The sequence below is a fragment of the Bacillus sp. 3255 genome, from assembly GCF_031456485.1.
Taxonomy (GTDB): Bacteria; Bacillota; Bacilli; order Paenibacillales; family NBRC-103111; genus Paenibacillus_E.
In genome coordinates, this window is the sequence record NZ_JAVDUS010000023.1 from 1 (window position 1) to 57671 (window position 57671).

Sequence of the window (57671 nt, forward strand, 5' to 3'; positions counted from 1 at the left end):
TAGCTCAATTGACTTGCTAGCGAGATTATTAATCTCATGTTTGAACGATTGCTCGTTCTGTTTACTCACTCGTTGTTCAGTTTTCAAAGATCAATCAATGTCCCAGTCGTTTCGAACCGGAGGTATATCTTAAGACTCCACTAGCGAACTGTGCAACAACTTGAATTTTCCAATTCCGCTTGTTTCGTTCAACTCGCTTGGCGGACTATTAATGTACCATGTTGTATTCATCCTTGGCAACGTACAAAATATGGAATCAATCAAATATCATCATGTATGCTTACTTCATTTAATCGATCCTTGTTAAGTTAAGGTTAAGTTAAGTTTTATTGTCGGATACATCTTACTTTACTGCAGTACTGTTTAATCCCATCCCAATTTCCCCATATGCATCCTCGACATTTTTTGGGCTGTCTAATTTTAATCTCTGTAAACAAGTGTACTTCTCCCCATTCATTAGGACTCTGGATATTGATGATTAATTTATCCATTGAAAACAAGAATATACCATCGCCATAAGAACGCTAACGATTAGTCGCTTTTTTAGTTATACAAGCTTCTTTTTAAGAATAAGTTGGTTAAGTAAATCATTCATCAACTTCGAGCGAAGAGGTGTCCAAGCTTGAGTACCATGATTAGTTATTTCATTCTGGGTTTATCGCTTGCGGCTCCGATTGGGCCAATTAATGCTGCCCAATTGGACAAGGGGATCAAGCACGGCTTCATGCACGCATGGATAATTGGCATCGGAGCCATCATTGCTGATGCTATATTGATGGCGCTTATTTATTTTGGAGTTGTTCATTTTCTGACTACCCCATTCATGAAAACCTTCTTGTGGTTCTTTGGGTGCTTCGTGCTCATGTATTCGGGAGTCGAGAGCTTAATGAGCGCGGGCAAGCTGAAAGAAGAACATAATCGAAGCGCAGATACGCTTGCGAAATCGTTCTTCTCGGGATTTTTCATGTCCATCTCCAATCCGTTATCCATTCTCTTCTGGCTGGGCATTTACGGATCCGTGTTAGCTGAGACGATCGCCGTATATGATAGAGATCATGTTTTGTTCTATACGGGAATTATGTTTACAGGGCTGCTTGTTTGGGATATCACGTTGGCCAGTTTAGCGAGTACATTTCGGCGGTTTTTAACATATCGCGCGATAACGTTCATTTCCATTATATCCGGCTTATCCCTTATCGGGTTTGGCTTCCATTTTGGGATTAAAGCTTGCCAGGCACTTTTCGGTTGAAGTACTGCTGTTTATGAGGCACACTCTCGGTTTGTTTGCTTGGTCGCATTTAAAATACTTACATATCGATCAGAATAATGGGGAATATTAATTATTAAGGTTGGTGTGAAAGTATCGTTAGAATCGTTAGAATAGAAAGTTAGGTGCACAATGGAAGAGAGAAAAAACTGGGATCTTTTAGCGATCGCCTCTATTCCCCTAATTATGACATTAGGCAACTCCATGCTAATTCCGGTTTTACCTGCCATTCGCAGCAAGTTAGGGATTTCTTCTCTTCAAGTCAGTTTGTTAATCACCATTTATTCAGGCATCGCGATTATCCTCATTCCCCTAGCGGGTTATTTATCCGATCGGTTCGGGAGAAAAAAAATTATTATTCCAAGTTTGATCATTACCGGGGTTGGTGGATTAATTGCCGGTTTAGGAGCTTGGTGGCTGGATCAGTCTTACCTTGTGATTATGTTGGGCCGTTTGTTGCAAGGAGTCGGGGCATCGGGAGCCTTTCCGATTGTTTTGCCGCTGGTAGGTGATATGTTCAAAAAAGATAGCGACGTCAGCAGCAGTTTAGGACTCGTAGAAACCGCCAATACATTTGGTAAAGTCCTAAGTCCAATCCTTGGTTCAGCACTAGCTCAGATTTCATGGTTCCTCCCTTTTATGTCGATACCTGTCTTTTGCGTTATATCTACCATACTAGTTGCATGTCTAGTTAAAACACCCAAAAAAGAGAACAGTGAAACAAACATTTCATTTTCTGAGTTTATCCAAGATATCAAACAATTGTTCAAAGATAACGGTCGTTGGTTATATGCAATTTTTACAATCGGCTGTATATGTATGCTCGTTATTTTTGGGGTGCTGTTTTATCTATCCGACACTTTAGAAGAGAAATACCATCTGGATGGCATTGTGAAAGGTTTGGTTTTGGCTATCCCTCTAGCCGCTTTATGCTTAGCTTCTTATATCATTGGGAAAACGATCGGAAGAAACATGAAGCTAATGAAATGGATCGCTTTTGCCGGCATACTCCTTGTAACAATAAGCCTTTTCTTAAACGGGCTCGTTCATTCATTGAAAATGCTGATCACACTGATTAGTTTTGGCGGCATTGGAATCGGGGTTGCTCTACCTTGTTTGGATGCTTTAATTACTGAAAATATCGAGAAACCGCAGCGAGGAACCATTACGTCGATCTATAGTTCTATGCGATTCATTGGCGTTGCCGCCGGTCCTCCCCTTGCCTCAATCCTCGTTAAGTTCTCGCCTCAGCTCATGTTTTATTCGATCGGGGGGACTGGGGTTATAGCCGCTATTCTGGCGTTGTTTGCTATTAAACCGGATTGTACAAAGCAAGCGGGATGAAGTCGTCACGATGTGTTGTTGGAAATTTCATTGGCTCAATCCCATCTCCCTTTCCACCAAATTCCCCGTTAAAAAGCTATAAATCCGAGCATGATAACTATGCACGACGATCATATGCCGAGAGGGGAAATGACAACAGTGAAAAAGTTTCGTACATTGACAATGACGGTAGCTTTGACAACAGCATTGAGCTTTGGGGCAGTTGGTGCGTATGCAAATACAGGCACCACCTCGGGAACAACGGGGATGGGGACAACAACAACATCTGGCTATACGGGTAGTAATTATGATGCAAGGACAACAACGGATGGGACAATTACACCGATCGGCACTGCCAATCCAACTGGTACTACGACACCAACGTACGGAACAAACAACTATGGTGGCAACAATTTAACGAACCGGATGCACACAACATCGACTTTAACAAACACAAACACGGACCGCGGTCATTATCGTACTTACGCCACTACTACAGACAATAATAGGAATTGGGGATGGCTTGGTTTAGCCGGACTATTAGGTCTCATTGGTCTAAGAGGAAACAACCGCGGCAGAGATGAGAGTTTCAAATAAGAAATCATTGCAAAGGTGTACCTATATAAGGTGCACCTTTTCTTTGTCTGCCTTTATTCATATCTTAATAAATAACCTGGATTCGGTAAGGGGAATACTAATTTTGATTACTTGATAACAAAGGGGTTGGTTATCCATGGTCGGTACTCATGTTGTTGGATTATCATCAACAGAACTTTCGGCATTATGGTCATCTTATGTCAGCGACAGTATCACCGTATGTCTATCCGGGTATCTATTACAAATAACAGAGGACGATGAAATAAAGCCATTAATTGAACGATCATTAAAATTAGCACAAACTCACATGAAAACGATCCAGCATCTCTTTAATAAAGAAAAATTTCCGCTGCCAATCGGCTTTACAGAAGCAGATGTCAATGTTGCGGCTCCCCCTCTCTATTTCGATACATTCCCTCTAAGCTATGTGTACGCGATGAGCCGAATTGGCCTGACCAAATACGCTGCTCTACTATCTAATACAGCTCGGGAGGATGTAAGAAACTATTATACGCAATGCCTGCAGTCGACCTCTGAATTGTACAACGACTCCGTCTCCCTCATGTTAGCCAAAGGAATCTATGATCGACCACCAATGATTCCTTACCCCGAGCATCCTAACTTTATTAAAAAGAAAGAAAACATATTATCTAAATGGTTTGGTCCGCAGAGAACGCTGAATGTCATGGAAATCTCCGAAATGTTCTTCAACATAGAGCGTAACTATTTCGGACTTATCCTTCTTACCTCATTCATACAAGTCGTAAAGGATGAAGCCATAAAGAACTTACTAATCAAAGGAAAAGAATTATCGATGGATCAAATCAAATTTATCAATGATAAGCTCTTTCAAGATGATTTGCTCGGGACTATCATGGTGAATACGGAAGTCACCACATCAACCGTCTCACCCTTCTCAGATAAATTGATCCTGAATCTGATTAACATACTAAATTCAACAGCCCTCATCTATCTTGGTAGTGCCATCTCAGTGACGACACGTCTAGAACAGTCAATGCAGCATTCTCGTTGAATAATATAACGCTCTAAGGGGATTCTATAAATGTTAATTAAAATACTAGTCAAATAGGAGTTGTTACAACTATGGGTATTTTATCCGGCAATCAAAAAGATGAACCGTTGCATTACGGAGAAATCTATGATTTATGGCAGTTTTCAATGACGGCCAAAGGCTGTGTTTCCGCCAACAAAGCATATCGGTATCATGCTGTCGATAATGACCTCAAAAAGATACTCGGCGACATCATTAACCAAGCTGAGCTGGAGATAAGCGAATGTGATACGATTTTGATAGATAACGGCATCGTACCTTCTCCTGCTTTACCGGACAGGCCTGAAACGAAATTAGAAGATATCCCAGCCGGTGTAAAGTTATCGGATCAAGAAATTGCAGCCATGATCGGTGCCGATACTTCCCTTAGCTTAATTGCATGCAGCCAAATTATGGGTAAGGCAACACGAGAAGATATCGGAGCCTTATTCGCTAAATATCACGCAACCAAAGCAGCAATCGGGTTGAAAATATTGAAAACATCCAAAGAAAAAGGTTGGCTGATTCCTCCTCCTCTTCAAATTAAGCGGCCGGAGCTTGTAGAGGCTTAATCATAAAAGCTTAAGGAGATCCTTAGTAATTTATTTACTGAGGGTCTCTTTACGTCATTCTATGATGAATAAGTAGAACGATATTTTGAAAATAATAACTCCGTTGAGGGGTGGGATTTCATGAGAAAAAAAGACATTATTGAATTGATTGATGCTAATGTTAATCAAGTTCAAACTCTAATTCGTGAACGAGTACATATCTGGCATGAATATGTCCTTTTTTCAGATTTATGGTGGTTCGGCGTATTCTTATCTATTGTCCCTTGGGTAATTTGGTTTTTCTTACGAAATAAATACAGTTCTGATCGAATTCTATATGTTGGGTTTTTCGTCATCGTGATCTCACTTCTTCTCGACATTCTAGGCGACCAATTAGGATTCTGGCACTATAGATTCAATGTTATTCCTGTCCTTCCCACTTATTTCCCGTGGGATGTAACACTGATGCCTGTTTCGATCATGTTTCTTATCCAAGTAAAACCTAATACCAGCCCTTATCTCAAAGCCCTTTTCTTTGCATTGCTTACTTCGTACGTTGCAGAACCATTCATAACATGGCTTAAAATATATGAGCCGACAATTTGGAGATATAGCTACTCATTTCCTATTCAATTCATCATCTACTTATTTGCTCATTACATCAGCAGAAGAAATAAATTTGAAAAATTGACTAGTTAGCTGTGAAAAGAAAAAGCAGGCGTGAATGTACGCCTGCTTGACGGGAGCTTGCCATTTTTTATTCTGACGCATGCAACCACTCGGGTCCGACATCGCTCGGCTGTAGAGGCTTGTTCCGAATAGGCGTGTTGGTTACCTCATCCGCTCCGGCGTCCCTGTTTCCTTGAGGGCGGGGCTGGCCATCCATATCCTCTTTTACGGAGTAAACCCCGTTTTTCAATGCATTAATAATCGGACTTGTGCCGCTTGCGCGATATAAACCGTCTTCTGCCAATCCCAGCTGTGGATCTTGCTCAATAATCCCTGCGACCGGCTCAATCCCGAGTTCAGCGCCATGCATGAAATTACCTTCATACATAAGAGCTGCAGAATCGTCGATTACCTTAATTAGAGGAAGCTTAGCGTTCCCGCTTGCCTGGACAACGTTATTGGCAATTATCGTGTCTACAGGCGCTAACGTATTCGTACTGCTTTTTTTATCGCCTACGATGATGTTATTCTCATTGTTCACGAGTGTGTTGTGAGTAATGAGCACATGTTTGACTTGAAAATATTTGTTCAGAGCTGAGTTCGGAATGCCATTGGTTAGAACGATGGCCCCCCGTGTCGTATTGCTGCCCACAATGCCACTGATATAATTGTTGGCTATCACATGGTCTTCGCCAATAACCCGAATCGCGCCGGCATTCGTCTTGCCATTAGCGAAGAAGAAGTTGTTTTCAATGTGCGTTCCATTGCCATGACGGAGGGTGACGGTCGCTGCATTGTTCAAAAACGTATTGCCGCGAATTACATTCTTCCCTGATTTAACCGAAACCATTTCGATTTCTCCATCATTGTTCTCGAACAGGTTGTTCTCTACCGTTGTATAGGAATCCGTGAGCGAATAGGTACTCGTTCCGATTCTCAACGTTTCCGCTTCATTACTAATCACTTGTCCATGATCGTCTTGCAGGATGGGCCGGCCGGCAAAATGGTTGTAATCAATAACATGGTGCTGCTCGCCCGCCTGCTCTCTCCAGACGACCATCGTTGCACCGATGTTTTTCTTGCCTTTGAAGTAGGAATGATCCACCCTGTTATAGCTGCCGTATAATCCAACCCACTTCGTATTCTTTTCGTTGCTTGGAGGATTGTAATCGAGCATTTGGATGTTCGTAAGCCGGGAATGCGTCGCTTCATGATCTCCTACCCTGAACTCAATGACGCCGGAATCATCGATATCTCCCCCATCTTTGAACACCAAACCATCCACCACAAGATAAGATCCTCCGATGTTGAGTGTGGAGGCGCCGCTGAGCACTACCTGACCCGGCGTTTCCGCGCGGAGCGTGATGGGTTTATTGGGCTTGCCTGCACCTTCCATCACAATGGCAGCATCCTTCCATATTCCGTTCCTCATCACAATCGTATCACCAGGTTGCGCTTTGCTCATGGCTGCTGAAAGTTCGTCCGCTGAAGAGACTTTCACGACCGATTCCTCGGCTGATGCACCAAAAGGGATGGAAGAGAAAGCGGTTACAAGACAAAGCGATAATAAGGATTTCCTTAACTTTTTCACTATGCTGCCTCCTTTATGTAGAATCTACAGCTATTATCCTATATTTTCCTGGAGAAGATTATGGTTTTTTTTAGCTTGACTGTGGATTTATTTGGTAAGTAGTCTTCCAGAAGATATAAAAAAAACAGTTATCTCCGCATAGAGATAACTGTCATTTAGGAGGGTACCGCGAATAAGAATTATCCAATTGATTCCTGAAAATCACTCAACGTTATAAACCAATATTACAACTAATGATACTGCCCCGTTATATGTTCATTCGAATCTCTCAATAACTTGGAGAGCAGTACAATTTGGCCGGCATGATAGCCATAGTGTGACGCAACCTGAACAAGGAGCCGGCTGATCACTCTCACTTCATAAGTCTCATTCTCTGAAGCGTTAACCTGAAGCATTCGGTTCCAATCCTCCAAGTCATAACGGATGATGACCTCCCTTTTTAAATCCTCCTCGGACAAAACGGATAGTATACTCGCTGACTCGGAACGTGTCCTTAATAGTAGACTAATCAATTCATCCTTCGATACGCCGCCTTCAGAAGCAAATTCTTGCGTGCGTTCCCGAACGAACGGTTTGTTTCCAATGGCACTTATGAAATTTTGGTACTCGTTTCCTGCTAAATGCAAGATTAGGTTACCAATGCTGTTCACGGAGTCCTTCATTTTAGTCCAAATGAGTTCGTCATCAAGATGGTATAAACTCTTAATAATGCGATCGAGCTGCTTGTTCATATCTTCGAGTACATGCTTGGTCAAGTCTAGCACGATGATTTCCCCTCTCAGCTTTTTTATTGGGATCCATAGTCATTCAACTATTTCTGTAAAAAAAGCAATTTCCGCACTTGCTCATTTCTCAACCAAAGGCCTCCCCAGACCAACACGGCAAGATAAACAGGAAACAAGACGTTAGAAAAAAGCGGGGCATCTAGACGAATATGTGTCGCAATCACACCGCCAAAATAGCCCGTCATCACCACTGCGCCTAAGACCGAAGTCCGGGGTATTGCATAAAGAATCGTTGAAAGAAGTCCAAGAATACCAATTAAGACAATATGATGTTCTTGGTAACCAAGGGAAACCGTAGATTCAACAACGAACGCAGGTTTAAATAATTTCATAATACTATCAAGCAGCATGAATAAGATCGCTACCCCGCTCATCACCCTTGACGTCCAAAGTCTGCCTTTAGAAATTGTTTTTGTCATCGTTCATCTCTCCTTATCATTTGTTCCTTCTAAGCATACAACGAATGAGCTATTTACAAATCGACAAAAGGAAAAAAATTTTTTTCGAGTTAAATAACGATAAGCCGAAACAAGGAAAATGCCTGCAAATACAACAAACTCCGGACCAGCTGCCAACAGGCTGCAGATCCGGAGTTTACTTCTTACTTTGTCGAAGCTGTATTCGTGTAATTAATTTTTAACCAGTCAGCCGTACCAAAATCCACTTTTTTGGAGATACCGGCGTATTGGACGACGGTTGGCACAACACTATTGAGCGGAACGGTTTGGTAGGCATATGGCAATTTCTCGTTGTAATCGTAAGTGAATGTAAACGGCGTGCTTGGCGGTGCCGTTTTGCTCATGTTCTCTACGCCGACAATATGGGAAGACCACGCCCATTTCCCGATGGTTGATTTGTCATACCAAGTGATCCCCTTGGTAAACATGTTATTGCCATCGTTATCCCAGCTGCTTCCAATATAAGATCCGCTGCTATTCGTTACTTTGGAGTTTACAATTAAGCTATGGTTGAGCGCGTCTTTGAACAACTCATTAAATGGCGCACTCATGTTGCCAATATCGTCACCTTGGCGTTCTGCGCCAATTAGCGGTTCGTTGAAACCATTATACACATTCGTATCTGCGGCTATCGATGCGCCATTTCTTGCATTCACTCCGCGTGATAACGTATCTCCGCCGTATTTGGAAATAGCGGGTACTCGATTCATAATATCTTGATGCGACGAGTCATCGAAAAAATTATTATAGATATGGCCTGTACCTTGACGAATCATCGGCAGCCGCTGTCCAACATTCGTATATCGATTGTACGCCATGGTCAATCTGAGTCTTTGGTTTCCATCCTTGACCTCGACTCCGGTAGGACTTATATAGTTCGTATAATCCTTATCGCCGGAACCAACCAAATGAACTTTCGAATGATAAGCGGCATAAGCCATAATCTGATTTTTGGTAGCGCCCTCATTGCGCATTTTATAGTAAACGCTTGTTGAAGGATCCAATGTACCGGCTGTATATTTTTGCTCCATGAACTCGATGGACTGATAAATTGAACTGCTCTCATCCGGATTCTCCGTTGCTTCCAATCCGAATTTATTCCAAGAGAACGTGACATTGGATGCTCCGTTTTCCATGTCAATCATCCCATCTGCCGCGATCGAGAACTGACAGTGGTCTATCCACACATTGTTGGCGCCATTCACCTTGATGAAAGACCAGCCTACCTCTTTATGCTTGCCCGAGTCGTCCCATTGCCACATTTCATCAAATTTGAGATTCCTTAAGACAAGATCGTTAGATGTTCCTTGCAGCTTAATTTCCGCATGCTTAATGGTCTTGCCTGTTGTTGAGAAGATGGTTAGTCCATCTACATTCGCAATACTTAATTTAGATACACCGGAAGCGATTAGCAATGGATTCGTAAATCCGTTCGATGGCTTCGGATAATTGGTTATGAAGCTATACTTCGATCTTTCGGTTGAATCTAAGGCTAATTCCGTCCATCCTAAATTAATGTCATCCGCCACTTCAATGACTTTGACGGATCCTTGACTCGCGTCCAGAATAGCCTGCAGAAACTCTTTTCCATTATGAACCGTACGATAATAGGAAGTACCGATATAATGGCTTCGATCTTTTACACCTGAAGAAGCATAGCCGGGTACAGACAGAAAGCTGGAATCATAGTTCTTCTCAACCTTCGTTGAATTAGGAATTGTGGTGATTACCGCGGCCTCTGCTACACTGCCAGTAACGATGTACGATGAAGTCACCAGTAGACTCCCCACTACCAAACTGCCTAATACTTTTTTCATCATCATTAAATCCCTCCTTCAAATTGTAACTACACCCCGAGAGCCGTTATCTGCCACCTGTATCCGGCTTTCCCGCCCTCAACAAATGAAGCGCTTCCAATCTTTGCGGGAAAGATTTCATTTCCATACAAGGAAAGATGAAGCGATGCCTTGGGGTTAATGCTCATTTGTGAAAAAAAGTAATAATTACTCGAATTATAGCATGGGTATGTCCATTATCTATGGGGGGAATCGCTCATTGTTATGGTATGAAACCTTCAATTCTCACCTAAGCTATAACGGGCCAAAAAAAAGCTGACACCGTTTAGAACGATGCCAGCTTCTCGCCTACTCGAAAAGAGCAAAAAATTTCGAAACCCGGCTATCTTATGCCCGCCTCCGCCAGTTTCACGTCCAGGATCGCCTTCTGGCGCAAATGGTGTCTGCTGTGCATGCTAACCATCTCAAACCATTCACGCGCATGAAGCCAACCAAACCAACCATGGCGCACCTTGCAAGCTGGATTTGCCTCATCTACACGCCCCGCCCAGTAGGTCAGCTTCTCTCGAACCTGCTCTAGGCCAGCGATGATTTCTTCCTTACTCTCGGGGTTTCTTGTCGCGTTGGGCGGTTCCTCAAGTTTCACAGGGATATTGGGCCACTCTTTTTCGGCAAGCGCCTTCGTTCCGTCTTCCGTCTTGCCTGCAGTCTCTTCGTGTGCTGCCTTGGTGCATGTTTCCATATGCCCGATGTACTCTTTCGCCACTTCGATCACGTGGATATACATTTGCCCGAGCGACCATACGTTTTCTTCACTTTTAAATCGCAGCTGCTCGATTGAATAGTTGTCCAGATTTCGTATGTATTGCTCGATGATAGCCGAAGACTCCTTCAACATCCGTATCCTCTCCTCCCCAATCCCCCCAACCTTCCTAATGAAAATTATATCGTGTGATCTGATTTAAAATCAATTCAAAGATCATCCCTTAACCAACCTTGCGCAGCTGCGGCTACCCAGCGAATTAGCTCAGATAGCGGTGACCTTTCCACATGGTGAAACCGTTCCGGTTCTTCGTCATTCTCCCCCAATGCTACGGTGAATTGCGCTTCTTGAATCCAATGATGCCGGTAAAAGTCACGTCCTTTAATCAGTATCTTATCCTTATATACCTCTACATACAGTCCCTCGCTTTCGTTGGGCCCCAGTGCCGTTTCACCGCCGTGGCCATCGTCTGTCCAGGGCTGATGCACGGAAGATGAATTGACCATCGTGAACGGGTCCCGCACAAGCGTATCCTTCAGCTTCAACTCCCAATGGGTGTGCCCGGAAAAGAAAATCACCTGCGGGTAATCCGACAATATTCGTTTCAATTCCTCATGTTGAACGACCGCTCTATTATTCGTACAGCAGAAATGCGTGCCTGCCACACTATAGGGCAATGGTTGATGCAAAAACACGAAGACGGGCTTCGCCGCATCAACATCTTCCTTCAGCTTCGTTCTCAACCAGTCCAGCTGCTTAGGCGATAGGTAGGCATCTTCCAAGTTAGCCTCATTGGATTGACGATACTGCTCCGAACCAAGAAAAATAAAATGGTACCCCTTCATCTTCCGGTCATAGTAGACTTGTTGTTCACCGGTAAGCTGCAAGAATCGGTGTATCGATGCTTGCTCCGTTTCCTTGTTCGGAAATGTATCGGCATTCCAAGCATCATTGGCGTCGTACCAAGCTTGATAAAATTCATGATTCCCAATCGTCAGCGCAAGGTTCTTCGGATGCGGATTCGCCTTCAGCAATTCATCTAATTTGTCATAGTCAGATGACATTCCGTTTGTTAAATCCCCGTTGATGACGAGGAGATCGGAATTCGGATTCAACTCGTTTAAGTCACGCAGAGCAGCAGCGAACTTATGTTGGGACTGCTCGTCCCAAGACTGCACATGAATATCGCTAATAACGGGGAAAGATAGTTGCGGCTTCTCCTCACCCTGCGCACTGAAAGGTACTGTGAATAAAGCTAGTGATAATCCCCATCTCAAAAAACTTGTTTTCACGCCCACCACACTCCATTTCCATCCATGATGATGTCTGATATTCATTACCACCATAAGCTTTGAATGTAAACAGGAGATTTGGCGCAGCTAAAGCTTATATGAACGCTTGGAGGGCTCTTCATATCGCTTTCACCCAACTTGACAGGATTCGACCCTTGTTGAGCTATCTTCCTTTTTTTCCATATTGAAAAAAAATGCCCCTCCCTCTAAGGTGAACTTAGTAGGAGGGATTTCGATGCTTAGAAAGTTATTTCACAGTTATAAATGGAGGAAACTCAGAGTTTGCATTTGGAAGAAACGGCTGCACCGTCAAATACAAATCCTATCACGGCGGTATTCTCCTGCTATCCCCTGCCAGTTACATGTTACCTCAGGGCCATTTTATGGCGGTTCGGTCTTGGTTGACCGTCAATGTAGAAGAGCCACCCTCTTTATTCATATTTCCAGTGACCGATATTTGAGCTCCGATGAAAGGCTTGTGATATCCCGATACTCGATTAAGAAGAATGACCTGCCCTATTTTATTCTCTATCATGAATTTTTTCATCTTCTCGATACTTTAGATTATTTGCAGAAACATCACAAGAAGAACCTCGGCACTTATCAAGCCGCACTGAAAGCTGCTGTTCAGCAAGCAACGAACTACCGCAATCTTGATGTAGAACAGCGCGCAGATGATTTTGCTTATCAGGAATATGTGAAGCAACGCAAAAAGGCCGGTTAAACCGGCCCTTACCATTCGAGTTTCTTCGCTTTCTCTTTGATATAATCGGCCGTCCTTAGCGCCAATGACATGACCGTATTCGTTGGGTTGCCGGCGCCCGAGGTGACGAAAATACTCGCATCGCAGACGAAAAGATTAGGAATATCATGCGTTTGTCCATATGAATTCACAACAGATGACTGTGGATCGTTCCCCATCCGACACCCTCCCATCATATGAGCGGTATCTGGAATGACGAATTCCACTGTGCCGCCGGCGGCCTCAAGAATTGCGCTCATGTTACTGACCGCATGATCAATGAGTTTGGTATCATTATCGCCGTAACTAAATGTCACTTTGGCTCTTGGCAATCCGTACTCATCTTTTTCGTCCGCTAAAGTCACCCGGTTCGCTGCATTTGGCAGAACTTCGCCAACCAGAGTAACTCGACCATAGTAATTGTAATCGAGCAATGTCTCCCTGAATCTTTCCCCCCAAATCGGCCCTCCCTTGGCCTTAGCAATTCCGCTGGCGAAAGCAACGGGTCTTGCTCCGTGCGCATGCAGGGTATAACCACGGACGAAATTGTTATGAGGGTCGGTGCGGTAAAAGTCTTGGGTGGTTGCCAAAACGGGAGTCCCTTTGTATAGCCTGATTTCTTGATCGAATTTGGCATAGACGTCCTGACTGCTGTGCACCATAATGGATTTCCCTACCATGCCGCTGCTGTTGGCTAATCCATCTGCAAATTGGGCATTCGCAGAATGGAGAAGCAGGCGAGGCGTCTCGACGACAAAAGCCGATAGTATAACCAGCTTTGCTCTTTGTTCATACGTTTTCCCATCGTGAACGAAGGTGACTCCTTTGGCTTTGCCATCCTTCCCCATCAGTACTTGCGTGACCATACAATCGGCCAGCACTTCTGCTCCGGCTTTGATCGCTTTGGGAATATGAACGATCAACGTGCTGAATTTGGCGTCCGGCATACATCCTTGATTGCAAAACCCTCGATTAATGCACGGAGGGCGGCCTTCGAACGGTGCGGAGAGGATCGCAAGCGGCGGAACCGACGAACGAATGCCGAGCTTCTCACAGCCTTTCATGAACATATAAGCGTTCGGGCTAAGCGGCTCCCTTTCCGGGTAAGGGTAGGGTCCGTGATACTCCCCCCAAGGAAAGTGCTTCGGACCGGATACGGCAATTTCTTTTTCAATTCTGGTGTAATACGGTTCCAAGTCCGTATAATCGATCGGCCAATCGTCCCCAACGCCATCCATGGATTTGACCTTGAAGTCCGATTGGTGAAACCGCAAGAAGACAGCTGTAAAGTGGACGGTGCCGCCGCCGATCCCGCGCCCCGAGTTATTGTGTCCCATCTGCAAGGGGTCATTCCCATCTACAATTCGGGTGTCCTGCCAACCCAGATTCTTCATAGAGAGCTCATCGCTGGCGAAATCTTTCTGCGGATCCCGGAAGGGTCCCGCGTCTAAGACGACAACACGCATGCCGGCTTCGCTTAATTCTTTGGCCAGCACGCCGCCCGCCGCCCCGGCCCCTACGATTACCACATCTACTTCTTCACCTTCGTATCTGCGTTCTATCATCGTTGTGGTTTCGCCTCCCAAGGATCCAATTGGCCTATCTCCGTTCGTACATATCCTCGCGGATAAGCCGGGCCTGCATAACCGATCTCCGACCATACATTCGGATGCGAGCAATAGGATTCTAATGTCAAATTCATCAGCTTCTTGAATAGTTCTTTCTGCGGTATAGGGCTCCAAATATGTTGAGGTTCGGCCATAGACGCGCTTATCGATTGTAAATATTGTATTTGCTCTTGGGTATCCAGTTCGGTATAAGCGGCATCGTATGTCAGGCGTGCCCCTTGCTCAATGGCGCCAAGACCTGACCTGACTAACTCGGAGGCATGGGGTACGCCGACTTTTCTCTGACTTTCTCCCGGCGATTGATGAAGGGTCTGATCAATATGAACCAAAATATAATCCAATACATCGGCTCTCTGATCATTAACTAGGATCGAACAGATTCGTCGGAGTAACTTCGTTTCCGGTTCGGTAAGAAAATGAAAGGTGATCTCCGAATTCAGCCGCGAGGTTACGATAGATTGCGTATGATCGTCCCACGCATCCTGTTCGTCCATGACATCGAAAGAAGGATAGTGGCCAATTTGGGTCATGAGATCACCAAACTTTCCAGTACATCGCGATCAAGCCGAGAACACTGAGCGCCGAGAACATTAACGGCAGCGTGACCGGCGGTCCGATGAGAAAGTTGCGTAAAGCCCATCCGCCAACTCGAATGCCTACCCCTCTGAAGTGGAAATAGAATCCAATCAAACCGGCTACCGTACCGAACCACATGAGAACCATAAACAAGTTGTGCAGCCAAGCAGCGTTATACCAGGCTAACACCAGACCCGCTATCAGGAAAATCGGTGAAGAAATGACGGGTACCCACATCGCTTTATGGGTGAAATTTTGCCGATAATGAAACATCGTAACTTGAATACCAATCACGAGAAAAGCCAAACTGACAAACAAGATTAACACTCTGTCGAGTGACCATGCTGACCAATTCATCGTAACCCCTCTTTCTTCGCAGTATTGTCGTTTCAAATTATTTCCTCGAGTTACCAAATATATTCTGCATATACGCACATACTAGGTGGAAATGAGACAAGGAGTTCAAAAATATCGATGTTAACGACTGCAGATAACCATTCATCAAAAAGGGTGACTCCGACGCAGCAGCCTTACACGGTCGCTGAGTTGATCCTTGAGCAGCTCAGTATCTTAGGCGTTGAACGGATTTATGGCGTCGTGGGCGATGCCATTTTCGGACTCATGGATGCTATAGCTAAGCATAAAACGATTTCGTTCATCGCGGTTAGACACGAATCCGTCGCCTCCTTAATGGCTTCTGCCGAGGCCAAGCTAACAGGACGGCTGGGTGTCTGTATCTCACAGATGGGTCCAGGGCTGGCCAATCTTCTCAATGGCTTAGGCGACGCCTACTTGGATAAAGCCCCTGTGCTAGCCATTAGCGGACAAGCACCGCTTCGCAAAATCGGGACATTCTATAAGCAATATATCAATCAGCAGGTATTGGCAGATGCCCTAGCTCCCTATAGCCAACTCATCGTTCATCCGGACGCGGTCATCGACGCCTTGAAACAGGCCGTACACACATCTTGCTTGCATCGAACGGTATCACACTTATCCATTCCTGCGGATCTATTCGCGATGGCTACTACTGCGCAGCCTTTTGAACGTCCGTCTAATCCTACCCTTTTACCCGGTACGGAGACTGTACAGCAGATCCTGTCTCTCATAAGCACTGCGATGCAGCCTATGATTCTGGTAGGCGATGCGGCCCAGGCCGCTCAAACATCGATTCAGACTTTTGCGGAAATATGGGGCTGCGGTATCGCCTTAAGCTATGGGGCCACAGGCGCCATCCCGGACAACAACCCATGGTTGTTAGGCTGGCTAGGCGAAGGCGGGAACCCCTCCCTCACCCATTTGTTTCAAAAGGCGGATGTTATACTTGTGATCGAATCCTCTTGGTGGCCGGATGGTGATGTTCCTCACACTGCGCAAGTGATCCAAATCGCCAAGCATCAAGATGACATCGGTATCGCCGTTCCCGTTGATATCGGGTGTATCGGAGATCCCGCGAAGATCATGCCGCAGCTGATAGCAGGTTTACAAGGACATCTGCCCAATCAAGCTTGGCTTGACCAGGTTCGGGCAGGCAAACAGCGATGGTCCGAGCAAACCGACAAGGAACGCAATCAATCCTCCTCTCCGCTTCACCCTGCAAACGTCATTCACCTGATGGAGCAGCATCTGGACGATGATGCGATTGTAGCTTTGGATGAGGGCGATGCAACACTCTGGTTTCTAAGGAATTTCCGGCCTGGACATCAAAGGGTTCTGCTCTCGAGCAGATGGCGTACCATGGGCTTCGGTCTGCCTGCAGCCATGTCCGCCAAACTATGCTCCCCGGATAAACAAGTCATCTGCATCACAGGAGACGGCGGTCTAGGCATGGTTATGGCTGACTTGATTACCGCTGCACAATATCAGCTGGCAATAACCGTTGTTGTTTATAATAACGGTACTCTGCAAATGGAGCGGGATAAAATGTTCTTGAAAGGTTTGCAGCCTGAAGGAACCGAATTGACCAATCCTGACTTTGCTAGGGTGGCGGAAGCTTGCGGTTGGGATGGCTACACAATTAGGAACTCTGATGAGTTCAATGAAGCCTTTCTGCAATCGCGGTCAAGCAGTAAACCCGTATTGCTTGATGTTAAGATCGGCCGGATTCCGTTCCCGGAATTCCCCAAACAACCATCATGAGGAGAGCAACCTATGACATCGAACACAACGCAGAATTCGAGTGGCTTACTTTCACCGATGAAACCACTGCCCCCATACCAAGCACAGCACCAGGAGCAGCAGCCCGGTATTGAATCACGGATGAACCCGCGCCCCGTATTTGATAATCCTGACTACACAGGCAGCGGCAAGCTGAAGGATAAAGTGGCCATTATTACCGGAGGGGATAGCGGACAAGGGCGGGCCATTGCCTGCGCTTATGCCAAGGAAGGCGCCGATATCGTGATCGTCTATCTGAACGAGCATTCAGATGCGGAGGAAACGAAGCAATATGTGGAACAATATGGCCGCCAATGTGTGACCATGGCTGGAGATATCGGGAACGAGGCGTTTTGCAAGCAAATCGTGACCGAAACGATAGCGAAATTCGGCAGGCTGGATATACTCGTTAACAACGCTGCGGAGCAGCATGTACAGATCAGCTTGGAACATATCACTTCCGAGCAAATGGAGAGAACGTTCCGGACCAATTTTTACTCCATTTTTTATTTATCCAAAGCCGTATTACCTCATATGAAGCCGGGCAGCACGATCATCAATGCGGCATCCTTAACGGCCTATGAAGGGAACGAGCAATTAATCGATTATTCGGCGACCAAAGGAGCCATTGTCGCCTTCACACGTTCCTTATCCAAGTCTCTTATCGCGAGTGGTATACGCGTTAACGGCGTCGTCCCTGGAACGATATGGACACCGCTAATTCCGGCCTCTTTCCCGCCGGATCAGGTTGCAAACTGGGGCGCACAAACGCCGATGAAACGTGCAGGCCAGCCCTATGAGATCGCCCCTGCCTACGTTTATCTGGCTTCGGATGATTCCTCTTATGTATCCGGCCAATTTGTTCATATTACCGGAGGCGTGATTTCGAATGGATAATGGGGAGACGCTCCCCATTGATTTAATCTCTGGAGGTCGTACTATTGCTAATTCGTAAAATTGATACCTTTCCACTCTTTTACCGCCTTCCCAAGCCGTATGGGGATGCCAATGGAATGAAAACCTATCGCACCTGTTATCTGATTCGTATCACGACAAACTCAGGTGTCGAAGGTTGGGGAGAATGTATCGATTGGTTGCCTACCGTACATAAAGGCTTTCAAGAACGAATCATCCCCTATTTGATTGGCAAATGTGCTGCAGATCGGAATACCATCGTGTCGACATTGAAGAAATGGCACTCCCGTTCATCAGCCGCAGTCAGCATGGCATTAACCGAGATACTGGCCAAGACCAACCATTTATCCGTGTGTGACCTCTGGGGAGGCAAGTTTCGGGAGAAAGTGCCCGTATATGCTTCGTTTCAAAGCTATTCGGATGAAAGCCATTGGCAAAAGGTCTCTCTGAGCGGTATTGAGCAAGCAATCAACGAAGGATTTAACAAGATTAAAGTAAAGATAGGCGGGAAATCCATATCGGAAGATCAGCAGCATATCCTTAAGGTTCAAGAGGTGCTGCAAGGCAAGATTGAACTGGCATTGGATGCCAATCAAAGCTATGATGCCATTGCCGTTCTACGTTGGCAGTCATTACTTGCTTCATGGGATAATTTGCTGTGGCTCGAAGAGCCACTGGAGGTTAAGCGCGTCACAGAATACGCAGCGTTAAGACAGCGCTTGTCCACGCCCCTTGCCGGAGGAGAAAATATCGGAACAACAGCAGACTATCTGCCTATTTGCTGCCAGCATGCTCTTGATTTCATCACGCCGGATCCTATGCATGAGAAGGGCATTGACGGATACAGGGATACGTTAAGTCTTGCCAGAAGCTTTGGCGTTCGCGTAACACCGCATTCCTATGATGGTGCCCTGTCAAGGTTATATGCGCTTATGGCTCAAGCCTGTGTGGAACCTTGGAGTAAAATGGAGCATGACGCCATCGAACCCGTAGAATGGGATGCCATGGAGAACCCTTTTACCAAATTATTGCCCCTCTATCCTACGAATAGTGAAATCACGCTACCCAGTGGCAGTGGAATTGGGCTCGAAATTGACCTTGAGCTGCTTGCATTCTATCAATGGGACGGGAATCGTTATGGATAATTCAAAAAAACAAGGAGCCTGTACTCCTTGTTTTTTGAATCCGGTGCCTGTTTGGTACCGAATTCGGATTATGGAATAATTTCAAAAACAGCACCTTGGCTATATTCAGCCACTTTCATAGAATGATAAACCCCTAGATAAAGTCTGGTCTGATCCAAATTCGTCCCCAAACTGACATAATAAACGGGTTGAGTGCCAAAATTATAGCTGGTTTCAATAACACTATACTCACTTGGTTTGCAGTCATTTCTTACCTTGGTATAGGCTAAGACACCTCTAGCCGGAGGCCGATTCTCTTCATTCCGTGCCAAATCGGTAAACACGACGCTTCCCGTTAAATCCGGGATTGCATACCCTTGATAGGGTTGGACTCCCGTAAGTGCAGTTCCTCCAAATTTATCGGGCCGCGGATCTTTATGAAAGTAACTAGTTATTGGCGAAAGACGCCTCGTCGAAGTTAGAACAGCCTCCTTATAATACGCAATTGTTTTCTCATCCAGAGTTGGATGGTTGGGGCAGCTTCTCATCATCGACGTCGGGAAGCCGCCTTCCCACCCTCGCCAGCCCAAATTAATAACTCCTTCCTCGTCAAGCTCACGATGCATAAGTGAAGCTTGAACAAGCTGAGTAACCGGGATTGGCTGGTAGTGAATGAATGCGAATATCGACTCGACCAGATCTTGTCCGACATTTCCTACATATTTCATATACTGATTATATACCCTGTGGAAAGAAATCCCTGGTATGTTGCGAATCCCTTTGGCCATCACGGTCAACATTCCCTGAATCGACGCCGGGAGTTCATTAAACCGTGTGACGACGGGCGGAGAATCGATGAATGTTGGCATTGCGACGTCGATTTCAATAATTTTACCGGCGATTTCCATATCATCTTGGCTTAGATTGAATGGATCAAAGCCCGATCCGCCATCTCCGGTTGTTAATACAAGTTTGCCTGATTCAGGTGAAAAGTTTAAGCTGTTGACGCCATTATGATTCAAAAATGGTCTTCTGATGTTCAGCAATGTCCGTCGTTTCTGAGGTTGCCCTGCCGGCTGCATGATCCATTCTTCAACTGTATCGATGTGATCATACTGAGTTTCTCTATGAATCCATTGCAGGTTCAAGGTTGCCGGATCACACGGATCAGGTTTGAAAGGATTCGTCAGAGCACCTGGACCTTGCGTTCCTGCTACTGAATAGTGAAGATAAAATAGACCGTTATAATAAAAATCGGGATGAAACGCTAGCCCTAGTAAGCCTCGTTCATCGTATCCGCCGCGAGAAGCACCAAGTTGAAGGAGTCGATGGCGAATATCCAAAAACGTTCTTACGACTCCGTTTCCTATGTAGAAGATCTCTCCTACTTGGGTTGCAATGAATAATCTTTCTACGGACTCACCCGGAAGTATAGCAGTCTTCAGAACTGTCGGTAAATTTATGTTACTTACAATCGGCAGTAGATTAACCCCAACTTTTTTTAACAACCTATACGCACCTTCTTCTTGTTTTTAAAAGAATATGACTCGTATAGTTCTATTAGTACCTAGTGAGGGCTCGGGAATCTGCTACCCAGGGTGAACCTACGGAATATGATTAACAGGAGAGGAAATACTAAGCAAAAATAAATTAGTGGGAGTTTATATGGAAACGATTAAACCCATCAAAATCAAATCAACTGCGTCAACTACCTATGAAAAACTAACGTCAGCAGAAATGGGTAAGCTTTGGGCAACGTATGTGGGAAACAGCATGTCCAAATGTATATTGAGTTATTACCTTCATCACGTTGAGGATGAGGATGTCAAAAAGTTATTGGAGCATGCACTAAAATTAAGCTTAGAGTTCATGAACACTACCGAACATATACTCAGGAAAGAGAATTTTCCGATTCCTAATGGGTTTTCCGATGAGGACGTTAACCTCGGTGCTCCTCGTTTGTATGAAGATGTCTACTATGTTCATTATTTGAAATATGCAGCTAAAGCAGGTATGAGCATTTACAACGTAGCTATTCCGCTTGTTTTTAGGAAGGATGTCAGAGAGTTTTTTATTTATTGCATGGATGCCACCATGGCTCTGATTGTACAAATCAACGAAGTATTGATGAGCAAAGGACTAATCATTAAACCGCCGATTATCCCGGTACCAGATCATGTGCAATATGTTCATCAAGATTTTTTAAATGGTTTTTTAGGCCATGTACGATCTTTGCACGCCTTAGAAATTGCCCATTTGCATGATAATATTGAAAACAATGTAACAAGCAAAGCTTTAATCATGTCATTTGGCCAAGTCGTCAAATCCGAAAAGATTCGTAAATTGTTTACGGAAGGTAAGGAAATGACGCATAAGCAAGTCGAACAATATATGGAAAAATTACATCGTGAAAATTTGCCTTCACCGTCCTTTCTTGACCATCTGGTTACATCGTCAACCTTCTCTCCATTTTCAGACAAGCTAATGTTGTTTCATAAGATTGACATGTTTTCAATGAAAATTAGAGCGATTGGCAATTCAGCGGCTGTCAATGGCAGGCATGACTTAGGAACCCTCTATGGAAAGTCATTAGTGCAGCTCACATCATTCGTTAATGATGCAGCCAAAATTATGATTGAGTACGGTTGGATGGAACAAATCCCCCTAGCAGTGAATAGAGACGTATTATCAACTGAATAGCAGAAAAATCAAAACTAGAGATGGAGCTTGATGCCCCATCCCTAAAAAAACGCATTTCTGCGGTGTTATTCCTCCTCAAACAACCGTTCGCCTTTGTGCAGCCTCCAGGCAATTTTGGCCGTATGCGGGAGCTCGCGTGCAGTTGGCGCATGTGCGGCCAAATATCGGGTGCAGGCAAGCAGCATCGTTTCTTTGGCCTTCTCCGCAAAAGAGCCTGTCACCGCTTGCCAGCGGTCGTATTCGGCTACAGCGGCCTCATACATTTGGAAAGAATGGAATTCCGCATCCTCCCGCAGCAGCGCATGACCAAGCGTATTCATCAGAGCTCCGGGCTCACCGCCGCCATGCAGGTAGTTCACGACCCACTGCGCAGCCGGTCCGACCTGCTGGCGCAGATCCAGCAAATCGAGCAGCTCCTGATGATTGGCAGGGGCTGCGGAGCCGGACGGCTTGGGCCGCGCGGCTGCCGGCACGTTCAAGAAACGGTCCAGATATACGCTGACCGCTCCATGAAAAATCGCCCGCTGCAGCAGCGGCTCATCCGATTGCAGAAGCCTTTCGTGTACGGCGTGAGCATAAGTGAACGTATGAAGGACGGCAATCCAATCGCCGAAATCGTTCTGCGTATGGAACCGAACGATCCGTTCCGCGGCGGCCAATGCTACGATCTGCGCCAATTGCGCGGGAGCCGTTCCCGAGATGAGCAGGTCTCGCAGCAAAGCGATCGTCTGCTCCGGCGAATCACTCAGCAGCAGCTGCAGCAGCTGCTCTTCCGTATCGGCAGACCGGGCTGACTGCTGCCGCGAATCCGCTGCCTCTCCAACGGACATGGTCTGCGCTGTATGCCTTTCAAGCTCCTGAACCGCTTGCTTGATCGGTTCTACAAGATTGAGGGGCGCTTGCCATTGGTGCAGCTCCTCGCTCCTTGTCGGACGCGCCATCATCGGTACGAGCGAGGTTAACACCCGCTCCTTTTGCGATGAGTCCGCCCACTCCAGCGCTTCGAAAGCTTTGCTGTGGAAATCGAACACATGACCGCCGTCTAAGTAAAAGTGATCTGTTGCAGCGATAAGCATCATATCCGATAGCCGCTTCGCATCAATGCCCTTCGAAATCGCGGTGATCAGCACTTTCTCCGCTCCCTGAGTATCCCTCACCTCTATACAGTTGCGATACCATTCCGTCAACCGTTCGAACGGCACGTCCGCTGACGGAAGTGCGGACAGCAGGTGGCGGGTTCCTCGACCCGAGCTTCCCCTTGCGACATGGACAAGACCTTGGTACAAAGCGAGGATCTTGCCGTTCTTGTCCAGCTTGTCGACGATCTGCGCCATCGCTGTAAGTATCGTAAGTCCCGCGTTCCAGCCGGTACCGTAGGTTGTGCCGAATTCGATGCCGACGCGGGCGATGTCCTGCTCCGGCACCCCCGCTTCGATCAGTCCGACGACCGCTTTCGCGATGACAATGCCGATATTTTGCTCGAGTCCTTCCTTCAGTCTATGCTTATATTTATCCACGCCCTCCACTCTTCGGGAAACCGGATTTACCCATACTTCGCCGCTGTCGATCCGCACTTCGTACGAAGGCACATCATCCGCCCATGGATCCAGCGTACCGCCGCTGCAGACATCGAACCGGGCATGATGCCAATGGCACGTCAACATGCCGTCGCATAAGCTCCCCATATGGAGCGGGAAGCCTAAGTGCGGGCAGCGGTTGTCCACCGCGTAGACTTGTTCTTCATGGTAAAATACAGCGATACCTCCTCGTATCACTTTTTTGCCCACTTGTTTAAGCGCTTCCAAACCGCCTGCTGAAATCCAGTTCAAACTGACATTCATCGATACAGCCTCCTTTATTTATCGAGCTGCACTCCACACCGTAACCGATGTATTCCGCCAGAACGGTCTGCTTTTCGTTCCATAATTATTATACCTTAGTATCCCGGCCAAAGCTTTAGCAAAAAGCATTTGCACGTCTTATAAATTCAAAGAAAATGACTTCAAAATGTCATGCACGTTCACAGGCTGACCGATCTCCATACTTTTCTCCATCGCAGTCAGCAAGGCTAACGTATGGATACCTTCTTTCAAATCCGGTTTAGGGGTTTCCCCGCGATCCAAGCATTCTGCGAAATATTCGATATAGTTTTGATATTCGCCGGCGTGGTGGCTATCTCCCTCAAACCGGAAATAATAGGGGGATTTCTCTTCGAACGAGTGGGTAACCGGCTGCTCCGGCGGAAAGTGAGTGTGATATAACAGCTTGGAGTACAAGGCTCGGCTGGTTCCCTTCGTTCCCCGGAGTGTACAGCTGATGCCTGGATCAACATGCTGCAGCGACGGCTTGGTGTAGGAGCCGGCGACTTGGGCAATTCGCCCCTCCCCATCTCTCATGACAAATCTCATCGTATCAGGTGCAGTCAATCCATACGCTTCGTTCGTGCTGCTCGAATGACCGTATCCGAATACTTCTTCGATGTCCGGCAAGTACCATTTGGCCAGATCTACAGCATGGATCATAAAGTTATACAACCAACTGAACCCTCGCTGCCTGCTCCAATCTTTCTGCAAGAACCAGCGAGAGTCTGAAATGTACGAGGCCTCGACCGTATCCACTTCCCCGTGGCGGCCGGCCATGAAGTCATTACGCTGATGAAGCATCGGCTCGAAAAACCGGGAGCTTTGCCCGACAAATACGTGCTTTCCCGAAGCTTTCCACACTTGAAGCAGCTCGTTTGCTTCTTCTAGTGAATGAAGCAGCGGCTTGGTTACAATGACATGTTTGCCGGCTTCCAAAGCCAATGTGATGTGCCGTCCATGCAGCTGGTCCGGTGTATAGATGGCAATGACCTCAATGTCGGGATCATTCAGCAAGTCCTCATAGCGAAGGGTATACCGTGTAAGGCCGAACTCCTTGCTGCGCAGCTTACACATCTCTTCGTTCATATCGCAAACGTTAACCAGCTCCCAACGGTCGCTTTGCAGCGAGGCCGAGAGAATGCTGCGGCCTTCGCCAAGACCGATGACACCTAGCTTGTATTTGTAAGAATTCATGCGTACACAGCTCCTTTTGTGAAAAATGCAGTGAAGAGGACTCGCGCCGCTCCGCTATCCCTTCACCGATCCGGAGGTCATCCCGGAAATGATGTATTTCTGGCCTAGCAAGTAAATGATGATGACCGGAAGGGTAGTCAGCACAATATCCGCTGACACTAAATTCCAATTCACCTGGAACCGCCCGTAGAAGTTATATACGGCCAGCGTCATCGGCCACTTGGTCGAGGAGTTCAAGTAATATAACGGAAGCACGAAGTCGTTCCATGCCCCCATGAAATTCAGAATGGCCACTGTCACAACGACAGGTGCCAAGAGCGGCAGCACAATGGCGTAAAATAGCCGGAAAGGCGGACATCCATCCACAATGCCCGCCTCATCCAATTCTCGGGGAACCGAGGCAACGAAGCCGTAGATCAGAAAAACACTGAACGGGATTGAGCCCACAGCCAGCAAAACGATGATGCCAAGCTGTGTATTAATAAGATGTGTCATTTGCATGACTTTCGTCAGCGTGACGAAGTTGACCGGCATGGCAATACCCATGATGACAAACAAATAGAGGATTCTATGGAGACGCGTACGGTTCCTGGAAAATACATAAGCGGCTATAGCAGCAAGCGCAATCCCGAGCACGGTGGATACGGAGGCGTGAAGCAGACTGTTAAAGAACGATTGAATGAGCTTGCCTTGTTCGATCACGATGGCGTAATTGCTCCACTGCAGACTTCCAGGCAGCGCCATGCTCATGGAGTTCGCCTCCAATTGCGTCTTCAGTGAATTGATGATGATCAGGAGTAGCGGAACGAACATGATCAGGCTGAGTATCCAGGCGAATGAGTTGCGTAGCAGTGAAACGGCAAGGTTCATTTTCATGCACTGTGTTCCTCCTCTTTGGCCATCAACCGGATCACGAAATAACCGACGATTGTCATGAACAAGAACAGAACGGTTGACAGTGCTGTCCCCACACCATAACGGCCTTGGGAAAATTCCTTGAAAATCGTCGTATACAGCACATCCGTCGCATACCCGGGACCTCCGTTGGTCAACACATACACAACTTCAAATACCTTGAGCCCATGCAGCAGATTAAGCACCGTCGTGACGACAAGCGCAGGCATTAGCAATGGGACCGTCACGTACTTGAACTTTTGCCAACTGTTAGCACCATCAATTTGGGCAGCTTCATAGTAGGATTTGGAGATGGATTGCAAGCCGGCAAGAAGAATAATCATGATATAGCCGACACCTTTCCAAGTGTCGACCGCGATAATCGACTTGAACGCCCAATTCACGTCGACGAGCCATTTCTGCGTCAGGATATCCAATCCAACGGCCCGCAACGACTCATTCAGCAGACCGGTCGCAGGATTGAGCACCGATTTGAAAATAAGACCGACAACCAGCATCGGCACGATAGACGGCATGAAAATCATGACGCGGTGGAATCCTTTCATTCGAATGCCTTCATTCAGCGCAACCGCGAACGCAAGCCCAAGTAACGTCTTCAGGACCACCGTCGATATCGTAAAATTGATCGTATTGGCAATGAACTTCATATATTTCTCATCGGCAGAAAAAAGCGATTTGAAATTGTCGAAGCCGATCCATTGAATCTCATCGGAGTACATATTCCAATTCGTGAATGAATAATAGAAGCCCATCAAGCCTGGAACAATAAAGAAAACCAAGTATAATCCGAGTGTAGCCCAACTGAAATAAGAAGGATAAATCTTATTGTTCATTTCGGTATGCTCCCCACTCCGTTTAGAATCTGTCTCTTTATTTCGCCCAAGCCGGATCTTTGGCTACTCCCGCCATATCGGATCTTCGTTTGTCGATGCTCTTCAACACATCGGCCGGCTCCATTGATTGGCTGAACATGGCGACGATATCTTTCCCCATATCCATCCATTGCGGATTCACATAATTGACATAATCCTGAATATCCGTCCCTCTTTTCGGATAAGCAGCGAACAGCTTTTTCTGCTCCTCGGTGTACTTATCTTTCAGACCTGAGAAGTTAAGGTTGGAAACGGTCTTGTCGTTGTCCACCATATATTGCAAATTTTCCGGTTTGGCAAGAAAGGCCAAATACTGCTTCGCTTCTTCGATATGTTTGGACCCCGAATAGACGAACTTGCTGGGACCTCCCGGGTTGATGTAGTAAAACTGATTGTCCGCCAGCGGAATCGGGAAGAATCCGAAGTCTTCAGCTTTCCATTCAGGGTTGACCTTGGCGACATCATTCGGCGTACTTTGGGTTGACAAGGCCATCGCATATTTGCCGCTAGCCAGTTTGTTCGCCGTATCGGCACCTGTATCGGAGAACGCATTGTCGCCGAAGAATCCGAGGTCGTACATTTCCTTCAGCTGCGTCAACGAAGCTTTCATCGTTGGATCATCGACAAATTTCTTCTTGTTCGCATTCAAATCGTTATAAAGATTCGGCGTAACTTCATCGTAGCGTGGGCCCGGTTCAGCGAACCAGAGCACGTGATGCCACCCGTCGGCGATCGGCTCATACAGAGGTGTTATACCGGCCTGCTTGATCTTTAAGGAGGCTTGCTTAAATTCCTCGTATGTCTTCGGAATGTGGAGTCCTAGCTTTTCAAAAATTTTCTTATTGTAAACGACGACGAAGCTGTTGCCGGTATCCCAAATCGTAAGCGCATACACTTTGCCGTTCAGAGAAAGCTGCTCCAACGATAGCTTATCTTCCCGCTTCACCCATTCCTGGTCGCTTAGATCGACAGCATTCTTTTCCACATTGTAATTCAAGCTAATTTCGCTTTTGCCGCTTTGTCCGCCGAACAGATCGGGACCTTCTTTGGCATTGAGCTTTGTTTTGAGCACATTGAAATACTGGTCGGCCGGAATGATTTGATAATCGATACGAATACCGGTTTCACTCTCGAACTTTTTGGCCAGCTGCATCTCCGTATCCTTAATCCAACCTTGGCTTGCGATGTACGTTAGCGTTACGTCTTTTTTAGAGGACTCTGCCGATCCTGTTGCTGCCGGAGTTGAAGCGCTGCTCCCTGTTGTTGGTACTGAGCTGCTGCTGCATCCCCCGACCAGTGCCACGGTAATAACGGAAACTGCCAACATCCATAAAGGTTTTCTCATAACACCACTCCCCTTGGTTTATGCCCTCATAAATCCGCTTACATTTCAGTCATGCCTTCATTATAGATAGCCCGTTGCCTGTGGAACATGGAGAAATCCGACTCCTTTTATGCATTTATTTTACTTGGTTGCGCTTACAGAAAAGCTTTGACAAAACGTCTCGACGGGTTGAAAATGAAACCATTACCGACGCAGCTCGTGTTTGGAGGCCGTTCATGTGGACTAAATACCGCAACATTCAAACGATTCTCTTCTCCACCTACTCGTTGTTAATCGTTATCGTGTTCACCGTTCTGGTCGCATGGTTCTATCTGTGGGCCTCCGACTTGATACGCAAGAACGCGACAGACTCATTGGAAAGCATGGGACAGTCCATGCAGGATAGTATCGATTCGGAATTCCGTAAATTAAACGATGTATCCTTGAACGTCATGTACTCCAACCTTGTGAAAAACCATTTCCAACGCTATCTGTCCCTTACCAAGAATGAGGACATCAAACAAACGTCAACCGCAAACGTTTCCCCTTTTGATAATTCCGTGCAAAACGCCAAAGAATTAACGGACATTCTAACGGCGGCAATCGGTCCTTCCCGACCGGTCGAACAGTTGTATTTGTACGATTTCAAAAGCAAAGTCTATGGGAATGGCTTCGATAACGGCGAGCGAACATATGTGCCAAGCGAGAAATCATGGTTTGAGCCTGTAATGAACAATGCGGATGGCAAATACATTGCGCTCCCCGTTCCCGATGAGGAAATGTCGCGCTTCATCTCGTCGAGCCAGGAGCAGTACTCCGTTTCTCTATTCCGCCTCTTCTATGACACGTACAACGCTCCGATGGGTATTATCGAGGTTAAGCAGTACTTTAACCGAGTCTTTAAAAGCGCTATCGATTTCACGGAACGGAACCCGTATCAAGCCAAAGTGCTGGTCTACAACCATGCAGGTGATATCATCTTCCCGACCAATGCAGACAAAGACCGGTATGAACCTTATATGAGTTTCAAAGGCAAGGTCGATCCAGGCACAGGGCAATCGTTCCTCAACCCGGATACGGGCGAGAAAGCGCTGCTGTCACTGCATCACTCCGATTTTACTGGCTTCAATACGGTCATGATCGTATCCGAAAGCAAATTGTTATCACCGCTTTTTACCTTTGCGAAGCGGACCGTACTTATTGCACTCGTCATTCTGTTGTTGGCCATTGTCCTTTCCTTCCTCGCCGCCAAACGAATCACACGTCCTATTCTGAACATTCACCGTTCCATTAAATCAATGCGTCTGGAAGATCTAGGCACCGTTCGTGCTGCAGCCTTCGAGCTAAACAGCGGATTGAATGAGCTCGACCAACTGCATGGGTCGTTCGTGAAGATGAGCATGCGGCTCAAACAGTCCATGGAGGATTTGCTGATGTCGCAGCATCAAGAACTTCAAGCGAAGCTCGTCGCTTTGCAGACGCAAATGAATCCGCATTTTCTATATAATACGCTTACTACGATTCAAGTCATGGCGCAGGAGAATATGAACGAAGAAATCGTTGCGATGACCGAAAATATGTCCGATTTCCTCCGTTATTTCTCTACGGACGGCTCGCTTGTTGCGCTTAAGGAGGAAGTGCTTCATACCCGCAAATATTTGGAAATCAATCAAATCCGCTTTAGCCGTAAGCTGCATTACGAGTTCCGTTTAGATGAGCGCATCCTTGATCTGCACATCCCGAAGCTAATCATTCAACCGCTTGTGGAAAACTCGCTCAAATTCGCAACCAAACAGAATCCTCCTTGGTTTATCCGTGTAACCGGCACCATGGATGCAAGGAGCTGGCGAATTGAGGTTTCGGATAATGGCGGCGGGTTTAGTGAGGAAAGCTTATCTCATCTGCATAACAAAATACGCGAAATCAATGAGACGAACGTCCTTCCACTGCTCAAGCTGAACGGGATGGGGCTGCTGAACATTTATATCCGTCTGAAACTGATGTATGGCAACGAAACGATTTTCCGGATCGGGAATGGACCGGGACAAGGTGCGACCGTCCTCATAGGCGGAACTTTAGATCAAGGAGGCATCAACGATCATCATGGTCATGGAAGCAAATCGGTTGGTTAAGGTCATTGTCGTTGAGGATGAAGATTTGATCCGCAACAATCTTGTGAAGCGAATCGAAAGCGGTAACCATGCGGTCAAAGTCGTAGGTGCAGCGCAGGATGGCAAGGATGCGTTAGAGCTAGTGCGCCAGGAGCAGCCGGATCTCCTCGTTACTGATATTCGCATGCCCGTCATGGACGGACTGGAGCTTATCCATATTCTGCATATGTATTTCCCCCGTATCCGTAAGATCATCACCAGCGGCTATGCGGATTTCGAGTATGCTAAGCGGGCTATGCAGTATAATGTCAACGATTATTTGCTTAAACCCGTTTCCACGGATGAACTGCAACGAGTCATCTCACGGATGATTACCCTTATAGAGAGCGAGCGTGCGCAGTTTGAGGAGCGCTTGAGAGGACTGAGCCCGCATCCCGCTCCGAATCCAGAGGATACCGTTCAGCTTGTTCGCGATTTTATGAAGGAAAATTTCACTAAGGAGCTCAGCCTCGAGCATATCGCCCGGCATTTCAACTTCACCGCTTCGTATTTGAGCAAAATATTCATTAAGTATACGTCAGAGCCTCCCTCCCGCTATCTCATGATGTTGAGAATCAACGAGGCCAAATATTTGCTTACGCATCATCCCAATCTAACGATCAAAGAAGTTGGCGAAAGCGTCGGCTACCCCGATCAATTCTACTTTAGCAGAATTTTCAAGCAGATAACCGGTTTTACACCAAAGGAGTATCAGAAATAAATCATGGATTTTGATGGAAAAATCACACCTTTTAACTTCATGATGGCCATTCATTAATTGATGAAATGCATTCATATTTGATATTCTATTATTATCATTAATGAACTGGTCATTTTAATGCCTAATAATCGATGTAAGTTATAAAGTGAGGCCACATCACATGGAATTTCGCCAACTGGAATACTTTGCAGCCATCTGTAAAGAAATGCATTTTACTAGAGCTTCCGAGAAGCTTGGCATGAGCCAGCCTACGCTAAGCCATCAAATCAAAACGTTGGAGGATGAATTAGGGGTTCCCCTATTCGACCGAATCGGTAAAAAAATTGCCATCACGGAAGCGGGAAAAATTTTACTAGCGGAGTGCAAAGTGATTTTTTCTTCCCTGGAGAATGTGAAAGTGCAGATCATGGAGCTTCAGAAGGTTGCCCGCGGCACTTTATCCATCGGCGCACTCCCTGGCGAGCTAACGCAATTAGTCTCCTCTGTGTTGCTTGACTTTCACTATATTTATCCTGAAATACAGATTAAAGTTATTAACCTAGACGATATTGTGGAACGCGTTATGCAGAATGAAATCGATCTTGCAATCACAATCTTCCCTATTGAAGACGAGCGGATACGCAAAATACCGTTATACAAAGAAGATATGTATTTAGTGGTTTCCAGCCAGCATCCACTAGCTGACCAAGAACATATTAACTTTGAGGATATCAACCAATATCCCGTCGTGTTGTTCCCTCAATCGCATAAGTGCCGTCAAGTCATTGATTTTACCAGCAACAGCTGCGGGTTAACTATAGAGCCAATAATTGAAACTACAGCGATAGAAACGATTATTAGCCTTGTAAAGACTGGCGCTGCAGTGACCGCGCTATCCAAAACGTATGTAAATATGTACAACGACGCGCAGTTAACCGCAATTCAGATTGTAAATCCAACGCTCAGCAGAGAAATTGGCATCATCTACCATAAAGATAAATATATTAGCCAGGCTACGCGGTTATTTATAGATTTGTTATCGAAGTCTATCGTTGAGCTGAAGCTGGCCTAAAAGGAGCCTCCTGCAGAGGCTCCTTGGTCTAGTTCAACAGTCCACTAAGTATACTCCTGATTTCGTCAATATTCTTCATCTCCTGGACCATCTTCCCTGTGTGTCTTATGTAGATATCCCTAATGAAGTCTGCGCCGAAGTCATGCAGTAACAGTGCGCCAAACACTTTATCCTGAAAGTCACGGGGATGAGAATCAGCCATAAACGCCTTGATCGCTTGCCGATCGTGATCGAAGAGATCGAACAAAATCGGCGGATATTCATACCAGACAGGAGCAACTATGCATTCTGCGAAATCTATGAGATAGAGTCGGTGATTCTCATCTTGAATCAAATTATTTGCGTTCAGATCCCCATGCACATACACGCAATCGGACAAGTCAAGTTCGCCAATAATCGTTTCAACCTGCCTCTTCACACACTCGGGAAATGGCTCCCATCTAGAATTCATCAATGCCCGAGTACGAATCATCCGGGTATCCATCTCTTTATCAGGTATGGTGTTGAACAATGACATCGTATGCTTAAGCTCTTGAATAAACTGCATCTTTTGGGCGTCATCGTACTTGTTGAATGCGTGTCCGGCTAGCTCACCATCAATGAAATCCATGACTATATAAGCAAATAAATACTTGTCTTGCCAACTGGAAGCGGCAACGATCCGCGGTGTACGAATGCCTAGTTCATAGGCTCGACGCATGGATTGCAGCTCCACATCATAATCGGCGTCCTGGTTTACGCCAGATTCGCAGGGTGCTAATATTTTGATTACATATTCCCCCACCCTAAAAACCGCATTCGTTCCTGCTGCTAGCAGCGAGATCCGGTCAATGCCCTCTAGTCTTTCCTTCTCGAAAATGGCACTGATTAATGGTCGAAAGTCTTCAATAGACTGGAGAACAGCAGCCCAGGATGTCCAATCAATGATTTCCTTACGAAATAAATACGCCACTATTTCTCCCTCCCATCTTGGCAATCCTCCGTGCTTCTATCGCAAAAAATGAAAAAGCCATCCTTGCGGGATGACCTACTCCTTGACCTCAACGTTCGTTATCCGCTTATTTACTAGGCAGGACCGCTTTCATGGGGTAAAATTCCGTTGACATGATTCCTGCCACAACCGCAGGGTCTTCATCTATGATATGGGGAACTTGAGCTTCATTCTCAACTTCAATGATAGCAAGCCCATGCGGTGATGCGGGATTAAGAACAGGCCCGAACACTAGGGCAATCCCCTGATTCTGCTTATCCGTCCAATAGGCGATGTGATCCATCATGATCTTCCGTTCTTCCTCGGTCATGTCGACATGAAAAGTGGGTCTCGGCGGTGTGGACCATAACATGAAGTGCATCTTTTCCGAATTGTTAGCGATGTTCTCTGCCATAGCGTATCACTCCATATTCTTTGATTGTATGTCCAATGATGCCATAAATACCATCCATAATCCGATCACGAACAATCAGAATCTTATTTGCAGTGATAGCTTTCTGTCGGCTGATTCAAAACCCATTCCAGCATTTCGATTTGAATTCGAATAGCCTCCGTATCATTTACTTTCTGAAGTTCTCGTAATTGGATTAATTTAGCTTTGACTTGATTCTCTGTTCTCATACTAGCCTTCCTTCACATTCATATTTCTATCGAATTAGTATCCAAATCATGAAGCCAAGCAGCAAGCGCTTCGCCAACTTCATCTGGTGCGTCTTCTTGGGGATAGTGGCGTCCCGGTACAGTAACTTCGGTTTGCACGGGCCATGTACGGCAGAAATCGATGTGGGCTTGGGGCAATAGGCCGGGAGTGCATTGAATAAATAGCTTGGGAACAGCGCTTTGCGCCATCCACTCACCATACTCCGTGACGATTTCGGTTACATCAGCCGGATCTCCATCGAAGGGAAGTTGGCGTGCCCAACTTAGCATCGGACGGCGGCTTTCGCCTTGCTCCAGAAATGGCCGACGGTAATGCGCCATCTCTATATCCGTTAGCTTACGTAATATGTTGACCGGCAAGTTGAACTCGATGAACGAATTTTGCTCTAACACCATTCGCTCTCCTTCCGGCGACCGGAGCGATTGGAATATGCTGCGTCCATTCTCCGGCATTTCACTCCAACTGCGCGGTTTGATGATCGCCTCCATGTACGCGATGCCTTTGACGGCGCCGGGATGGCGTTTACTCCAGTCGAAGCCTAGGGCCGATCCCCAGTCGTGAACGACGAAAGTGACACGCTCGCGAACACCGAGCTGAGCGAGCAGCTCGTCAAGATAGCGTCTGTGTTGGGCGAAGGTGTAGGCTTGAGGCCCGCTATCCGGAAGCTTTGCCGAATCCCCCATTCCGATGAGATCAGGCACTATGCAGCGCCCGAACTTCTGGGCATATGGAATAATGTTGCGCCATAGATAGGAGGATGCTGGATTGCCGTGCAGGAATACGATTGGATCTCCGCTTCCTTCTTCCACATATGCCATTTCTAATCCGAATACTTGGTTTCGTTTTTTCTCATAAGGGAAGGTCTCGTTCATCATTTTTCATCACACCCTTCGATTTCATTTGATCATATTTAGAACGGGCGATTTCGATGGCATAAGCAACATCTTGCTCGGTATTCAAATAAACGGATAACCAGCCTGAATCCGGGTACATGTGATGCACACTTGCCTTCCCAGCTTCGACCCACCGCTTGCGTTCAGCAATCGGCACAAGGAGGTCAAACAAATGATTGCCGTGCAAATGCCCGATTTCCGTACCGTTTAGTTGAAACTCCACCCCTCCGAACCGATGCGGATGCTTGGTTACACCAGCCCAGCTTAACAGTTCTTCCGACAGGCCTGCTCCCCCAATCATGCTCATATTACGATTCCCCTTGTTCGGTCAGATTGTGAAGCACCATTTTCAGCAACTTGATGAATAATTCATACTCCTCATCGGCAATGCCTTTCCGGGTTTTATTCTTCACACGAGCCAATGCTTCCTGTACCTTAGGTACCACCTCAAGTCCCGAGTCCGTCAAATAAAGCAGATGATAACGGTTGTCTTCAGGATCGGCTTCCCTCCTCACGTAACCTTCCGCTTCCAGCTTGGTTATGGCTTTGGCGGTAGTCGTTTTGTCAATAAGCAGTTTCTCGCTTAACGCCTTCTGAGTGATTGGTTGTTGGAATGCTATCGCCATAAGAAAAATATACTGTCCGCTTCCGATACGATAGGGTGCCAACTCGGCTGAAATCAATATTTGCATATGCCGGTAAATAGCCGAGATGTACGGACCGTGCGATTCCGCTGCGCTTTTGTCATTTTGACTGCAATGATCGCTCAATTGGTCGCCTCCTTCAATAGGATGTTATTGCAACTAATTTCAGGATACACCAAATAGGATGCTATTGCAACTAATTTTTGTAATATTTACCCAGCTCGCACTGCCGCCCAGCAATTTATCTAACTCGCTCCGCCAACTCTAAAATAATTCCCTCTGGCCCACGACAATAGCATAACTTAATAGTTCCTTCATAGGTTTGTATCTCACTAAAGATCTCCATACCTTTCTTTCTCAATTTTGCAACAATGCCTTCAATATCTTCGACAGTAAATGCAATATGACGGATTCCCAGGGTATTGGCCAGAGGTTGTTGAATGTCTTGATCATCGGACGGCTTATAAAATTTGATTAATTCTATCCATACCTGACCGTCTGGCGTCCCCAATCCTACACAGGCTGTTTTGACATCATTCAGCCCAACTACCTGATTCAACAACTCTCCTTCCATTTCCCATTCCCCTTGCACCTTAAGGCCTAAATCGACGAAAAACTCCTTTGCGGCTGAGAGATCATTTACGACTACTCCCACGTGATCTATTCTATGGATCTTCAAAAATCTACTACCTCCTATATCGCTGTTTCATTTCAGAATCAGTTTCATTAATCGATCGACTTCGTTCCGCCAACCGCCATCGATGCCGGGGGTATCCTGTAACATAAGACCCGTTATGACCGAGAAGTAGAAGAACAACAGCTTCTCCGGCTCACCTTCGGTGAATTCGCCGGCCTGTTGGCCTTGTTGGAACAACGGAACCAGCTTCCCGATCGTCCGGTCGGGTGAAGAGCTCGCCAAGATTTGCTTCGTCTGCTCCGGTACACCTTCCTCGATTTGCGCGTATCGCAGAAGCAAGAAGTAACTCTTGTGGCTTTCATCCAGCATCGTCAACGTGAAAGCTCTTAATCGTTCCTTTGGCGAGCCAGGGAGCCGCGAGATGTCCGCTAAGGATGTCTCCGCTTGGTCGAGAGCTTCTTGCACGAGCATTGTGAAGAGCTCTTCCTTCGAGCTGAAATACCGATAAGACAGTCCCTGGCTGACACCGGCTTCTTCCGCGATCATACTTATCTTCGCTGCCTGCAGCCCCCATTTGGCGAATACTTTCAAAGCCGCTTTCTTAATGCGTTCCCTTCGGTCATCGGGTAACATTGCTGGTTTCTGATCTTGATCTTGCTTCATTCACATTTCTTCCTTTCCGTTCGGCTCATTGCCAACTTTATAGTTGATTTTCGCTCATCTCCCATAACTGTTTCGCAGCTGCCGGATCCTGTGCCTGATTGGAAGGAACGGTGCGCTGCATATCCTTGTAATAGTGCCCGCTCGATAAGGACATTTCGTCGGAATCTGCGAGCCATACCAGCGTTTCGGCCCCTTTCTCCGGTGTGCGCGAGAACCGCTTCATGACGGACATCGTCATCCGTGCCAACGTTCCGTTGTCTTGGTTGAAATTCGTCGACACGAGCCCGGGGTCGAAGCAAGCTGCAGTAATGCCGGTTCCCTTCAGACGCCTTCCCAGCTCGGCGGTGAACATAATATTGGCAAGCTTCGTTTCGCCATAACGGAAGTTGGGACCGCCCATCAGTAAGTGTGGGAAACGAAAATTTTTCCGGCCGCTCTGGTCATCGAATCCGATACCGGTCCGTGCCATCTTGTGCCCATGGGAGGCGGTCGTGATAATGCGCCCATGTCCGCTCTCCTTCAACTTATTCAAGAGCAGCTTCGTCAGCAGGAACGGAGCCAAATGGTTAACCGCCCACGTCATCTCAATACCGTCTTCGGTAGTTAGATACTTAACGAACATCGCGCCTGCATTATTGATCAAAACGTCCAGCCTCGGCCATCTATTCTGAATATCCTTCGCCGCATCGCGAATCGACTGTTGTGAGGTCAGGTCGGCCAGAAAAATATCCACCTTGGCTTCTTTCCCTGCCGCCGCCTTCAATGCCGCTGCCGTCGCTTCCGCCTTCGACTGGCTGCGGGCTATGATTCCCACTATGGCCCCGCGCTTCACAAGCTCCTTGGCTGCTGCCAAACCGATTCCGCTAGTTGCGCCGGTAATGATGACGTATTTGCCTTTTACCGACCAAGTTCCTTCTTTTGCTTCCATCATTCAACACTCCCTCATCAGTGAATGAACCATTCATTCATTTGTTGACTCAAGCTTATACCTGAAAATGGAAAATGTCAACAACCATTTTGAACGCTTGTCACCGAATCCGCGCAAGCCTTGCGCGCGGTGCTACCGAAACAGGCAACCGTTCATTAGTCGGTTGCCTTTTGTCCAGTATCGTTATATCTTCAATGGAAATTCCACGCCTCGAACTTTGGAAAATATCATCGTATTACGCAAAGAGCCATCTACATCATACTTATCGTTTCGAAGTACCCCCTCTAGCGTAAATCCCAAGCGTTCGGCAACTCTAGCACTCCTTTTATTCCTTTCATCACATCTGATTTCGATACGATTCGCTTGTAACTCATTTATGGCGAAGTTCGTGATAGCTTCTACTGCTTCTGTAATGTATCCTTGCTTCGCATAGGAAGTACGTACCCAGTATCCAATTTCAAATTTACGTGATTGCCAATCTATCCTGTGTAGACCGCTGCTTCCAACAACCTCATCGGTTCCCTTACGTATAAGGAGTAACCTTAAATCAGAGCGATCCAAGAATTGTAGACGCGATTTACGGCAATTAATTTCGGACTCTTCGACTGTGGGAATGTTATTTGCCCACGGCATCCAGGGACGCAATTCCTCAATACTTTCTTTTACCGCCTCATTGACCTTAACGCCATCATTCCATAAGGGAGCACGTATAAGCAATCTTTTACTTTCGAAGCTCTCCGGTATCGAATAAATAATTGGATCAATTGCCGCCATATCAGTACCTCTTATTCGTTTAATTTTAAAATAATCCTATTTATTGAAATTAACTCAAATGGCCGGACTGCCCATGCTTCATATGGAAATTTCCCATGATTGAATGTTGATCTCACCACGAAGATACTCGCCATTCAAACCTGCATCCAATATATTCCATAGGATCATTGAACTTGTATCAAAAAAGCAGCCGATCATCTCTGACCAGCCGCCTTCATGCTTTGAATTACTGCTCTGTTAAGTTTATCGGACTCCCTTTCCCCAAACAAGTAATCTCATCCAATCGATGACTAAGACTGGTATTGGTCATCACTGACCTTTTCCAACCACTCCACCGCTTTACCGTCAAGACGTTCTTGAATAGCTATATGAGTCATAGCTGTGGTAGGCGAAGCTCCATGCCAATGTTTCTCACCTGGCGGGAACCACACCACGTCACCCGGGCTAATTTCTTCAATCGGACCTCCCCAGCGTTGAACGCGTCCTTTGCCTGCCGTTACGATAAGCGTTTGACCGAGCGGATGAGTATGCCACGCCGTGCGTGCACCTGGCTCGAACGTAACGCTGGCTCCAGCTCCGCGGGCAGGTTCAGCCGCTTCAAATAGTGGATCGATGCGAACCGTGCCGGTAAAATAATCAGATGGTCCTTTACCCGATGGTTGGGATCCAACTCTTTTAATTTCCATTTTCTAAACGCCTCCGTTTGAATTACATATTTGTTTTCACGTTGTTCTTGCCATCATTGACATTCTCTCGCCGCGATTCGATTCTCACAAGTCGGGAATGACTGCGCGTGCAAGGTGCCTGGCCGGAAGACGCACTTCCCGCAATTTGTCCATGTGATTCCATCGCTAAGCTATGGGCAGCGACAAATGGCGTGCCGGCAACGAAGGTAAATACAACGGCGAATAAAATACCATTTACAAGAGCATAACCCATAAATAGTATCTCTTATAACCCCCAAAAAAACAAACACGCCAATCTATGAACTGAACAAAGTGACCAGACTCCCTTCATTGGGGAGAAGAGCGACACGGTTGATCATCTTCAGCAGAGAGATGAATTTCGTCATTGCGATACCGCGGTAGGTATCGCGGGTAATCACGCGAAATGACGAAGCCAGCCGATGCGGCCACCCGCGGTTAGACTCGCTTATACTGCATTGCGCGGGTCTGCGCTGCAGTAACTGGAAAAACTCCATTTAATCCAGTGTCCAGACAGCCCTCGGCACGGTATAAAAGGAATTTCTCCTGTTAAAATTAGCGGTTGGCGAATCAGTACGGCACTTATCGAGAAATTAACAGGAGATTTTCCAGTTATTGTATCATCCGAAGGGGAAATCGGTTGCAATAACTGGAGAAATTCCTGTTACGCTTTATGCCGCACTCGCAACTGCCTCGCTTTGGTCCACTCCGCGTTTCCCCTACACTTGTAGCTGCCTCGCTTTCGTGCACCCTGCGTCTCCCCGCGCTTGCAACAGCATCGCTTTCGTACACTCTGCGTCTCCCCCGCGCTGCCACGCTCTAAGCTGGTCTGCACTGGAGTAACTGGAAAAACTCCAGTTAATCCAGTGCCCAGACAGCCCTCGGGACGGAATAAAAGGAATTTCTCCTGTTAAAATTAGCGATTGGCGAGCCAGTACGGCACTTATCGTGGAATTAACAGGAGATTTTCCAGTTATCGACTCATCCGAAGAGGAAATCGGTTGTAGTAACTGGCGAAATTCCAGTTACACTGTGTGCAGGAAGAACACAGGAAAAACACTGGAAGAGCAGGCGCAGGCGATACAATCACTCGGCGAGCAGCTAACGAATATATCCGAAAAAAAGCGAGCACGCTCTGCCGGTTGGCCCGAGCTCCGGAGCGTGGGCCGCCGGCTTTTTTGCTCGTTCTGTTGCTGCGCTGTGTTGCCCTGCAGAGCCGGGTAGCGCCCATCACCATTCGGATTTATAAAGTGGCTATGTCGATGACGAACCGGTAACGCACGTCACTGCGCAAAATTCGCTCGTACGCTTCGTCCACTTGATCGGCCCGGATGACCTCAATTTGAGGAACAATGCCATGCGCCGCGGCAAAATCAAGCATCTCTTGCGTTTCCCGAAGTCCGCCAACTAAGGACCCCGCTACACTTCGTCTGCTCATGATTAGCGAGAAAACGTTGTATTGACTTGGTTCCGCCGGTGCGCCGACATGAATAAGCGTTCCGTCTACGCGAAGCAGCGATAAATACGCATCGACATCAATATTGGCGGACACCGTGTTTAGAATCATGTCGAAACGGCCGGCTAACGTGTGGAAAATTTCAGGATCCAGCGTTGAGAAATAATGATCCGCGCCAAAGCTCAATGCCTCGTTTTCCTTATCTTTTGCCCGGCTTAAGACCGTAACTTCAGCCCCCATGGCATGCGCAAACTGGATGGCTACGTGGCCAAGACCACCCATCCCCAGAATAGCTACCTTTTTCCCAGGACCGGCTTTCCAACGTTTCAGAGGGGAATAGGTGGTAATACCGGCACACAATAGCGGACTGGCTACATCTAACCCTAGAGAATCCGGAATATGCACGACGAATCTTTCGGTAACAACAATGTTTTGGCTATAACCGCCATAGGTTGGATTGCCCTCATAGTCCAAGGAATTGTAAGTAGCTACAAAACCTTTGGAACAATGCTGTTCTTCTCCCTGTAGACAATACTCGCACTCTCCACAGGAGTCCACATAGCAGCCTACGCCTACCCGATCACCAACTGCAAACTTCGTTACCTGCTCCCCTACTGCCGTTACAATCCCGGTAATTTCATGACCAGGCACCATGGGGAAGATTCCCCCGGCCCAGTCCCCGTGTGCGCTATGAATATCAGAGTGGCAAATCCCGCTGAACTTAATATCGATCGAGACGTCATTCGCCCGTAATTGTCTTCTTTCAATTGTTGCCTTTTCGAATGATGCTTTGGCAGCAGTAACTCTTAAAACATGAGTTTTACACATGAATATGATCTCCCTTCCAATTTAACCAAACTATGATGATTAACCAAATCGGATTGATTAATCAACTAGTGTTTATTATTATATAATTAAATACGTCTTATCAATGGTTAAATAATCGCGATCTGTTGATATATCAACAGATTGCTCGATCCTGTTAAATAACTTAGAAAGATTGGTGAATATAAAGATGGCTAAAGTGGATAGGAGAATTATCAAAACACAGGAAGCTTTGAAAAAAGCGGTAATTGAATTAATGACGGAGAAAAATTTCGATGATATAACTATTCAAGATATTGCCGATCGGGCAAATTTAAATCGCGGAACCATCTATCTTCACTATCAAGACAAATTTGATCTATTGGATAAGCTCATAGAATCCCACCTGAATGAATTAGGTGAGATGGACGAATGGGCATGCAAGATGGATTGGAACGAGGCACTCGTCCCCTATTTTGAATATTTTGAGAAAAACTATTTGTTTTTTTCGACCATGTTAGCAAGTACTGGCGCTCCTTCGGCTTTCAGAACCCGGCTGTTAGCTTCTTTTATGGAAGGGTTCAAAGGTGAAATTGACAGAGAAAGCGGAAAAAATGCGGATTTATTGGATGATGTCATGCTGCAATATGCCGGCACCGCGTATGTCGGTGTCATCGAATGGTGGATCAGGAATGGAATGCCCTATTCTCCTCAAGTGATGGCTAAGCAGGTCGGAACGCTGTTAGAGAGAAATCTGTAGAAACAACAAAAAGAAGGCTCGCTTCGGTGCCTTCTTTCTTTTTGTCGTTCCTTTCTCTTTCTGCCGCGGATAGCCTTACTTGCTCCGCTCCAGCACCAGCACATAGCCGCGCGTCCCGTCCAAGCGAATGCGGTCGCCGTCGCGGATCAAGGTCGTCGCCCCGTCGATGCCGACGACCGCCGGCAGCCCGTACTCCCGGGCTACCACGGCGCCATGCGTCATCAACCCCCCGACCTCCATCACCAGCCCGACGGCGGAATGGAACAGCGGCGTCCAGCCCGGGTCGGTGAAAGGGGCGATCATAATTTCGCCCTTGTTCAGCTTCGCCTCCTCCGGCCGCAGCACCACGCGGGCGATGCCCTCTATGACGCCGGCGGATACCGGCGTTCCGACGAATGCGCCCTCGGGGGCATCCTGCAGCTTGCGCCGGCCGATAATCATTTCGCCTTCGCTCGTCATCAGCCTTGGTGGCGTCAGAGCACGGAAGCGCTCCAGCTCCTCCTTCCGCTGCTCGAGCAGCACAGCAAGCCCGGCCGGCCGCTCGCCCTCGGTCAGCTGCAGCAGCTCGTCGAGTGTCAAATAAAACACATCATCCGCCCGCTTCAGCACGCCCGTTTTGACCAGCGAGTGACCTTCGTCGAGAAGTCCTTCGCGCACGAGGCGGAAGTGCTGCATCATTAAATATTTGGGATGCTCCCGCAGCCCCATCAACCCGCGGTATACGCTAATCAACCGCGACATCAACTTCGCCTTCAGCCTGCCGAAAGATTGAGCGCGCAGGCGCTTCAGCAAGTCTCTTGCTGCAGTCTCCGCTTCGAGAGCGCCTTCGGCGAACTTGGTCCGGTGCTCCCCAGGCTCCATACTCCGCATATGGCTGCCGATCGACGGCAGCAGCGTGCTCGGGTCCTCGTACCACCGGGGGCGCGTGATGTCGATTTCGCCGGGGCACCTCATTCCGTAAAGCTCCATGAACCGGTCCCACTGCTGTCCGAATGCATCGCCGCCTTCCACCTGCCGCAGCTTCTCCCTGAACTGAAGAGGATCGCCGTGCAGGATCAGCTCGGTCACCTGCGGGTACGGTCTTGCCGCATCCGCCAGATCGCCGATCATGAGCCCCATCTCACTCGTAATGTTGCCGGGAAGTCCTCGATTGAGCACATGCACGACCTCGGTATCGCCTAACCACTTGATTGACAGTGCATTCACCAGCCGCGACGAAATAATTCCGGCAAGCGGATAGGGGATCAACTGGGGAAAAATGGTCAGCAGCAGCAAACCGATATGCTCCTGAAGTCGGACGACCCGTTCAACGCCGGAGATGCCCGATAGCCGCTTTCTCCCCTCTTGGATCGAAGCTGCGATGTATGCATTTACTTCAGGATGTGCTTCGGAGACAGGAGCGTACAGCAGCTTGCGCACCACCTTCCCCAGCACGGGACGAATAAAGCGAAGAACGCCTTTTTTCACACCGGGCGCTGAAGGGAGATGTTGAACGTATGACTTCCGCTTCACGAGTTCCGCTACGCCGAGGCCGATCATTTCATCGACGTTGGCCAATACCTTAGGTAAAATAATGCGGGCCTCCTTCACCGTCAACAGCTTCGTGATATCGATGTAGACCCTTCCACCGACCGCCGCCGTGTGGTCGTTCATCGACCGGATGCCCGTTTTGCCGAATGGAAAAAGCGTGCGAAGCACGGACAGCCCCATCGGCTTCATCGCGTCCGTCATCATCTGTTGATGGCCGAAGGAAACGAGCAAATGCGGGCTCTCCCCTGCCGGGATATTCATCTCAGGCAGCGGATACAACGAAGTGATCGGCCGGCTCTGTACGATATAGAATTGCCCTTGCGCGAAACACCACTCGATGTCCTGCTCCGACCCGTAATGCCGCTGGATCTTCTCGCCGAGCGCAGCGAGCTCCAAAATCCGCGCATCGTCCAGCGCCTGCAGCTCCTGCTCCGCCTCCGGCAGCTCCTTCGTTACGGTGCCTCCCTCTGCGAGCGCATAGATAGCCAGCTTCTTGCGGGAGACGGTCTTCGTCAGCAGCTTTCCTGACCTCACCTGGTATAGGTCGGCGGATACTTGCCCGGACACGAGCGCCTCTCCCAAGCCGAAGCTGGCGTCAATCGACACCGTTCCCCGGTGGCCCGTAATCGGATCGGCCGTAAACAGGATGCCGGATACTTCGGGGAACACCATGCGTTGCACGACAACGGATAGCTGCACGGCACGGTGATCGAACCCATGGCGTGCTCTGTACGATATCGCCCGATCGGTGAACAGCGACGCCCAGCATTTGCGGACCTCGTCTAACAGTGCGGCTTCCCCGCATACATTCAGATAAGTATCCTGCTGACCGGCGAACGAAGCCGTCGGCAAATCCTCCGCCGTGGCGCTCGAGCGCACCGCATACGCTTGATCCGCTCCGGACCGGTGCCAGCTTTGTACGATTGAGGTGCGAATATCATCCGGAACAGGCATGCTCACCAGATGCTCGCGGATGAGCTGGCCCAATACCGTAATTTCCCCTAGTTGATCCGCCTCAACCTTATTCAACCGCCCAAATAATTCGTCCATGAGGACACTCTGCTGCAGGAACGCCCGGTACGCCTCCGTAGTGACACAAAAGCCCGAGGGAACGGGAAAACCCGCCTTCGTCATTTCGCCCAAATTCGCGCCTTTGCCTCCGACAAGTGGAAGGCTGTTCTTATCCAGCTGGCCAAAATCAAGCACATAAACGCTCATGGTTATTCGCTCCTCTTATTGGATTCATCCGTGCGAAGACCGTACATAAATAAACCAAACAACGTTTCGCCCATCTCGACCATCGTAACCCCATACTTGGCGGCCACATCTGGACGCGCCATCCGATGGATGCTTTCCAGCATGATGGCTGTCACTAGCTTGGGATTAACGTTCCGGATATGTCCCTCCTGCATCGCCCGCTGAAGCAGCCGTTCGATGAACGTGAGCTGAGCACTGCGGAAAGCTTCCAGCTTCTCCCATAAGCTCGGAATATATTTTTGGATATCGTTCAAAAACAGCGGATGCAGCTTGATAAGCTCCCCCTTGATGCCCATAAACACGCGCTCAAATACGTCCAGCGGATGACCTGTCGTCTCCATATGCTCCTTGACATGAATCGCAACCGCTTTCAAGACCGTTTCTAGCACCGCTTCGGCAATCTCCTCTTTCCCGCTAAAGTACAGATACAGCGTCTTCTTGCTCATCCCGAGGCGGGACGCCAATTCGCTCAGCGTCACGCCGCGATAACCTTGGGCATTAAATAGATCGGCCGCCTCTTGAACGATGCGCGACCGGACCGATTCATCCATCCGCACAATCCCTCCTGTCCACTCCGGAAACCAGTTTGGTTTCTATAGTTTCCATTGTACACATCCGCCTTCCCGATCGCAAGAGTGTAAGCTCATTACCGGCCGGCAAAATGAAGGGATTGTTCGATTCCGATTACAAATGAGAGCCCCCGCTAGCATCGAGACATTGCCCGGTTATCCAGCGGCTGTCGGGAGAGGCTAGGAAAGCAGCAATATCCGCGACATCCTCCGGCTGCCCCCATCTTCCAAAGATAGAGAAGTCGGCTCCGAATTTGTTGGAAGCAGGATCTTGCAGCATGCCCGCATTCATATCCGTGGCTACGAATCCGGGTTGGATGGCATTGATCGTAATTCCACGTGGGCCGAGCTGTTTGGATAGTGCAAGCGTTAGTGTATTTATTGCCCCCTTAGTCATACTGTATGCCGGAATCGCAGGCAGTGAAATTCTTGTTATAGCAGACGACATATTAATGATTCGGCCTTCGTCTCTTAAACGTGGTAATGCTTGTTGAATCAGGAAAAATGGCATTTTCACATTCATGTCCATGATTTCTTCGAATGCCTCCACCGTCGTATCTTCAATTGGGGATACGAGAGCAATCCCTGCGTTGTTCACTAAGATATCGAAGTGATTGTCACCTGTACGCTCGATCAACAACTCATCTAATAAATGATAGAGTGTCTGAATACTTTCTGAAGAACCCAGTTTCGTACCAATCGTGAATGCTCTTCCTCCATTTTGCTCAATATCTTGTACGACTTCCTCTGCAGCTTGCTTGTTCGTACCATAATGAACGGCAACTAATGCTCCCTCTTGCGCTAAACGCAGTGCGATGGAACGTCCGATTCCCCGGCTTGCGCCTGTGACCAAAGCAACTTTCCCCATTAATCTAGTCATTGATTTATCTCCTTTTGTTTTGTATGACTTACAAGATAGTTATAACACGAGGCAAATTTTGTAATGTTGCGCTTATATTCTTCCTTGCTATGTCTTCCATCATATACAAACAGAAGCCGCACTCAAAGGTTGTTAGCGAACATCCTTTGACTGCGGCTTCTGAACATGTATCTATGTTTCATCTCTATAAGTTACTGCATGCCAACACGAACGGATTGCACCGTTGATGTTCTCACTGTTTAATTCGAAAACTCCGTGCAGATGGGCCTTCAGCATGTAAACAAATGTGCCGTAATGCATCTGCACCATCATTTTCGGATTCATCGGGATAAACAGCTTCTCCTGAATGGCTTCCTCATATAACTCGTTCATGGGCCCGCACCATCCGCCGGTGTAGACTTCCTGCTTGACCTCTTCATAAATGTAAGGCGAGAACGAATACTGCTCAATAAACTGAAAGCCTTGAGGATATTGTTTTCCCAGTTCGATAACCTTATGCCAACCGTGTTCAAACCTGTCACGAATCGTAGTGCCCTTCTGCAAGCCTTCTCGCACATATTCTCCGTTAAATGTAACAATAGCTTTATACAATTCGTTTACGATATCTTCTTTACTTTTGAAATAATGATAAATATTCCCCGTCGACACACCTGACTCCTTAGCGATAAGCGCCATGGAGGTAGCCTGTAATTCCTTACGGATGATGATGTTCAGTGTGGTTTCAAGGACAGCCTGCTGCACCTTGTTATAGTTCTTCTCAAACATGGAGTTATCCCGCTCCCACCATTGGATCGAATGATCATTCTAAACTAACATACACCTCATCCAATCCGCAGTCAAGTTTGGCAGATCCGCCTGGCGCTAGGACAAATCGTTTTAAATAGGCGCTTACATATAATTTCTAGCGATCGTCTCCAAATATTCTTCAATGGGCACAGCATGTCTAAGCGCCATGAGATCATTGCCTGCTGTTCCGATGACCGTGCGAAATTTATTACTCTTCCCTGTCGCCAAACCGATGATGGCATCTACGATCATCTGCGGATCGTCCAAGGCCGAGTTGGATTCCGCATGATTCATTACATGCTGCACTTTCGTCATTAGAGCGTCGTAATCCCGAATGTTTTCATCTTGGTTCCAAGTGATATTGCTCTTGAAATTATTTCCTGTGGAACCTCCCTGCTCGATTAATCGAAGCTCGATATGGAGCGGCTTCAGCTCGTAATAAAGGCCTTCCGTCAGTCCTTCCAAAGCAAATTTAGACATATTATAGAGGGATCCGAGCGGCACCGCTGTCGTGATTCCCATGAACGAGCTGATATTGATGAACATGCCTCCGCCTTTCGCTCTGAAATGTGGGATAAATTTGCGGATCACATTGATCGGTCCTCGCGTATTAACAGCGAATTGCCAGTCGATTACTTCCTCTTCCGCTAATTCCAATGCCCCGTAAGTCCCCATACCGGCATTATTGATGACGACATCGATTTTACCGAATGCGGCTATGGCTTGTTCTGCCGCCGTTTGAACCTCCTGCACATTGGTGACGTCGAGTTTGAAAATTTTGATATTCCCGTAACGGGTAAGCTCCGTTTCTTTGTCCGGTGTACGCATGGTTGCAGCTACATTCCAGCCCATCTCTGCAAACCGGATAGCTGTAAGTTTTCCCAGACCTGAACTGGTTCCTGTAATAAAAACGGTTTTATTCATGTGTAAAAACCTCCAAATTATAAATTGAACGTTCGTTCTATTCTGCGCGCATGGATATAGATCGAATGTTCATTCTATTATGTAACACGATTTATTTTCTGTCAAACACAAAAAAGAACAGCTGCCGGCCGCGGCAATCTGCTCCTTGGTTTGGAACTTCATTCCTTTCGTGTGATTCTCCTGCTCCCCTTACCTTTAATCCCAAATCTTAGGCCGCTTTAATCCGGCAGTTCTCATATAATCTAATAGCTGCCCTGCATGGACAGCTTCATGGTAGGCAATTCTCATCAGCATATCGCCTAATGCCCGAACATATCCGACGTCGCTTCGATCAATCTGAATGTTGGTTAAATCCTCTTGATCATAAGCTTTAATTGTATGGATAAAGGCGTTCCGATAAGGCTCAGAAAAGTTGAGTTCTTCTTGAAGTGTTGTAAAAACACGCGTCTCGTAGGGGGATTCATAGCTCTCTAGACTCCCTTTATTCAACAAGGCCAGATGATAGTAATGTTCGCTATCCAGTATATGGCGGATCATCTCTTTCATGCTCATAGCCTCCGAATCCGGTCTCCAGTCCATATATTCGTCAGGGATGCTCTCCCAAACCAGGATGCTTCTGCGCCGAACCTCATTCAAATTGTGAACTATTGCTTCTACTGAATTCATGACAGCTTCCTTTCATTTCCCAATTTCCACTTTATTATATCAGAACTTACGTTCGTAATAAAGCCACCATTCGATCAGTCAAAAAAGGAACCGCCCTCTACGGGCGGCGTTCGTGTTACAGCGTACTGGAGGCTTGTTTCAACAAATCGGCCAGCATGCCGCTATCCATCTGTTGGCCGTTGCGAAACTTGATCGTTTTCCGTTCCGGTGGGCCGTCGAACAACCCTTCGGGCAGCTCTAGTCCAGTCGCGTTGAAAATCGTGAAGCTAACAGCGTCCTTCGATTTTGAAATTACCGCAGCATATTTCTTATTCTTAAGAAAATGAGGCTTGTTGTATTGGATGCGCTCCTGAACATCGGGAATCGCGTTATGAACGACTTGGCGCAAATCCTGGCACAGCTGGCCCTGCCACGGCTCTTTGACTTTCTCAATAAATTCGGTAACTTCTTGGCTCAAGTGACTTCTCCTCTCATAATGGCCTTATTCCATGGCGCAATCCGAAGCGCGCTTTAAGAGCAACTCTCGTTCTTTATCATTTCGCGTAAGGTTTGCAGCACGTTTGAATTCGATAGATGCTTCCTGTCTGCGGCCCAGCTTCATGAGGAAGTCCCCTCGTACGCTGGGCAAAAGATGATAGTTTTTCATGGACGGTTCTTGGATCAATGAATCAACAACTTCCAGGCCTACTTCCGGCCCGAACGCCATTGACAGCGCAACGGCGCGATTCAGTTCGACTACGGGCGACGGTGCGACTTGGGAGAGCGCGTCATAAAGCGCCGAAATGCGGACCCAATCCGTCTCCGAAGCCGTACGGGCACTGGCGTGACACGCTGCGATTGAAGCTTGGATCAGATAAGGACCGAAGACTTGGCCAAGACGTTCTGCCCGCGTTATGGCAGTCAGTCCCCGGCGGATGAGCAGGTGATCCCATAACGCCCGGTTCTGGTCCATCAGTAGAATCGGTTCCCCGCTCGGACTGACCCGCGCCCGGAATCTAGACGACTGAATTTCCATCAATGCGACGAGTCCATGGACTTCCGGTTCTTCGGGAGCTATCTCCGCCAGAATTCGTCCAAGCCGAAGCGCCTCATGGCATAGGACAGGTCGAATCCAGCTAGCGCCGGAAGTCGCCGCGTATCCTTCGTTGAACATGAGATAAATGACTTCGAGCACAGAAGACAATCGCGCGGCCAGCTCGTTCTTCGGCGGCAATTCGAATGGGACGCGTGCGGCCGTTAGCGTACGCTTCGCGCGAACGATCCGCTGTGCGACAGTCGGTTCCGGAACGAGGAAGGCGCTTGCGATTTCTTCGGTGGTCAATCCCCCGAGCAGCCGGAGCGTTAGCGCCACCCGAGCCTCGGCCGAAAGAACAGGATGGCACGACGTGAAGATAAGGCGAAGAAGATCATCGCCGACGGGATCGTCCAGCGCTTCCTCCCAGTCCGGTTCCTGCTGCCTGTCGATCTCCCGGCCGATCTCCTCATATTTGCGGTCGCGCAGCTTATTCCTGCGCAGGTGATCGATAGCCCTTCGTTTGGCAGTAGTCATCAGCCACGCTCCAGGGTTCTCAGGTATGCCCATCTCCTGCCACCGTTCAAGCGCAATGATAAGCGCATCTTGCGCCAGATCCTCGGCAAGCCCGACATCACGAACCATACGTGCCAGACTGGCGATGATTTTGGCCGACTCAATGCGCCAGATTCCATCGATGGTGCGGTGGACAGCCGATTCCTTCACTGCTTCGGATTCCTTCTAACCCGTGCTTGCATGTCGGTTACTTTGGCTAACGCTTCAGGGTCCTGTGTCAGCTCCGACACCTCGAACACTTGGCGCAGCTCAATGACACCTTCCCCGAAGCCATGCGGATCGGGCATCCGCATCGCCCACTCGATCGCCTCTTCCCTCGACTTCACCTCGATCAGCGTGAATCCCGCGATCAGCTCCTTCGCCTCCGTGAAAGGGCCGTCCACCACCTTCGGCTTCCCGCCCGGTTCGGGATAAGCGATACGAATCGCACCCGAACTTGGGTGTAGTCCTTCCGCTGCGACTAACACGCCGGCCCTCGCCAGCTCCTCGTTATACCTCGCCATGGCGTCAAAAAGCTCTGGATTCGGCATAGCCCCCGCCTCCGAATCTTTAGTCGCATGGACAATCATCATGAATCTCATCGAAAAATTCCTCCTAGTCTATGATTTGCCTTCATCTACACAACGAACGGAAAACCTCGGAATCGACAGGCCGAAAAAAAATTTTAGTAATTGTTCTATCATTAATAGAATGCCAATTGTTGGACACGACGCTACTATACGACCTAATCAACCATTCGTCAAGTAATATCAACCGACTAGTCTAATTAAGATTGACTTCACCCCCTACATTCACTACGATATAGCTAACGTAAGCACTGGAGGTCCAATTTAATGGGTGAAATCAGAAATGCTGAACGCACGCGGAGAGCGATACTTCAAGCAGCAAAGGAAGAATTTTATGATAAGGGCTATGGCGGGGCTAGAATTGAAGCGATTGCCAAAAGGGCTGGGTGCAATAAGCAATTAATCTATCATTACTTTAGAAGCAAAGATCAGCTTATTAATGAAGTTATCGATGATTTCCTTACTTCACTGCCGCAAGGAAATTTTGCTCTTCCGTCTAATCCTGTTGAGATCGCGGAATTCAGATACAAAGTCAATGTGGATCACTTAAGGGATTTTCTAAAATATACAGCGTGGGAAGCTATCGAGTCGATACCTGAGAATAGCAACGGTGTGGAACGAAGAACGAATGTTCTGCAATCTTATGTTGAGGATATGAAGTCTAAACAGGAGATGGGCTTGGTGCCACAAGAGCTGGACCCTGCTCTCATCACCTTGATGATATCCAGTTTGACGATCTACCCTCTCCTTTACAGTAACGTTACGCGAATGATCACTGGATATTCTGCCGAGGATCCGGAATTTCAAAAGCAATGGGCGACGTTTTTACACCTTATAAGCGGACGCATTTTTGAAAATGTATAATCGAAACTGTGACTTTGTCACAGATTGAACTTCAACTTTATGCTAGCATCTTCATGATAAGAAGCGAACAACTTAAGGAGCTGAACCGGTTGATATTGTCTGAACATCGATCTCGAATCATCTCATTATTTCCGAGCTTGGCAGACATTACCGAGCAGGACTGGAATCATGCTGGCATGAAAGTCATTCAGATGGAACCGAATTATATGATTGAAGAAGGACACTTTCTGGAGCACGCCATCCTGATTTTGGAGGGCACTGTCAGAATGTACAAAATAAGCGGCGGAGGCCGCGAAATCACGTTATACAGGATTCACAGCGGCGAATGCTGTCCTTTGATGACCTCTAGCATTTTAGGCGAGAGCGAATATGAGGCTTCCGCTTGCGTAGAAACGCCCGGATTAGTGCTGATTATACCTGTGGAGATTTTTCGGGACTGGACGGACCGCTATAAGAATTTCCGACAGTTCATCTTCAAATCTTTCGCCAAACGAATCGTCATCATGTCCAATCTGCTTGACAACATCCATTTCAAATCCATTCGCGGAAGAATTTCGGAGTACCTGGTTCAAATGGCTGTTCAATCCGGTAATTCCGATACCCTTTATGTGACCCATGATAGCTTGTCCGTTGAGCTGGGGACGGCCCGTGAAGTGATCAGCAGAATGCTAAAGTCACTCGAGAAAGAAGAAATGATTAAGCTGTCGCGGGGAAAAATCACGATTATGAACCGAACCGCACTCGAAAATTATATCGAATGATAATTTGTCCAACCAAAGCCACCCTGTCGTTCGGGTGCTTTTTTTTGTTTTTTAAATTCTTGACTATGTATGACATTTCGTTATGTGACAAAGTTACGGTTCATTGCTATCCGTCCTTGTTATTATCGTATCTGTACCCAATCAAACCTCGAAACAAGAAAGGAGACATCTTATCATGAAAAACGTTGGAGGAGCAGATCGCGCCATTCGCATTCTTTTAGGTTTTGCCCTATTATCTTTGTTTGTAGTCCTGCTCGGTTACTGGAAATTATTCGGACTGGCTGCACTGCCGCTTCTGGTTACTGGTCTGACACAAAAATGTGCAATCAATAAATTCATCGGCCGCAATTCTTGCAGCATCCGATAAACGGCTGCAAGCCGAATTGACTTATATAGGGAGCTGTGCCGACTCGGCTGACAGCTCCCTGCTTTTTGAAATGGTGTTTCGTCTGTCGGATGTTCATTTGTTTACATAATATTTTTTATGTCTACAATTTGGAAATTACCGAATGATTTTTAGCCAATGTCTCCGAGCTTCTCAAAGCAATAAAAAAGCCCATACCTAAAAAGGTACGGGCGAACTCTGCTTACACTTGAGCCGTTGTGTTTTTGAGCCAGTCTTCGAAACGTGTCGTAGCAATACGCGCGTTGCTGCTATCGCTTGGTACGAGCGATTGATCATTGACTGCTGCGGATCCGAAGTAGAGCGCGTTGTCGTCCGTAACCACTTGACGCGGATCTTGAGTCGCTCTCAAGTATTGCCGGACCACTTCATCAAGAGGAATTTGATCGGGACCAGCCACATCAACGATGCCATTCACAGGCTCCCCGACAGCGAAATCCGCCATCGCAGCTGCAACATCATCCGATACCATAGGCTGCATAAGGGCTGAAGGCAAACGAACGGTGTCCCCTTCTGTCGCCACATAGGCAATGCTCCCGATGAATTCGAAGAACTGTGTTGCACGTACGATTGTATAAGGAATGCCGGAAGTCTGAATGAGTTCTTCTTGAGCCATTTTCGCACGGAAATAACCGCTTTGCAGCAGGCGATCGGTACCAACGACCGATAAGGCGACGTGATGACTTACGCCAGCGGCTGCTTCTGCAGCAAGCAGGTTCTTAGTCGAAGTTACGAAGAAATCCATAACGTCCTGATCTTCAAACGAAGGCGAGTTCGAGACATCCACAATAATCTGTGCGCCGCGAAGCGCTTCTGCCAGCCCCTCGCCAGTGAGTGTGTTGACACCTAGAGAAGGCGATGCTGCTACGACCTCATGACCAAGCTGACGAAGGTTGTTGACTGTTTTTTTGCCAATAAGTCCGCTGCCGCCAATAACTACAATTTTCATATTTATCCTCCTAATTTTTAGCCCAATCCAATGGACTAGAATAATTTTTTTTGTTGAACACTATGAAGACAACTGGCAGTTTCAATGTGTGACAAAGAATTTCATGAGTGATATTTTATTTGAAGTTATCGCCAGTAAAAGCAAGGAGCGAAAGAAAGAATAACAAGGAAACAAGTATAAAAATACCCATACTTACATAAGCAGATACTTTTTGGGATCGCGGTGAAACTGTGATGCCCCAGCTGATCAGGAAGGCCCATAAACCATTGCTGAAATGGAAAACCGCTGACAATATACCGATGACATACAGAGTAAAGTACACGGGATTCACAGCAATTTGATGCATCGTCGAACCTAGATCTTCATGTGTAATATGCCCCATATAAATTTGCAACCGCGTATTAAAAAAATGCCAAAAGACAAAAATAAAAGTAACAATCCCAGTAATGCGCTGCAGTGTGAACGCCCAGTTACGGCCGTATGCATATTGTCCGGCGTTCAGATTGGACTGATAAGCCATGTAAAGTCCATAAATGCCGTGAAACAATATTGGCAGGTAGATCCCAAAAATCTCAAGCAGCGGCTTTAACGGCAGACTGTTGATGACATGCACGTAGGTAGCGAACCCATCCGGCCCTCTTTCGTAGGCTTGGAAGTTGATCGATACGTGTACAAGAATAAAACCTCCCAGAGGAATGACCCCGAGCAGTGAGTGCAATTTGCGCCAGTAATATGAATTTCCTATCGTTTTTCACCTCTCTAAGTTGACTTATTTCCGGCAAGTGTATGAAAGATTCGAACACTTATAAGACAATCGACGGCTTCCGTATGTGACATGTGAGATGAACCATTTTTTTATATGTAAGTTGGAAAATAACAGTCAATAGCCAGTAAATTCACGAAAGCGACAAAGATTTTTGACAGAATCATGAGGCTTTGTTGAGGATCTGCACATAAACGACCCCTATATGGTAACCTGAAACTATAGAAGTGAATTTATATAAAAGGGTGTGTTAGCGGCATGCGAATCCAAGGCAATACGGTTAGTATCGAGCGAGTTCCCATCTCATTCACGAAGGTCCTCTTCGAGACGATCAAAATTGGCATTATTAAGTCGAACCTCATTGCAATGATCGCAGGGCTCAGCATGGCGTTGTTCGTTCATCATATACCGTTCTTCGATAAGATTGGTAACATTATGTTGGCATTGATCGGATCTGCCTTGGTGATCGGGGCGGCCGGAATCTTTAATAACTTGTACGACCGCGATATCGATCGCATGATGGAACGGACGAAAAATAGGCCGACGGTTTCCGGTATCATTGACATCGGGAGCGGGTTGATCATTGGGTGCTGGATTGCGATTGGCGGGCTTGTAGCCTTGTATATTGCTTCTCCCCTAGCCGCTTTCGTAGGATTTCTGGGGCTGTTTCTCTATGTCGTGCCTTATACCATGTGGACGAAACGCCGGACGATCTATAATACGGAGGTTGGAAGCTTGTCAGGTGCGATGCCTCCGTTAATCGGTTGGGCTGCGATCTCGCCTGATATTCTGCACCCCCACGCGATCGCCATTTTCTTGTTAATGGTTATTTGGCAAATGCCGCATTTCTATGCCATCGGGATTCGGCGAATGGAGGAATACCGGGCGGCTAACATCCCGATGCTGCCGGTCGTCAAGGGGATACGCAGAACGTATTTGCAAATGAACGTGTATCTGGTTGCGCTGATCCTAAGCAGCTTTTTGTTCTGGTCCTTTAATCCTTACATCGCCATAGCGAATGCCCTCCTGAGCTTAGGTTGGTTGATTCTGAGCATCAACGGATATCACCGCAAGCAGGAGGACAAGTGGGCCCGTTCGATGTTTATTTTCTCGCTAAATCACATCACGGTGCTCATGTTGATGATTATCGGCTACTCTCTCGGTGCACCTATGCTATCATAAAATGCTTGCAGGAAATAAGAATACCTCAAGGGTATCCCCTAGTGTAAGAACCGGGACCACCTTGAGGTGTTTGTGTTTATAACTCGCTAAAGCGATGAGATGACTTCAATCAATTCATCGGGAAGAGGTTCATTAACGAGTCGTTGAAGAATCTCTTTATTCGCTTCTTTCTCTTTTAAATAATGAAGCAATAAGTCAGACTTATCTTTGCGGTTCATGAGTGCATAAGCCACATACCATACTTCTGGGCTTCCAACATGAATCCCCTGCCAGAGGCTTACGGGAACAGCCGGCAGTTGGCAGAGTCCTTTATCGGAATGTATAGAGAAACTTCCTAAAATCTCAACTTGAGGGTTCTCGGATTGGACGACAAGTTTATATTTGCTTCCGAATGGATAATCTCCACTTCTCGCTTCTTGCACTGTGAGGTTCTCTAAAGCCTTCATCACCTGCTCTTTAGGAGCGTCGGTCATAATATCCCAGTCTCGAACCGCAGCTGTTAATCCCAAGCTATGTAATAAACCGCTTCCGCCTAATGCATAAGGAATACCTTCATGTTGAAGTCTTTCAGTTACAGCCAATAAATTCGTCGTGTCCGGTTTCATCGAAATACCCCGCTTTTTTTTCTGCCCACTCTGCTCGATAATTGCCTTGCTCAACCCATCCTATAATTGATAGGAAGCTCCCCTTAATATATCACAAGGCCTTTATTGATGCGGTAAACAGCTGTCGATGTCATGGACTTCCCTTTACAAGCGATCTCCCTCGTAAGTGGCTGACAAGCAATAAAATAATAGGTAAACCTACGATGAAAATCGGAAATATATAAATAATCCATACAAACTTCGCATAATCCAACAGTCCTATGATATTGGCAGGCACCAAAGAAATCGTGAAAATGGCGATCGCCGCAAAGCCGATGACTGCCCGCCAGTTCTTAATGCCAATCAATTGTGCCGTTCCATAACTGTTGATGAACAAGTAGATGGCCAATTTGACGAATACGCTGAAAATCCAGATGAACATAATCCAGACATCCATGTTTTGAATGAATTCCAAATAATTAATAAATCGAACCATACTGAAATACGGAAAAATTATTATTTTTCTTCGTATCATGCTTAGATTTGTTTTGAGGTCTTCGGTAAATCCTTCGCGCGGACCGCGAATAGATGCCTCATTGGTCGGTTCATTAATTGATCGTTGTTTGAACGACGTCAGGTCCGCTACATACGCAAAGGGCTTACCGTCAAGGAAGATCGCCGTACTGCCTTTCAAGATTTTGGCTACAAGTTCCGGGAAGTGATTCACGATACGATACTGTGTTAGTCGATCAGCGTCGCGGCTAATCATACAGGCCGATATGATTTGTTCCAATTTATCCGAGTCTGTCAGCTCTTCAATATAAACGAGTAGAAATTCTGGGCGGTCCGCAAGTTTTAACGGTCGAAATACGATATCCGCGCAATTGTCAAAAATAGATCGTAACACCTCGTGATTGATCGCGACACTTTCGTTAACAGTTGCAGGAGTACTTACTGCCATCTCACTTCCCCCTCTCCCCAAATCTCCGTTTTTTATTTTGTGTGGTTTATTTTTACTTTATTCCAATAAATAGAAAAAGAAGCCTGCTGCCAATTCGCAGCAGTGCTTCTAATAAGCGACTAGATGGGTTGTCTTTCGTTCTTGGACTGCTTGTACCACAGCAGCATGCCCAGCGAGATCACGCCAACAGCAAGCAGCATGCCATACACATGCTTGTACGAGGACACAAGCGGCGTCTGCGTCTGCAGCTCGAGCAGCAGTCCGCAGACGGCGACGGAGATGGATCCGCCGAAAAATTGGATCAGCTGCATGAGCCCCATGCCGGCTCCGATGAGCTGCTTGGGCAGCATCCGCGACGTCTCGTTGTTGAGCGCCGCGAGCGTCGCCGAGAAGGCTGGCGAGAAGACGATGTAGCCAAGCAGGATGACAGCCGGCGAGGTGCCAATGAT

The 57671-nt window shown here is 47.2% G+C and carries 62 protein-coding genes (1 of these 62 running past the window's edge); 19 read left to right on the forward strand and 43 right to left on the reverse strand.

Annotated features, from left to right (window positions below; translation table 11 throughout):
* Window positions 1-622 precede the first annotated feature (622 nt).
* The 6 genes from J2X61_RS28995 to J2X61_RS29020 all read left to right on the forward strand — a co-directional run bounded on the left by J2X61_RS28995 (window position 623) and on the right by J2X61_RS29020 (window position 5488).
* Window positions 623-1249 (forward strand): LysE family transporter, encoded by a 627-nt coding sequence (locus J2X61_RS28995; RefSeq protein ID WP_274471651.1) that lies wholly within the window; start codon window positions 623-625, stop codon window positions 1247-1249.
* 150 nt (window positions 1250-1399) lie between these two features.
* The gene (gene bcbE / locus J2X61_RS29000) at window positions 1400-2611 is read left to right on the forward strand and encodes a bacillibactin exporter BcbE (RefSeq protein ID WP_310193015.1); all 1212 of its coding nucleotides are present in this window, start codon (window positions 1400-1402) and stop codon (window positions 2609-2611) included.
* Between the two features lie 129 nt (window positions 2612-2740).
* Window positions 2741-3187, forward strand: coding sequence for a hypothetical protein (locus J2X61_RS29005; protein WP_310193019.1), 447 nt, complete (start codon window positions 2741-2743; stop codon window positions 3185-3187).
* A gap of 136 nt (window positions 3188-3323) precedes the next feature.
* Window positions 3324-4220 carry a DUF3231 family protein gene (locus J2X61_RS29010; RefSeq protein WP_310193020.1) on the forward strand — a complete coding sequence of 299 codons (897 nt, stop codon included), beginning with the start codon at window positions 3324-3326 and terminating at the stop codon, window positions 4218-4220.
* Window positions 4221-4291: 71 nt separating this feature from the next.
* Window positions 4292-4810, forward strand: a complete 519-nt coding sequence (locus J2X61_RS29015) for a DUF3231 family protein (protein WP_274471647.1) — start codon at window positions 4292-4294, stop codon at window positions 4808-4810.
* A gap of 120 nt (window positions 4811-4930) precedes the next feature.
* The gene (locus J2X61_RS29020) at window positions 4931-5488 is read left to right on the forward strand and encodes a CBO0543 family protein (protein ID WP_274471646.1); all 558 of its coding nucleotides are present in this window, start codon (window positions 4931-4933) and stop codon (window positions 5486-5488) included.
* A 58-nt stretch (window positions 5489-5546) separates the two neighbouring features.
* Here J2X61_RS29020 and J2X61_RS29025 read toward each other — a convergent pair whose 3' ends face one another.
* From J2X61_RS29025 to J2X61_RS29050, 6 genes are all read right to left on the reverse strand, one after another.
* Complete coding sequence (locus J2X61_RS29025; RefSeq protein WP_310193022.1) at window positions 5547-7049, reverse strand: polysaccharide lyase 6 family protein; 1503 nt, start codon at window positions 7047-7049, stop codon at window positions 5547-5549.
* Window positions 7050-7279: 230 nt separating this feature from the next.
* Window positions 7280-7813 carry a DUF1572 family protein gene (locus J2X61_RS29030; protein WP_310193024.1) on the reverse strand — a complete coding sequence of 178 codons (534 nt, stop codon included), beginning with the start codon at window positions 7811-7813 and terminating at the stop codon, window positions 7280-7282.
* Window positions 7814-7860: 47 nt separating this feature from the next.
* The gene (locus tag J2X61_RS29035; protein WP_274471643.1) at window positions 7861-8253 is read right to left on the reverse strand and encodes a DoxX family protein; all 393 of its coding nucleotides are present in this window, start codon (window positions 8251-8253) and stop codon (window positions 7861-7863) included.
* Window positions 8254-8435: 182 nt separating this feature from the next.
* The gene (locus tag J2X61_RS29040) at window positions 8436-10109 is read right to left on the reverse strand and encodes a pectate lyase family protein (RefSeq protein WP_310193026.1); all 1674 of its coding nucleotides are present in this window, start codon (window positions 10107-10109) and stop codon (window positions 8436-8438) included.
* 361 nt (window positions 10110-10470) lie between these two features.
* On the reverse strand, window positions 10471-10986 hold the full coding sequence (locus J2X61_RS29045) for a DinB family protein (protein WP_274471641.1): 516 nt from the start codon (window positions 10984-10986) through the stop codon (window positions 10471-10473).
* Window positions 10987-11060: 74 nt separating this feature from the next.
* Window positions 11061-12143, reverse strand: coding sequence for a metallophosphoesterase family protein (locus tag J2X61_RS29050; protein WP_396135522.1), 1083 nt, complete (start codon window positions 12141-12143; stop codon window positions 11061-11063).
* Between the two features lie 235 nt (window positions 12144-12378).
* On the opposite strand from J2X61_RS29050, the gene J2X61_RS29055 reads away from it, so the two are divergent.
* Window positions 12379-12867: a hypothetical protein gene (locus tag J2X61_RS29055; RefSeq protein WP_310193031.1), complete on the forward strand. Its 489-nt coding sequence runs from the start codon at window positions 12379-12381 to the stop codon at window positions 12865-12867.
* An 8-nt stretch (window positions 12868-12875) separates the two neighbouring features.
* On the opposite strand, the gene J2X61_RS29060 is transcribed toward J2X61_RS29055, so the two are convergent.
* Genes J2X61_RS29060 through J2X61_RS29070 form a run of 3 tightly spaced genes read right to left on the reverse strand, consistent with a single transcriptional unit; the run spans window position 12876 to window position 15446 of the window.
* Complete coding sequence (locus tag J2X61_RS29060) at window positions 12876-14450, reverse strand: GMC family oxidoreductase (RefSeq protein WP_274471639.1); 1575 nt, start codon at window positions 14448-14450, stop codon at window positions 12876-12878.
* On the reverse strand, window positions 14447-15043 hold the full coding sequence (locus J2X61_RS29065; protein ID WP_310193034.1) for a gluconate 2-dehydrogenase subunit 3 family protein: 597 nt from the start codon (window positions 15041-15043) through the stop codon (window positions 14447-14449). The genes J2X61_RS29060 and J2X61_RS29065 overlap by 4 nt, the downstream gene beginning before the upstream one ends.
* 4 nt (window positions 15044-15047) lie before the next feature.
* Complete coding sequence (locus J2X61_RS29070; protein ID WP_310193037.1) at window positions 15048-15446, reverse strand: hypothetical protein; 399 nt, start codon at window positions 15444-15446, stop codon at window positions 15048-15050.
* Window positions 15447-15563: 117 nt separating this feature from the next.
* On the opposite strand from J2X61_RS29070, the gene J2X61_RS29075 reads away from it, so the two are divergent.
* Genes J2X61_RS29075 through J2X61_RS29085 form a run of 3 tightly spaced genes read left to right on the forward strand, consistent with a single transcriptional unit; the run spans window position 15564 to window position 19306 of the window.
* A complete protein-coding gene (locus J2X61_RS29075; RefSeq protein ID WP_310193039.1) occupies window positions 15564-17228 on the forward strand; it encodes a thiamine pyrophosphate-binding protein in 1665 nt (554 codons plus the stop codon).
* A gap of 57 nt (window positions 17229-17285) precedes the next feature.
* Window positions 17286-18143, forward strand: coding sequence for an SDR family oxidoreductase (locus J2X61_RS29080; RefSeq protein WP_310193274.1), 858 nt, complete (start codon window positions 17286-17288; stop codon window positions 18141-18143).
* Window positions 18144-18187: 44 nt separating this feature from the next.
* On the forward strand, window positions 18188-19306 hold the full coding sequence (locus J2X61_RS29085) for a mandelate racemase/muconate lactonizing enzyme family protein (protein ID WP_274471635.1): 1119 nt from the start codon (window positions 18188-18190) through the stop codon (window positions 19304-19306).
* 68 nt (window positions 19307-19374) lie between these two features.
* Here J2X61_RS29085 and J2X61_RS29090 read toward each other — a convergent pair whose 3' ends face one another.
* Window positions 19375-20793, reverse strand: a complete 1419-nt coding sequence (locus J2X61_RS29090; RefSeq protein WP_310193042.1) for a PQQ-dependent sugar dehydrogenase — start codon at window positions 20791-20793, stop codon at window positions 19375-19377.
* A gap of 157 nt (window positions 20794-20950) precedes the next feature.
* On the opposite strand from J2X61_RS29090, the gene J2X61_RS29095 reads away from it, so the two are divergent.
* Window positions 20951-21985: a DUF3231 family protein gene (locus J2X61_RS29095; RefSeq protein WP_310193044.1), complete on the forward strand. Its 1035-nt coding sequence runs from the start codon at window positions 20951-20953 to the stop codon at window positions 21983-21985.
* A gap of 65 nt (window positions 21986-22050) precedes the next feature.
* Here the strand turns inward: J2X61_RS29095 and J2X61_RS29100 are convergent, their stop codons facing one another.
* The 5 genes from J2X61_RS29100 to J2X61_RS29120 form a co-directional block, all read right to left on the reverse strand.
* Entirely contained in the window at window positions 22051-23826 is a 1776-nt protein-coding gene (locus J2X61_RS29100; RefSeq protein WP_310193046.1) for a Rieske (2Fe-2S) protein, read from the reverse strand.
* Window positions 23827-23964: 138 nt separating this feature from the next.
* A complete protein-coding gene (locus tag J2X61_RS29105) occupies window positions 23965-25041 on the reverse strand; it encodes a Gfo/Idh/MocA family protein (RefSeq protein WP_274471630.1) in 1077 nt (358 codons plus the stop codon).
* A 54-nt stretch (window positions 25042-25095) separates the two neighbouring features.
* On the reverse strand, window positions 25096-25917 hold the full coding sequence (locus J2X61_RS29110; RefSeq protein WP_310193048.1) for a carbohydrate ABC transporter permease: 822 nt from the start codon (window positions 25915-25917) through the stop codon (window positions 25096-25098).
* Window positions 25914-26789 carry a carbohydrate ABC transporter permease gene (locus tag J2X61_RS29115; protein ID WP_274471626.1) on the reverse strand — a complete coding sequence of 292 codons (876 nt, stop codon included), beginning with the start codon at window positions 26787-26789 and terminating at the stop codon, window positions 25914-25916. Before J2X61_RS29115 ends, J2X61_RS29110 begins: the two co-directional genes overlap by 4 nt.
* A 37-nt stretch (window positions 26790-26826) precedes the next feature.
* Complete coding sequence (locus tag J2X61_RS29120) at window positions 26827-28173, reverse strand: ABC transporter substrate-binding protein (protein ID WP_274471624.1); 1347 nt, start codon at window positions 28171-28173, stop codon at window positions 26827-26829.
* Window positions 28174-28388: 215 nt separating this feature from the next.
* On the opposite strand from J2X61_RS29120, the gene J2X61_RS29125 reads away from it, so the two are divergent.
* The 3 genes from J2X61_RS29125 to J2X61_RS29135 all read left to right on the forward strand — a co-directional run bounded on the left by J2X61_RS29125 (window position 28389) and on the right by J2X61_RS29135 (window position 32074).
* Window positions 28389-30284: a sensor histidine kinase gene (locus J2X61_RS29125; protein ID WP_310193051.1), complete on the forward strand. Its 1896-nt coding sequence runs from the start codon at window positions 28389-28391 to the stop codon at window positions 30282-30284.
* Window positions 30256-31023 (forward strand): response regulator transcription factor, encoded by a 768-nt coding sequence (locus J2X61_RS29130; protein WP_274471621.1) that lies wholly within the window; start codon window positions 30256-30258, stop codon window positions 31021-31023. The genes J2X61_RS29125 and J2X61_RS29130 overlap by 29 nt, the downstream gene beginning before the upstream one ends.
* 160 nt (window positions 31024-31183) lie before the next feature.
* Window positions 31184-32074, forward strand: a complete 891-nt coding sequence (locus J2X61_RS29135; RefSeq protein ID WP_310193054.1) for a LysR family transcriptional regulator — start codon at window positions 31184-31186, stop codon at window positions 32072-32074.
* Between the two features lie 28 nt (window positions 32075-32102).
* Here J2X61_RS29135 and J2X61_RS29140 read toward each other — a convergent pair whose 3' ends face one another.
* The 14 genes from J2X61_RS29140 to J2X61_RS29205 form a co-directional block, all read right to left on the reverse strand.
* Window positions 32103-33026 (reverse strand): phosphotransferase, encoded by a 924-nt coding sequence (locus J2X61_RS29140; protein WP_310193057.1) that lies wholly within the window; start codon window positions 33024-33026, stop codon window positions 32103-32105.
* A 106-nt stretch (window positions 33027-33132) separates the two neighbouring features.
* On the reverse strand, window positions 33133-33459 hold the full coding sequence (locus J2X61_RS29145) for a YciI family protein (RefSeq protein ID WP_310193060.1): 327 nt from the start codon (window positions 33457-33459) through the stop codon (window positions 33133-33135).
* Window positions 33460-33542: 83 nt separating this feature from the next.
* Window positions 33543-33686: a hypothetical protein gene (locus tag J2X61_RS29150; protein WP_274471616.1), complete on the reverse strand. Its 144-nt coding sequence runs from the start codon at window positions 33684-33686 to the stop codon at window positions 33543-33545.
* Window positions 33687-33704: 18 nt separating this feature from the next.
* Window positions 33705-34601: a haloalkane dehalogenase gene (locus J2X61_RS29155; protein ID WP_310193064.1), complete on the reverse strand. Its 897-nt coding sequence runs from the start codon at window positions 34599-34601 to the stop codon at window positions 33705-33707.
* The gene (locus J2X61_RS29160; RefSeq protein WP_274471614.1) at window positions 34576-34926 is read right to left on the reverse strand and encodes a luciferase domain-containing protein; all 351 of its coding nucleotides are present in this window, start codon (window positions 34924-34926) and stop codon (window positions 34576-34578) included. Before J2X61_RS29160 ends, J2X61_RS29155 begins: the two co-directional genes overlap by 26 nt.
* Window position 34927: 1 nt before the next feature.
* The gene (locus J2X61_RS29165) at window positions 34928-35389 is read right to left on the reverse strand and encodes a MarR family winged helix-turn-helix transcriptional regulator (protein ID WP_274471613.1); all 462 of its coding nucleotides are present in this window, start codon (window positions 35387-35389) and stop codon (window positions 34928-34930) included.
* Window positions 35390-35504: 115 nt separating this feature from the next.
* Window positions 35505-35942, reverse strand: a complete 438-nt coding sequence (locus J2X61_RS29170) for a VOC family protein (RefSeq protein ID WP_310193070.1) — start codon at window positions 35940-35942, stop codon at window positions 35505-35507.
* Between the two features lie 27 nt (window positions 35943-35969).
* Entirely contained in the window at window positions 35970-36563 is a 594-nt protein-coding gene (locus J2X61_RS29175) for a TetR/AcrR family transcriptional regulator (RefSeq protein WP_274471611.1), read from the reverse strand.
* Between the two features lie 37 nt (window positions 36564-36600).
* Entirely contained in the window at window positions 36601-37494 is an 894-nt protein-coding gene (locus J2X61_RS29180) for an SDR family NAD(P)-dependent oxidoreductase (protein WP_274471610.1), read from the reverse strand.
* 180 nt (window positions 37495-37674) lie between these two features.
* Window positions 37675-38265, reverse strand: coding sequence for a GNAT family N-acetyltransferase (locus tag J2X61_RS29185; protein ID WP_310193076.1), 591 nt, complete (start codon window positions 38263-38265; stop codon window positions 37675-37677).
* Window positions 38266-38555: 290 nt separating this feature from the next.
* Window positions 38556-38951: a (R)-mandelonitrile lyase gene (locus J2X61_RS29190; protein ID WP_274471608.1), complete on the reverse strand. Its 396-nt coding sequence runs from the start codon at window positions 38949-38951 to the stop codon at window positions 38556-38558.
* Between the two features lie 22 nt (window positions 38952-38973).
* Window positions 38974-39204, reverse strand: coding sequence for a hypothetical protein (locus J2X61_RS29195; RefSeq protein WP_274471607.1), 231 nt, complete (start codon window positions 39202-39204; stop codon window positions 38974-38976).
* Window positions 39205-39247: 43 nt separating this feature from the next.
* Window positions 39248-39466, reverse strand: a complete 219-nt coding sequence (locus tag J2X61_RS29200) for a hypothetical protein (RefSeq protein ID WP_274471606.1) — start codon at window positions 39464-39466, stop codon at window positions 39248-39250.
* 746 nt (window positions 39467-40212) lie between these two features.
* Window positions 40213-41253, reverse strand: coding sequence for an NAD(P)-dependent alcohol dehydrogenase (locus J2X61_RS29205; protein ID WP_310193078.1), 1041 nt, complete (start codon window positions 41251-41253; stop codon window positions 40213-40215).
* Window positions 41254-41440: 187 nt separating this feature from the next.
* Here J2X61_RS29205 and J2X61_RS29210 point away from each other — a divergent pair, with 187 nt between their 5' ends.
* Complete coding sequence (locus J2X61_RS29210) at window positions 41441-41989, forward strand: TetR/AcrR family transcriptional regulator (protein ID WP_310193079.1); 549 nt, start codon at window positions 41441-41443, stop codon at window positions 41987-41989.
* A 75-nt stretch (window positions 41990-42064) separates the two neighbouring features.
* Here J2X61_RS29210 and J2X61_RS29215 read toward each other — a convergent pair whose 3' ends face one another.
* The 9 genes from J2X61_RS29215 to J2X61_RS29255 form a co-directional block, all read right to left on the reverse strand.
* Window positions 42065-44737, reverse strand: coding sequence for a phosphoenolpyruvate synthase (locus J2X61_RS29215; RefSeq protein WP_310193082.1), 2673 nt, complete (start codon window positions 44735-44737; stop codon window positions 42065-42067).
* A 2-nt stretch (window positions 44738-44739) separates the two neighbouring features.
* On the reverse strand, window positions 44740-45327 hold the full coding sequence (locus J2X61_RS29220) for a TetR/AcrR family transcriptional regulator (RefSeq protein ID WP_274471602.1): 588 nt from the start codon (window positions 45325-45327) through the stop codon (window positions 44740-44742).
* A 133-nt stretch (window positions 45328-45460) separates the two neighbouring features.
* Entirely contained in the window at window positions 45461-46225 is a 765-nt protein-coding gene (locus tag J2X61_RS29225; protein ID WP_274471601.1) for an SDR family oxidoreductase, read from the reverse strand.
* Between the two features lie 171 nt (window positions 46226-46396).
* The gene (locus J2X61_RS29230; RefSeq protein WP_310193085.1) at window positions 46397-46990 is read right to left on the reverse strand and encodes a TetR/AcrR family transcriptional regulator; all 594 of its coding nucleotides are present in this window, start codon (window positions 46988-46990) and stop codon (window positions 46397-46399) included.
* Window positions 46991-47113: 123 nt separating this feature from the next.
* Window positions 47114-47935, reverse strand: coding sequence for an SDR family oxidoreductase (locus J2X61_RS29235; RefSeq protein ID WP_310193087.1), 822 nt, complete (start codon window positions 47933-47935; stop codon window positions 47114-47116).
* Between the two features lie 195 nt (window positions 47936-48130).
* Window positions 48131-48601, reverse strand: coding sequence for a DinB family protein (locus J2X61_RS29240; RefSeq protein WP_310193089.1), 471 nt, complete (start codon window positions 48599-48601; stop codon window positions 48131-48133).
* Between the two features lie 115 nt (window positions 48602-48716).
* Entirely contained in the window at window positions 48717-49058 is a 342-nt protein-coding gene (locus tag J2X61_RS29245) for a DUF1801 domain-containing protein (protein WP_310193092.1), read from the reverse strand.
* 24 nt (window positions 49059-49082) lie between these two features.
* Window positions 49083-50339: an RNA polymerase sigma factor gene (locus J2X61_RS29250; protein ID WP_310193095.1), complete on the reverse strand. Its 1257-nt coding sequence runs from the start codon at window positions 50337-50339 to the stop codon at window positions 49083-49085.
* Window positions 50336-50770 (reverse strand): YciI family protein, encoded by a 435-nt coding sequence (locus J2X61_RS29255; protein WP_274471594.1) that lies wholly within the window; start codon window positions 50768-50770, stop codon window positions 50336-50338. Before J2X61_RS29255 ends, J2X61_RS29250 begins: the two co-directional genes overlap by 4 nt.
* 252 nt (window positions 50771-51022) lie before the next feature.
* Here J2X61_RS29255 and J2X61_RS29260 point away from each other — a divergent pair, with 252 nt between their 5' ends.
* The 3 genes from J2X61_RS29260 to J2X61_RS29270 all read left to right on the forward strand — a co-directional run bounded on the left by J2X61_RS29260 (window position 51023) and on the right by J2X61_RS29270 (window position 52747).
* Window positions 51023-51619, forward strand: coding sequence for a TetR/AcrR family transcriptional regulator (locus J2X61_RS29260; protein ID WP_310193098.1), 597 nt, complete (start codon window positions 51023-51025; stop codon window positions 51617-51619).
* 53 nt (window positions 51620-51672) lie between these two features.
* Entirely contained in the window at window positions 51673-52380 is a 708-nt protein-coding gene (locus J2X61_RS29265) for a Crp/Fnr family transcriptional regulator (protein WP_310193101.1), read from the forward strand.
* Window positions 52381-52555: 175 nt separating this feature from the next.
* Window positions 52556-52747 carry a YgaP family membrane protein gene (locus J2X61_RS29270; RefSeq protein WP_310193104.1) on the forward strand — a complete coding sequence of 64 codons (192 nt, stop codon included), beginning with the start codon at window positions 52556-52558 and terminating at the stop codon, window positions 52745-52747.
* A gap of 220 nt (window positions 52748-52967) precedes the next feature.
* Here the strand turns inward: J2X61_RS29270 and J2X61_RS29275 are convergent, their stop codons facing one another.
* Both J2X61_RS29275 and J2X61_RS29280 read right to left on the reverse strand, forming a co-directional pair.
* Window positions 52968-53732 carry an SDR family oxidoreductase gene (locus J2X61_RS29275; RefSeq protein ID WP_310193105.1) on the reverse strand — a complete coding sequence of 255 codons (765 nt, stop codon included), beginning with the start codon at window positions 53730-53732 and terminating at the stop codon, window positions 52968-52970.
* Window positions 53733-53847: 115 nt separating this feature from the next.
* Window positions 53848-54477 (reverse strand): succinate dehydrogenase cytochrome b558 subunit, encoded by a 630-nt coding sequence (locus J2X61_RS29280; RefSeq protein WP_274471677.1) that lies wholly within the window; start codon window positions 54475-54477, stop codon window positions 53848-53850.
* 276 nt (window positions 54478-54753) lie between these two features.
* On the opposite strand from J2X61_RS29280, the gene cyoE reads away from it, so the two are divergent.
* On the forward strand, window positions 54754-55677 hold the full coding sequence (gene cyoE, locus J2X61_RS29285; RefSeq protein WP_274471587.1) for a heme o synthase: 924 nt from the start codon (window positions 54754-54756) through the stop codon (window positions 55675-55677).
* An 86-nt stretch (window positions 55678-55763) separates the two neighbouring features.
* Here the strand turns inward: cyoE and J2X61_RS29290 are convergent, their stop codons facing one another.
* The 3 genes from J2X61_RS29290 to J2X61_RS29300 all read right to left on the reverse strand — a co-directional run.
* Window positions 55764-56336, reverse strand: coding sequence for a hypothetical protein (locus J2X61_RS29290; RefSeq protein ID WP_274471586.1), 573 nt, complete (start codon window positions 56334-56336; stop codon window positions 55764-55766).
* 76 nt (window positions 56337-56412) lie between these two features.
* Window positions 56413-57222, reverse strand: coding sequence for a GerAB/ArcD/ProY family transporter (locus tag J2X61_RS29295; RefSeq protein WP_310193109.1), 810 nt, complete (start codon window positions 57220-57222; stop codon window positions 56413-56415).
* Window positions 57223-57341: 119 nt separating this feature from the next.
* A protein-coding gene (locus J2X61_RS29300; RefSeq protein WP_274471581.1) for an MFS transporter crosses the window boundary here: on the reverse strand, window positions 57342-57671 show its 3' end. It continues 993 nt past the right edge of the window; the window shows 330 of its 1323 coding nt (coding positions 994-1323); the start codon falls outside the window, past its right edge; the stop codon is at window positions 57342-57344.

Bases quoted from the DNA above. Each gene is read 5' to 3' on its own strand.
- J2X61_RS29160 (WP_274471614.1), bottom strand. From the start codon at position 34,926: ATGAGCATGATTGGGGGAGCAGGCCTGTCGGAAGAACTGTTAAGCTGG.
- J2X61_RS29115 (WP_274471626.1), bottom strand. From the start codon at position 26,789: ATGAACAATAAGATTTATCCTTCTTATTTCAGTTGGGCTACACTCGGA.
- J2X61_RS29060 (WP_274471639.1), bottom strand. From the start codon at position 14,450: ATGATAGAACGCAGATACGAAGGTGAAGAAGTAGATGTGGTAATCGTA.
- J2X61_RS29015 (WP_274471647.1), top strand. From the start codon at position 4,292: ATGGGTATTTTATCCGGCAATCAAAAAGATGAACCGTTGCATTACGGA.
- J2X61_RS29155 (WP_310193064.1), bottom strand. From the start codon at position 34,601: ATGATGAACGAGACCTTCCCTTATGAGAAAAAACGAAACCAAGTATTC.
- J2X61_RS29260 (WP_310193098.1), top strand. From the start codon at position 51,023: ATGGGTGAAATCAGAAATGCTGAACGCACGCGGAGAGCGATACTTCAA.
- J2X61_RS29065 (WP_310193034.1), bottom strand. From the start codon at position 15,043: ATGACCCAAATTGGCCACTATCCTTCTTTCGATGTCATGGACGAACAG.
- J2X61_RS29045 (WP_274471641.1), bottom strand. From the start codon at position 10,986: ATGTTGAAGGAGTCTTCGGCTATCATCGAGCAATACATACGAAATCTG.
- J2X61_RS29235 (WP_310193087.1), bottom strand. From the start codon at position 47,935: ATGAATAAAACCGTTTTTATTACAGGAACCAGTTCAGGTCTGGGAAAA.
- J2X61_RS29195 (WP_274471607.1), bottom strand. From the start codon at position 39,204: ATGGGTTATGCTCTTGTAAATGGTATTTTATTCGCCGTTGTATTTACC.
- J2X61_RS29010 (WP_310193020.1), top strand. From the start codon at position 3,324: ATGGTCGGTACTCATGTTGTTGGATTATCATCAACAGAACTTTCGGCA.
- J2X61_RS29220 (WP_274471602.1), bottom strand. From the start codon at position 45,327: ATGGATGAATCGGTCCGGTCGCGCATCGTTCAAGAGGCGGCCGATCTA.
- J2X61_RS29145 (WP_310193060.1), bottom strand. From the start codon at position 33,459: ATGGCAGAGAACATCGCTAACAATTCGGAAAAGATGCACTTCATGTTA.
- J2X61_RS29200 (WP_274471606.1), bottom strand. From the start codon at position 39,466: ATGGAGTTTTTCCAGTTACTGCAGCGCAGACCCGCGCAATGCAGTATA.
- J2X61_RS29055 (WP_310193031.1), top strand. From the start codon at position 12,379: ATGCTTAGAAAGTTATTTCACAGTTATAAATGGAGGAAACTCAGAGTT.
- J2X61_RS29125 (WP_310193051.1), top strand. From the start codon at position 28,389: ATGTGGACTAAATACCGCAACATTCAAACGATTCTCTTCTCCACCTAC.
- J2X61_RS29175 (WP_274471611.1), bottom strand. From the start codon at position 36,563: ATGAAGCAAGATCAAGATCAGAAACCAGCAATGTTACCCGATGACCGA.
- J2X61_RS29095 (WP_310193044.1), top strand. From the start codon at position 20,951: ATGGAAACGATTAAACCCATCAAAATCAAATCAACTGCGTCAACTACC.
- J2X61_RS29240 (WP_310193089.1), bottom strand. From the start codon at position 48,601: ATGAATTCAGTAGAAGCAATAGTTCACAATTTGAATGAGGTTCGGCGC.
- J2X61_RS29275 (WP_310193105.1), bottom strand. From the start codon at position 53,732: ATGAAAATTGTAGTTATTGGCGGCAGCGGACTTATTGGCAAAAAAACA.
- J2X61_RS29035 (WP_274471643.1), bottom strand. From the start codon at position 8,253: ATGACAAAAACAATTTCTAAAGGCAGACTTTGGACGTCAAGGGTGATG.
- J2X61_RS29080 (WP_310193274.1), top strand. From the start codon at position 17,286: ATGAAACCACTGCCCCCATACCAAGCACAGCACCAGGAGCAGCAGCCC.
- J2X61_RS29150 (WP_274471616.1), bottom strand. From the start codon at position 33,686: ATGAGAACAGAGAATCAAGTCAAAGCTAAATTAATCCAATTACGAGAA.
- J2X61_RS29225 (WP_274471601.1), bottom strand. From the start codon at position 46,225: ATGACTAGATTAATGGGGAAAGTTGCTTTGGTCACAGGCGCAAGCCGG.
- J2X61_RS29265 (WP_310193101.1), top strand. From the start codon at position 51,673: ATGATAAGAAGCGAACAACTTAAGGAGCTGAACCGGTTGATATTGTCT.
- J2X61_RS29105 (WP_274471630.1), bottom strand. From the start codon at position 25,041: ATGAATTCTTACAAATACAAGCTAGGTGTCATCGGTCTTGGCGAAGGC.
- J2X61_RS29120 (WP_274471624.1), bottom strand. From the start codon at position 28,173: ATGAGAAAACCTTTATGGATGTTGGCAGTTTCCGTTATTACCGTGGCA.
- J2X61_RS29135 (WP_310193054.1), top strand. From the start codon at position 31,184: ATGGAATTTCGCCAACTGGAATACTTTGCAGCCATCTGTAAAGAAATG.
- J2X61_RS29185 (WP_310193076.1), bottom strand. From the start codon at position 38,265: ATGGCGGCAATTGATCCAATTATTTATTCGATACCGGAGAGCTTCGAA.
- bcbE (WP_310193015.1), top strand. From the start codon at position 1,400: ATGGAAGAGAGAAAAAACTGGGATCTTTTAGCGATCGCCTCTATTCCC.
- J2X61_RS29295 (WP_310193109.1), bottom strand. From the start codon at position 57,222: ATGGCAGTAAGTACTCCTGCAACTGTTAACGAAAGTGTCGCGATCAAT.
- J2X61_RS29215 (WP_310193082.1), bottom strand. From the start codon at position 44,737: ATGAGCGTTTATGTGCTTGATTTTGGCCAGCTGGATAAGAACAGCCTT.
- J2X61_RS29255 (WP_274471594.1), bottom strand. From the start codon at position 50,770: ATGAGATTCATGATGATTGTCCATGCGACTAAAGATTCGGAGGCGGGG.
- J2X61_RS29005 (WP_310193019.1), top strand. From the start codon at position 2,741: ATGACAACAGTGAAAAAGTTTCGTACATTGACAATGACGGTAGCTTTG.
- J2X61_RS29210 (WP_310193079.1), top strand. From the start codon at position 41,441: ATGGCTAAAGTGGATAGGAGAATTATCAAAACACAGGAAGCTTTGAAA.
- J2X61_RS29075 (WP_310193039.1), top strand. From the start codon at position 15,564: ATGTTAACGACTGCAGATAACCATTCATCAAAAAGGGTGACTCCGACG.
- J2X61_RS29110 (WP_310193048.1), bottom strand. From the start codon at position 25,917: ATGAAAATGAACCTTGCCGTTTCACTGCTACGCAACTCATTCGCCTGG.
- J2X61_RS29180 (WP_274471610.1), bottom strand. From the start codon at position 37,494: ATGATGGAAGCAAAAGAAGGAACTTGGTCGGTAAAAGGCAAATACGTC.
- J2X61_RS29190 (WP_274471608.1), bottom strand. From the start codon at position 38,951: ATGGAAATTAAAAGAGTTGGATCCCAACCATCGGGTAAAGGACCATCT.
- J2X61_RS29130 (WP_274471621.1), top strand. From the start codon at position 30,256: ATGGTCATGGAAGCAAATCGGTTGGTTAAGGTCATTGTCGTTGAGGAT.
- J2X61_RS29270 (WP_310193104.1), top strand. From the start codon at position 52,556: ATGAAAAACGTTGGAGGAGCAGATCGCGCCATTCGCATTCTTTTAGGT.
- J2X61_RS29070 (WP_310193037.1), bottom strand. From the start codon at position 15,446: ATGAATTGGTCAGCATGGTCACTCGACAGAGTGTTAATCTTGTTTGTC.
- J2X61_RS29100 (WP_310193046.1), bottom strand. From the start codon at position 23,826: ATGAATGTCAGTTTGAACTGGATTTCAGCAGGCGGTTTGGAAGCGCTT.
- J2X61_RS29230 (WP_310193085.1), bottom strand. From the start codon at position 46,990: ATGTTTGAGAAGAACTATAACAAGGTGCAGCAGGCTGTCCTTGAAACC.
- J2X61_RS29205 (WP_310193078.1), bottom strand. From the start codon at position 41,253: ATGTGTAAAACTCATGTTTTAAGAGTTACTGCTGCCAAAGCATCATTC.
- J2X61_RS29020 (WP_274471646.1), top strand. From the start codon at position 4,931: ATGAGAAAAAAAGACATTATTGAATTGATTGATGCTAATGTTAATCAA.
- J2X61_RS29040 (WP_310193026.1), bottom strand. From the start codon at position 10,109: ATGAAAAAAGTATTAGGCAGTTTGGTAGTGGGGAGTCTACTGGTGACT.
- cyoE (WP_274471587.1), top strand. From the start codon at position 54,754: ATGCGAATCCAAGGCAATACGGTTAGTATCGAGCGAGTTCCCATCTCA.